Origin of the sequence: Lacrimispora sp. BS-2, assembly GCF_040207125.1 — a bacterium.
In the GTDB taxonomy this organism is placed as follows: domain Bacteria; phylum Bacillota; class Clostridia; order Lachnospirales; family Lachnospiraceae; genus Lacrimispora.
Map to the genome: position 1 here is coordinate 4,321,543 of NZ_CP157940.1, position 57,671 is coordinate 4,379,213.

The following is a 57,671-nucleotide window of genomic DNA, read 5'->3' on the forward strand; positions in this document are numbered from 1 at the left end:
TCATTTTGTGCATGCTTTGTCTATTTTGATAATACCCTTTATTTAAGCGCGTTTGAAGGGGATGATTTTATTGTTTGACTGCATTTTGACTGCATCATAATAAGTTTCCAATTTATCAATTTCCACATCCGCATAACCAAACTTGTATGTGGCGGGTAGATGTTGTGAAAATACATACCAGCAGTATCCAAAAAAAGATTATCAAAGTATGAATCTGGCGGAGAAAATTGGAGAGCTGGAAGCTTGTGAGGGGGATTGATATGGCAGATCAGAATGAAATGGAGAAGATCGTCACTCCTATGATGGAGCATGTGTGTGATCACTTGTGCCGGTTTCCGTTAGAGATTGAGTATGAGGACGATTTGGGAGAATGTTGTGCTAATTGCAGGATGTGCAATTATGTAGGGGATATCCGGAATACATACAACGCTGCCAGCCAACTTCAGAACGCGGCAGGGATAGTCAGGAATGAACTTATGAAGAAAGAGGATTGGTACGATGCGCTGGTGGCTTCGATCCATGGTTATTTTTATGAAATGGATAAGGCAATGGCCCCTTGTGAAGTGGCAAAGGGACTAGCGGACCGGATTGTTGGAATTAAGCCGGTGGGGATCACTATTTCTTTAAATATTTGATGCAGCATAAAATTACCAGAATACAAGCAATGAATTTTAGAACTTCAGATATATAAATAAGCGATGGTAAAAATTGTATAAAGTAAATTGGCAAATTTCTCAATATGGAACACCTCATTTTATTTTATAACTAAATTATATTATAAATAATTTAAAACAATAGTAGGTTAATTATTAAGATTATTTACAAAATTAGTATTTTCATCAGAAGGAAGGAGAATCATGTACGGTAATACAGGTGAGAGGTATGTACAGATAAAAAAATTATACCGGGATGGACTGTCGATAGATAAAGTGGGTGAGGAATTTAAAATCGGAGAATATTATTCTACTCCTCATGGATTCACGGCATTAAACCATGGTGGATGTCTTATCTATGTCCCGGATGGGATCTTTGAAGAACACTTTGTAAAATGGGAAGTATATAAGCAATTTTATTGCCTAGGAGATAAAATTTGTATAAATGCAAATGGGAATCTTGGCGAGTACAGTATTGAGGGAATAGATGGAGACGGATACTATGTCACTTTGAGGTTGGAACGAGATTAACAAAACTGAAATTTTATTGTTTTCTAAAACATTATAATGTTGAATCACGGGGCTACAAAGAAAAATGCCCTCAAGATTAATATGAGGACATTTTTCTAACTAAGGTTTAAGCAGTCAACAATACTTCATTAACAACCTATTGTTATTTCCGCATTGCCATCCATAGCTTGACACCTCCGTCTATAATGATGTGTTTTTTGATGAACACAATATTATTATGAGCATAATCTATAAAAATATTATGGTAATAAACAGTAAATAAAAAATGAAGAAGTAGGCTAAAGGAAGTGGTTAAACCAGTAACTTAGGATTTCCCGGAGTACCGGGAGAAAGGGTAAATATGAAAAAAATTAAGATGCAGACCAAGATTATTCGGAGTGGGCAAGTTATTGAAGAAACATATGAAATCGACAACTCAGTATCGGAAAAGGTATATGCTGAAAATCTAATAAACAACTTCAATTCAACATTGTGGCCCAACGAAAGCCCAAGAGAATTACTCAGCGTTATTGTTATTGAGGAAAACGGAGAGAGTAGAAAGGAACACTCATGGGAGAAACAGAACCTTGTGACCATTCGAAGGGCTGGACAGTTGTATGATACTTATAAATGTACATATTGCGGGATTACCGCAAAGCGGTATGGCGTAGGCCAGATAGTACACGATAAGAGATATTCGGCTGAAAAGTACAAATATTGTAAGTGACAAAACTGAGAGTTGCCCGGCGAACTTGGAATTGCTTTTTTCTGTTCACAATAGACTTTTCAGTGCACAGGAACAGGTCCCTGTACCAAATGCGGAGAAAATATAGACTGGGGACAGAAGATACAGTATGCCGGGCGTGTTTACTGGAATTAGGATTAATACTCTGACACTATGTCATATTGATGGACTATAAAATTTTAGTTAAAGCATATGGAATGATATAATACTCATTATGCCTCAAATGTAATTTTGAATTGTTATAAAATCTTTCTGTGACTAATGCATCAAGAGTTGAATATGAATAACCATATTTTGGAGTACAGGATAAATTACAATCATTGGATTTGTTATATTTTCTATATGCCCAACAAGAGGCTGGTCGTATCTCATAAATGCTACAGCTATTAGCACTGTCGAGAAATGGACATGACTTATTTAACTCAAAATATTTAGTATTTATCTCAATTTGTTCAGTTACTGAAGCATCTGTAAGTTTTAAAGGAATATCCATTTTCTTTATTTGTTTACATATGTCCTTGGCGTAATTTTTCAGCCTAATCTTATCAGAATTGTTTAACTTTTTTAATTTGTATTTTAATACTTCATATTCTGCTGGATTAATGTAGATAGCTTGCTTACAACAGCTTGAACACCCCTTGGTGCAAGAAGTTTTTAATTTACAGTTTGCCTCAATATCATTTATGACATTATCTATATTATTTAATTCTTGCTTGTACCACGCACTTAAGGCGCTGATGCTATGTACATTAATTAATTCATTATAATAGTTTATATAATTATGTACATTTGATATTTCTACTTCTTTATTCAATTTTATAAATTTTAAATTTAAAAATATAGTATCAATAATTGACATAAAATACCAACTTTCCTTTTTAAAAAATTATAACATAAAATAAGATATTGTAAATTACTAGATTAGTTGTTTAGCGTAAAGTAAGAAACAAACAGAATTACCGAAGACATAGATCAGCCTTGGGCTGGTGTTAATCCGATAAACTGAAATTTGAAAGAAATATTGTTCTTTGATAATTGCATATTGATAGTTGGTGTGGTATAGTAAAAGAACATTAGTTCTGTTTTGGGAAAGGAGATTTTATTATGATTAGAAGAATGCCGACCCATTGTGAAGATGAGACTTGTTCATCATGCATTATTGCTGGTGATTACATTTTCCTAGCTCATCATGGAGGAGGGCAAGAAAAAGAAGATATTGTCCACCAAATGCGAAAGACTTTTGAAAGTATGACGAATACACTTTCTTCCGTTGGAGCAACACTTGATGATGTGGTACAGATAAATCTTTATCTTAGAGATATTAAAGATTTTAGATTGGCCGCCGATGTTTTTAAAGAGTATTTCAAAAATGGATCGCCAGTAAGAATGACAACTACCACGGATTTCGTGGGGCGGACTTGTCTGTGCCAAATGGATGGCATTGCATATAAACCATTAGTAAATTAAATTATACATATAACCAACTATCAACATTCGGTAGTTGGTTTTTTATTACCCAAAAGGAGGGAACAGATTGAGAAAATCACCAAAAGAGCGCCGGAATCAGTATATGCAAGCGCAGAGGATCACCACGGCAGAGGCAGCCATAGCAGTTAAGGCGCCGCCTGCCATGACCTTCTCTGCAACGATGCCGGCTTATACATATACGACCGAAGCTAAGCCGATGGATTTATCTAATTGGAGCAGTGTTATTTTAGCAAAGGATTGTCAAGGTCCTGTAGATCCTAATTGGAAACTAGATGACACAAAAACTTCTGTGACACAAACTCTTCATTCTAAAGCTACAGCATTTATAAGCGATGTAGATTGCATAAATACGAAAATAGAGGGATCTTTCAGTGTTGATACATTAGGTGATGACGATTTTATAGGATTTGTTTTTGGATATAAAGATGTAGGCCATTATTATTTGTTTGACTGGAAACAGGCAGGTGGGTATGACAATATTTTTGGAGATAGCGGAAAACAAGGAATGAGTGTTAAAGTGGTAAATACAGATTCCGCTGTTAATGAAGCTGACCTATGGTCAACATCAGGTACTGAAAATAAAATAAAACTTTTATACCACAATAATATTGCTTACGCTCATAAAACTCTTTATCATTTTGCACTTACATATACAGATAAAGGAGAAATTAATATTGTTGTAAAAGAGGGAACTAAAGTAATAGACGATATAACTATTACAGATAAGACATATCAATCTGGTAAATTTGGTTTTTATAATTTTTCACAGGAAATGGTGACTTATACAGGTTTTACCATTAAAGAAATAGCCCCAGTGCAAGTTACAGGAAATCGGGCTCTACTCGTCATTACCATGGTGACCGGCGAGCGGAAGGAGTATGAAATGACCATGGATGAAATCAACGACTTTATCACATGGTATAACAGCAAAGCGGCTTCAGGCCCAGCCTATATGATTGAAAAAGATTATAACAAAGCTTCATTCACGAGTCGAAAAGACTACCTTGCATATGAACAAATTTCTAATTTTGAAGTAAACGAATATAATAAGTAAAACAATGGCTCTGGGAAACCGGGGCTTTTTTGAGAAAAGTACAGGCGGGTATCCAGAAAATTCCGGTCCCGCCCATTCATAGAATTATATCATTTTCTGACTGCATTTTGACTGCATGATGCTTGGTTTTGACTGTTTTTAGATGGTTGTAGTTGGTGATGTTAAAAGTCTCTAGAATCTCGATTTTAAACAGAAAAGTACGCATTTAAAAGAAATTGTAAAAAGAACAGTATCATTTTGTGCATACTTTGTCTAATCTGAGATATGGATTTTCTGCCTTTTTATTTTATAATGAAAGGTAATAACAGAAGGAGGAAGCGACCATGATCGTACCCAAACATTATGAAAATCTCCACTTGCTTCATGAAAATACTATGCCAAACAGAGCCTACTACATTCCGGCTTCCCAGGCGCAGTTTGACCTTGTGGAGCACAGGGAAAATTCCGACCGGTTTAAGCTTTTAAACGGGACATGGAAATTCCGTTATTTTGACAGCATTTATGATGTGAAAGAGGAATTTTTCCAGGAAGGCTATGATACGGGAAATTATGATGATATCCCGGTACCCGGCTGTTTCCAGAACTATGGATATGACAGGCACCAGTATACCAATGTCCGTTACCCTTTTCCCATGGACCCGCCCTATGTTCCGGCTGAAAACCCCTGCGGGACTTATGTCCGCCATTTTGTCTATGAAAGGGACGAGAATGCCCCCAGGGCTTACTTAAACTTTGAAGGCGTGGATTCCTGCTTTTATGTGTGGCTGAACGGAAGCTATGTGGGATACAGCCAGGTATCCCATGCCACCAGCGAATTTGATGTGACAGGACTGATCCGTGAAGGAGAAAATACCTTAGCTGTCCTTGTTTTAAAATGGTGTGACGGAAGCTACTTAGAAGACCAGGATAAGTTCCGCATGACCGGCATTTTCCGGGATGTGTATCTTTTAAAGAGACCGGAGGAGGGAATTTTTGATTATTTTTTCACAACCTCCAGGGAAGAGAATCAGGCTCATATTCAGGCGGTAATCACCTTTTTTGGAAAAGAGATTCCGGTAAAGGCGCTGGTATATGATTCCAATGGGAAGCTTGCCGCCAGCCAGGAAGGATTCCCTCAGGATGGCAGACTTCATTTGACCATAGAAAATCCGGTGCTTTGGAATGCAGAGCAGCCATACCTTTATACCCTTGTTCTGGAGTGTGGGAATGAGGTGATCGTGGACTGCCTGGGAATCCGGGAAATTACCATAAGGGATGGAGTGGTCTATTTAAACGGGGAAAAGATCAAATTCCATGGCGTCAACCGCCATGACAGTGATCCGGTGACAGGGTTTGTCATCAGCCTGGAACAGATGAAAAAGGATTTAAGGCTCATGAAGGAGCATAATGTCAATGCCATCCGTACCAGTCATTATCCCAATAGGCCTCAGTTTTACCAGCTGTGTGATGAGTACGGCTTCTATGTCATTGACGAGGCTGACAATGAGAGCCACGGAACCAATAGCGTCTATATGGACGACAATTCCACGGAGGCTGTGCATGAACGGTGGAACAGGGCTATTGCAGATAATCCGGAGTTCACCCAGGCCACGGTTGACCGTGCAAAGCTTCTGGTAGAACGGGATAAGAACCGGCCAAGCGTGGTGATCTGGTCCATGGGGAATGAATGCGCTTATGGCTGCACCTTTGAAGCGGCTTTGGCCTGGACTAAGGCTTTTGATCCTTCCCGGCTCACCCATTATGAGGCAGCCCGTTACCGTGACAGGAACAAGACCTATGATTTTTCCAATCTGGATTTATACAGCCGTATGTATCCGAAGCTGGAAGAGATCCATGAATACATTGGAAGAAATGCAAGAAAGCCTTTTATCCTGTGTGAGTACAGCCATGCCATGGGCAACGGACCTGGCGATCTGGAAGATTATTTTAAGGTGTTTGACCAGTATGACCAGGTTTGCGGCGGTTTTGTATGGGAGTGGTGCGACCATGCCATCTATCAGGGAAGAACCTTGGATGGAAAACCCATGTACCTTTATGGTGGAGACCATGGAGAATACCCTCATGACGGCAATTTCTGCATGGATGGCCTGGTATACCCGGACCGAAGGCCTCACACCGGGCTGATGGAATTTAAAAATGTGTACCGCCCGGCAAGGCTGGTATCCTTTGATCAGGAAAAGAAGGAGCTAGTGCTTCAAAACCGCATGGATTTTACCGGACTGAAGGATTATGCGGTTATTGGGTATGAGGTGACCTGTGACGGAGAGTTCACTGAAAAGGGGATCCTTGGCGAAGGGGATTTACCGGAAATAAGGCCTCATGGCATAGAAAGCTTGACTCTGGACTTTGAGGTTCCTAAAAAGGGAAAATGCTATCTGAAGATCCAGTATTTATTAAAGCAGAATACCGCCCTTTTAAAAGCCGGAAGCCTTTTAGGCTTTGATGAGATACTCCTTAAAAATGAAGATATGAGAAACCAGACAGGGGTTTTCCTGCTAAAGGAACGGGAAACAAAAGAAGGAGAAAGGGCGTGCCCCACGGTACGGGAAGATGACCGTTACCTTTTCATAGACGGAACAAACTTTGCTTATACCTATAACAAGCTGACCGGCTGTTTTGAGGGCATGGTGCTTGAAAACAAAATCCTTCTGGAACGTCCCATGGAATATAACATCTGGAGAGCGCCAACGGATAATGACAGATATATAAAGAATAAGTGGATGGAGGCCCATTATGACCGGGCAATATCCAGGGCTTATGAAACCTCCTGCGAGGTAAAGGACGGGCAGGTGAAAATAAGTACCGTATTGTCCGTTACTGCGGCTGTGGTCCAGAAAATCTTGATGATCAAGGCTGTGTGGACCATTGGTAAGGATGGGATTTTAGATGGAAGGCTTCATGTAAAAAGGGACATGGAATTCCCGGAGCTTCCAAGGTTCGGCCTTCGCCTTTTCCTTCCAAAGACAATGGATCAGGTGACCTATTATGGCCTGGGACCTGTAGAAAACTACATGGATAAGAGACGGGCAAGCTATCACGGGCTATTTACTTCCGGAGTAAAGGAAATGCATGAGGATTATTTAAGGCCGCAGGAGAATGGAAGCAGGAGCGATTGTGATTTTGTGACAATAAATGGCGGGGGAGTTTCCCTCTCGGCAGTCTCACAGCAGGCTTTTTCCTTTAATGCATCGGTCTATACTCAGGAGGAATTGACAGAAAAGGCCCACAATTTTGAACTGGCACCATCGGGCTTTACGGTCCTCTGCCTGGATTACCGTCAGGACGGGATCGGCTCCGCAAGCTGCGGGCCGGAGCTTCGGAAAGAATACCGGCTTGATGATGAAGAATTTGTTTTTGAAGTGAGACTGGTTCCTGTTGCTCTTTCACATATGTAAAATAAAATCTGTGTTTGTTAAATCAGGCAGGATCGTTGATAAAAAGCAGCGGTTCTGCCTGCTTTATGTTATATGGAATCATGTTTTAAAAGTCTTTGTTTTTTGACTTGTGTTTTTTGATCATTGTCCTGAACTGGCTGACAGTGATGCCCAGTTCATTGCTGGCGGTCTCAAGGGTATAGACCCGCTGCTGCCATTTTTCGTAGACAGGGTAAAATTCCTCTGGAATGGGGGTTGGAAAACGCCCCAGATGCTTTCCCTGTGCTTTTGCAAGGGCGATCCCTTCTGCCTGCCGCTGTTTGATGTTTTCCCGCTCCGCCTGTGCCACATAGGAAAGGAGCTGGAGGACAATGTCGGATATCAGGGTACCGATTAAATCTTTATTTGTTCTTGTGTCCAGAATGGGCATATCCAGGATCACGATATCAGCTTTTTTTGTTTTCACGATTTCCCGCCACTCTTCCTGTATGTCATCGTAATTTCTTCCAAGACGGTCAATGCTTTTTACAACAAGGACATCTCCTTCTTTCAATTTTCTTTTTAACTTTTGATATTGGGGCCTGTTAAAATCTTTTCCTGACAATTTGTCGCAAAAAATGTTCTTGTCAATAATGCCCCAGCGCAGAAGTTCTACCTTTTGCCGTTCCGTGTTTTGCTCTAATGAGGAGACCCTCATGTATCCATAAAAATTTTTCATTAAAAATAACCTCCTGTCATTCTTAATTATGGCATGAGGTCAAGGGAATATTCTACTATATTAGTATTTATGAAAACAAAAGCCTTCAGGTCAAAATATAAAAATGAAAACCAGACGAGTAAGTAATGTTTGTTTTGCCGGGATTTTGCATACAAAATGATAATTAATACCATTAGATTATTTGATAAAAAGGTACACCTTTTTATCAAATGAAAACAGCATAAAAATACTACGTATATTATACGCATTATTGCGACAAAATACAACATATTTTGCACATATTATTCTTATTTTCTTTACATTTTGCCAGTGATACCAAGGTGTACCTTTTTGCTACTGAGGAACATGAGCTGATTATGGGGAGGAGATGTAAAAGTGGAAGAATTCAATAATAAAAGCGATTTTAACGTATATGTCAAACGAAAAGATCCGGTTCAATGGGTAGATTACTTAAAAAAGTCTGTACAAACAGGGGTGCCCTTTCCCCTGGATAAAAAACCATAGAGACTGTCCTGATCTTTCATGACAGGCATATCCATGATGTTTTAAAATCCGTTTCATTTAAAACATCTGAATTTTCACAAAATACTGATATGAGGAAAATACACATGAAAATTGGAAAAAGAAACACGCATCGGAATAGATACAGGAGAATTTCAGAGAAAATTGCAATTGTGATCACAGCCGCATTGCTTATGGTATTTGCCATTTTAAGTATTATAACCGTCAGTCTGTCAAGCCATGAAACCAGCACGGCGGCCCGCTCTGAGCTTACGAATCTGGCCCATGCAAATGGAAACCAGGTACAGGCGATCATGGATGCCGCATCAAAACAGGCGTCAGCAATGCAGGATTATATTAGCAAGACATATGACCAGGGGACTGTGGTCATCTCTTCGTCCGAAAATGCCAGGGTAAAGAGCGCAGTATATCACACGGAAATGTCTGATTTAAACATTGAAGTAGAAAATTATCTGATTAACAGCATGTGCTCTGCCATTGTGGCAGATGAGGATATTGTTGGGTTCGGAATCTTTTTTGAACCAGGCAAGTTTGATAAAAATATAGAGGATTATGCGTTTTATGTGAGCAGTGAGGATGCTGTCAATAAAAATGTGCAGCCTTTTGGTACATACAGTGATTACAGCAATAAGGAATATTATATGCCTGTAAAAGAAACCGGCAAGCCTTATTTCACAAAGCCTTATGAATACCAGGGCGTTACCATGATCACTGCTGCATACCCCGTTATGTATAAAAATGAGTTTCAGGGAGTGATTTTAGCTGATATTGACGTTGGCCATTTTAGTAGAATAACTACTTCGTCCGAAGATTATAAGACACTTTATGTTGGTATTCTTACGGATGATTTTACAACGGTATATGACAGTGTATCTGAGGCTGATATTGGCCATAATCTGGCTGAACTTTTAAAAGATCCAAAGGATATGCAGAAGATCACAGATGGAGCAGCTTCGGGAAAAGCCTTCTCCTGTACCACTGTCCGTAAGGATGGACATAAAGAATCCCGTTTTTTCTACCCCATTGATGTGGAGGGAACCCATTGGTGGGCGCTGACCGCATTGGATACTTCTGACTTAAATAAAGATACAAAAATATTGACGGCTACGATTGTGATTGTTTCTGTTTTGTCTCTTATGGCTGTGGTCGCCATTGTTATCTTTGTTTTAAGAAAAGCACTGAAGCCAATTGACGGCGTGGTTTCTGCCGCTGCTGAAATCGCTTCCGGTAACCTGGCGATACAGATAGACGCACAAAGCAATGATGAGATCGGCGTCCTTTCCAGGACCTTTATGGAAATGGCGGAGAACTTAAGGACCATCATTCAGGATATTAAATATTTATTGGATGAAATGAGCAGCGGCAATTTCAGAATCAAAACGAAATATGAGGAAAAGTACATCGGCGATTATCGGGAGATATTAATCGCCATGAGGACCATTAACCGCAATTTAAGCGATACCCTTGGGGAAATTAATACTGCTTCCGACGAGGTATCAGCAGGAGCAGGGCAGATGTCAGACAGTGCGCAGACACTGAGCCAGGGAGCTACAGAACAGGCAAGCTCCGTGGAAGAGCTTACTTCCACTATAATGGAAATTTCTGAAAGGATCAAAAATAATGCGGACAATGCCAAGCAGGCAAGCCGCTTATCAGAAGAATCAGGAGAGGAGGTAGCGGAAAGCAACCAGCAAATGCAGCAGTTAATGAAGGCAATGGAGGAAATCACAGATACCTCCCGTGAGATCGGAAAAATTATCAGGACCATTGATGACATTGCATTCCAAACCAATATCCTGGCTTTAAACGCCGCTGTGGAAGCTGCCCGTGCCGGCGAGGCAGGAAAGGGATTTTCTGTGGTAGCGGATGAGGTGCGAAACCTTGCCGGAAAATCGGCCGAGGCTGCCCAAAATACCACCGCATTGATTGAAAGCACCGTGGATTCAATTGAAAAGGGCAGATTGCTGGCGGATAAAGCCGCCGGATCTCTTCTTACTGTTGTAGATACCTCTAAAAACGTGGAAGAAAGAATCCGGCAGATTGCGAAAGCTTCTGATGAAGAGTCTTTTGCGGTAAACCAGATTGCAGCAGGACTTGAGCAGATTTCAGCCGTAGTCCAGACCAACTCCGCAACAGCAGAAGAAAGTGCGGCGGCAAGCGAAGAGCTTTCTGGACAGGCACATATGTTAAAGAGTCTGGTGAACAGATTTAAACTTAGAGATGCAGGGGAAAGGATTTCAGCTCATGATGCCTCAGGCTCTTTTATAGAACCGGCGGATGATTATACGTCCGGCAGTAAATATTAACAGAAACAATCGACAGCAGTGCCGGTGCCTGGCAATTCCAGGCGTCCGGCACTGCTTTTTGGGATAAAACCCGTGGAAGGAGGATCCCGGCCCTCGCTCCTGTAATTACCAGAATTAATGTGGTAAAAATGTGAATGGAAAAGTTATGCCTGCCATGTTATGCTGATAATAAGGTTTTGTGGACCAAAAGTTTGAAGGAGACGGCTATGCTTTGGAAACAGTTGCAGGAATTGCTGATGCTCTTGAGTCAGGAAGAATACAGAACGGCTTTGACATTGGCCAAAGGGCTGAAGGTCAGTGTGAAGACGGTACGGCTGAGACTGAAGGATTTAAGCGGGCTGCTGGAAGGCCATGGAGCGGAAATAAGCTCAAAAGCGAGATTTGGTTATATACTTCGGATTCATGACCAGGAGAAATTTGACGCATACATAAAGGCAGAAACAGAAAATACGGAACATTTTCCGGAGAGAGAAAGTGAGAGAAGAGAATATTTGCTTGCATATCTGGTATCCAGGATGGATTATATCAAGATAGAAGAGCTTTGTGATTTTCTCTATGTTTCAAAATCCACCCTGTCCAATTCTCTTAAATCGGTGGAAGGAATATTAAAGCGCTACGGCCTTTCCATTGACCGGAAGCCTAATTACGGAATCAGGATCCAAGGTGCGGAATTTGATATCCGCAGGCTGTTAAGCGACTATTTTATCAAACGCCAAGGCTTGACCGGGGTGGATATCAGCCATCAGGAAAGTGAACTGATCCATCTGGCAGAAGTCATAAAAGACCTTTTAAAGAAGTATGGGATCCGCCTTTCCGAGATTGCCTTTGAGAATTTTGTGGAATATACCTATGTGGCCAGAAAGCGGATGAAGTCCGGCTTTTATCTTCAGATGGAAAAGGAAAGCCTGCCGGAAATAGGAGGAAAGGAATCCGCCCTTATCCGGGAGCTTATTTCTGTTGTGGAGAACCAGGAACCGATCACCTATACGGCTGATGAGGAACATTACCTCTTACTCTATCTGGCCGGAAAAAGGATGATCGGAAGCACCCTGGAAAATGACACCAATTTTGTGATCAGGGAGCAGACCGACCAGCTGGCCCTGGCCATGATGGAGCTGGTGAGCAGGGAATACGGGCTGGAAATGCATAATAATTTTGAGATACGCATGACCTTAAACCAGCATCTGGTTCCCTTTGATATCAGGATCCGGTTTGATATTCCGCTGAAAAACCCTATCCTGGAAGAAATCAAGCAAAGGTATTGCCTGGCATATCAGATATCCTATGAAGCGGTAGGAGTTCTTAGGAAACATTATAAAAAGGATATTTCCGAGGATGAAATCGGATATTTTGCCCTGATTTTCCAATTGGCCTTAGAAAAGGACAAGATGGATCCCTGTTCGGATATTCTTGTGGTGTGTAGCACGGGAAAGGGAAGCTCCCGGTTATTAAAATACAAATATGAAAATGAATTTTCCGGATATTTAAGGAATATCTATGTCTGCGATCTTCTGGAGCTGGAGCATTTTGATTTTCAGAAGATCGATTATATCTTTTCTGCCGTCCCCATCACCATGGAAGTTCCGGTGCCAATTGTGGAGGTAGGGGCGTTTCTGGAGGCGGATGATATCCAGAAGATCACACGGACCCTTAGAAGAGGCAACAGCCGGGGGATCATAAAGCGGTATTATACTCCGGAGCGGCTCCTTACAGGGGTGGAAGGGACGTATAAGGAAGACATATTAAAGTATCTGTGCGGCGTGATTAGGAAGCAGGAAAAGGTGGATGAAAATTTCTATGAGCTGGTGCTTGAGCGGGAGACCTTTGCCCAGATGGATTATGGAAATTATATCACCCTCCCCCATCCGAACCAGATCGCTTCGGAGGAAACCTTTGCTTATGTGGCGGTCCTGAAAGAACCGGTCATCTGGAACAAGCTTCCGGTCCGGATCGTCCTGCTGATATCAATAGGAAGAAAAGAGGACAAAAACCGTCAGACCTTCTATGAAACCACCGCACGGTTTGCCCTTAATAAGGAGGCGGTGAACCGGTTGATACAGGAACCGGAGTATGAGACTTTACTGGATCTGCTGGAAGAATAAGAGTACCACATTCGGACTGGAGAGGAACTGCCAGATTGAATGTGGTATTTTTTGCGTTGGAGTTTTGTCAGGTCTGATGATACCATAATGATAAATGATTGAAGGAGGAAAACAATACTTATGCTGAGAAAGGATTTTCTGTGGGGAGGCGCAGTGGCAGCCCATCAGCTGGAAGGAGCCTGGAAGGAAGGAGGCAAAGGCATCAGCGTTGCCGATGTGATGACAGCCGGAGCCAATGGAAAGGAACGGGAGATCACAGATGGAATCATAGAGGGAAAATATTATCCCAACCATGAGGGCATTGATTTTTACCACCGCTATAAAGAAGATATCCTTCTTTTTGCGGAAATGGGTTTTCAGTGTTTCCGAACCTCCATTGCCTGGACCAGGATTTTTCCTACGGGAGAAGAGTCAGAACCCAATGAAGAAGGCCTCCGTTTTTATGACAGCCTGTTTGATGAGTGCAGAAAGCATGGGATCCAGCCGGTAGTGACCCTGTCCCATTTTGAAATGCCTTATGAACTGGTGGTTAAGTACGGCGGCTTTAAAAGCCGCATCTGTGTGGAACTGTTCGTGAAGTTTGCCAAAGCATGTTTTGAACGGTACAAGGATAAGGTGGCCTATTGGATGACCTTTAACGAGATCAATAACCAGGCAGATTATGAAGGAGACTTTGGGCCATTTACCAACTCAGGACTTCTTTTTAAGGAAGGGGATGACAGGGAACATCTTATGTACCAGGCGGCCCATTATGAGCTGACAGCATCAGCCCTGGCAGTAAAGGCAGGACATGAGATAAATCCTGATTTTAAGATCGGATGTATGATGGCCATGTGTCCCATTTATCCATACTCCTGTAATCCAAAAGATATGATGATGGCCATGTCTTCCATGCAGAAACGCTGCTGGTTTGCAGATGTCCATGTAAGAGGACAATATCCGGAATACATAAAGGCGTATTGGAAACGGAAGGGTCTGGCTCTGGATATTACACCGGAAGACTTAGAGGCGCTTAAGGCGGGCTGTGTGGATTATATCGGGTTCAGCTATTACATGTCCTTTACTGTAAAGCACAGGGATGATAATCCTGATTATGATTACCGGGAGGGTCGAGACAGGGTGGAAAATCTTTATGTAAAGGCGAGCCAGTGGGGATGGCCCATTGATCCGGAAGGGCTTCGCTACACCATGAACTGGCTGTACGACAGGTACGGGCTTCCCCTGTTTATCGTGGAAAATGGCTTCGGTGCCTATGACCGGCCGGCAGATGACGGCATGATCCATGACGGATACCGGATCGAATATTTAAAGGCCCATATCGAATCAATGAAAAAATGTGCGGACCAGGATGGCGTGGATCTTATGGGATATACTCCATGGGGATGCATTGACCTGGTATCCGCAGGGACAGGGGAGATGGAGAAGCGCTACGGATTCATCTATGTGGATAAGGACAATCAGGGAAACGGAACAGGAGAAAGGACGAGAAAAGAAAGCTTTTACTGGTTCCAGAAGGTAATCAAAACAAACGGAGAGGAATTATAGGAGGAAAAGGTATGATAAAGGTTCGTTTATTTTGCAATCAGGGAATGTCTACAAGCCTGTTGGTGAGTAAAATGAGGCAGGCAGCCGCAGAGGAAGGGCTGGAGGCAGATATTATGGCATTTCCGGTTAATGACCTGGATGAAAATCTGGGGGGAGTGGACTGTGCGCTGCTTGGACCCCAGGTGGGATACTTAAAGGACAAGGTTTCAAAGACATGTGAAAGTCATCAGGTTCCAATGGATGTGATCCCCATGATCGATTACGGCATGTGCAATGGAAAAAAGGTCCTGGAGTTTGCACGGAAAATAGCCGGTAAATGAAAAGAGAAAGCGAGGGACAGTGAGAATGAAAGATTTTTTACATAATAAAGTAGTTCCTAAAATAATGGTATTTATTAATACAAAGGCTATTCGGGGATTAAAGGATGGGCTGCTGTACTCCATGCCCATGATGATCATCGGCTCTATTTTTCTGCTTTTGGCAAACTTTCCATATACGCCCTTTTCCGACTGGCTGAAGGCAGCAGGCATTACGCCGGTGTTGAATCAGGCATTTGAAAGCACCTTCAATATTATGGCTTTGATCGCTTCCGTTGGTATTGCTTATACCTATGTAAAAAATGAGGGATATAACGGGATGCCGGCAGGGGTGATTTCCCTGTGTACTTATCTGTTGCTTCAGCCTTCCCAGGTGACCAGCCAGGAGGGGGCTTCTGTGGGTGTTATTTTTAAGACCTGGACCGGCGGACAGGGAATGATCGGCGCGATCATCATCGGACTCATTGTAGGCTGGATTTATACGGTATTTTTAAAGAAAAATATCACCATTAAAATGCCGGAGGGAGTTCCGGAAGGAGTGACCACCTCTTTTACGGCTCTGGTTCCCGGCGCGGTGATCATTATCACGGCCTCTATTATCTTTGCAATTGTAAAAAACATGTTTGGCACAACCCCGATGGAGTGGATCTATAAGAGCATTCAGATTCCGCTGCAGGGATTGACGGATTCCTTTGGCGGAGTCATTGCCATGGGATTTTTGATTCCGTTTTTCTGGTTCTTCGGCATTCATGGCTCCACTCTTGTGGGGGGAATTATGGGCCCCATTCTTACTGCCAACACTGCCGCAAATCAGGCAATTATTGACAGCGGCCGGGAGCTGACTCTGGCAAATGGCGGACATATTGTTACCCAGCAGTTTCTGGATCAGTTTATAACGGTTACAGGGGCAGGGATCACCATTGGCGTGGTCATATACCTTACATTCTTTGCCAAATCTACCCAGTGCAAGCAGGTCGGCAAGCTGGGGATCGGTCCTGCGTTCTTTAACATCAATGAGCCGGTGCTTTTCGGCACACCGATCGTGTTGAACCCTATTATGGCAATTCCCTTCATGCTGATGCCCGTACTGTCGGGAATCATTCAGTATCTGGCGATTTATACGGGACTTTGCCCCATGTACAAAGGGATTCTGGTGCCATGGACGTGCCCGCCCATTATCTCAGGATTTTTAATCGGAGGCTGGAGAACGGCATTGCTGCAGGTGGTGATTTTGGCATTGTCATTCTTCGTATATCTGCCTTTTATCAGGGTGATTGACAAAATGTATGAAAAACAGGAACATCAAACCCAGGGTTGATTGTTTCTGTGCAGAGAGAAAAGGTGGAAAGATGCAGGAAATGGAACTTATTTGCTTTCAGCTGATCACTGCGGCAGGCGGAGCAAAATCAAATTATATTAAAGCAGTGCAAAAAGCAAAACAAGGAAGATATGAAGAGGCGGAAAGTCTGATCGCAGAGGGAGATGAAATGATGAAGCAGGGGCACCTGCCTCATGGGGATTTGATACAGAGAGAAGCGGCAGGAGAGCCGGTGTCTATGGGGCTTATCCTGACTCATGCGGAGGATCAGATGATGAGCGCAGAGGTCTTTAAGGTCATGGCCGAAGAGATCATTGATCTTTATAGGAAACTGGAAAGCAAATGAAACTGTCTGTTATGGCGGGAGCAGGTGATGCTTCCCGCCATAACCGGCATAATAGCTTTCTTTACAGTTTCTCGTTTTTATTTCCTTTTCGTTTCACTCAGCGGAATGGTTTCTGTTTTCCAACCGTGCCACAAAGGCCCCCGCCCCTTTCCCAGCTTTAATCCGGCCTTTAAGGCTCCGTTTAAATAGGACTTTGCCGCGCAGATGCTATCTTCCAGCCCCATGCCTGCAGCCAGTCCGCAGGCAATGGCAGAGGACAGGGTACATCCGGTTCCATGGGTATTTGGATTGTTGATCCGTTTACCTGAAAACCAGGTGACAGATCCGTTACAGCATAGAACATCGTCAGCCCCCTGGTCATTGTGTCCTCCTTTTAACAGGAAAGAAGTCTGAAATACCTGGGAGAGCTCCAAGGCGGCTTTTTCCATGTCTTTTCCAGTGCATATCCGCCGCCCTTTTGTGGATAAAAGGGCTTCTGCTTCCGGTATATTGGGGGTAACCAATGCTGCCAGCGGGAACAGTCTGCTTGTTAAAGCATTAACATCCTCTGGGTTTAAAAGAGAATGTCCGCTGGTTGATACCATGACCGGGTCCACGATCACGGGAGATTGGTTATACTTTCTCAGCTTTTCTGCAATGATTTCTATAGAAACGGAGGTCCCGGCCATGCCGATTTTTACAGCTTGCGGCGGAATATCGGTAAACACGGCCTCAAGCTGGGCGGCAAGCATCTCCTGGCCAACCGGTTCCGTCAGAAAAACACCTGTAGTATTTTGTGCGACCAGGGCGGTAACAACGCTGGAGCCATAGACACCCAGAGCCGCTGCGGTCTTTAAATCCGCCTGTATTCCGGCGCCGCCGCTGGGATCGGTGCCTGCTATGGTGAGGAAGGAAGGGAGAATCAGGCTCATTGGCTCACCACCTTTAAAAGCTGCTCTTTTAAGCGATGGACGGCCTCGGTAATATCCTTTTGTCCGAATATGGCGGAAACCACCGCGGCCCCGGCTGCGCCGGTTCCTTTCAGACTGGAGACATTTTCTGCGGTAATTCCTCCGATTGCCGTTACAGGAATAGGAACGGAGCGGCAGATTCCAGACAGTTGTTCCAGGGATAAGGGAATGGCATCCTTTTTTGTGGAACTTGGGAATATGGCTCCTGCGCCTATATAATCAGCCCCGTCTAGCCATGCCCTTTTCGCCTGGTCTATGTTTTTAGCAGTTACGCCCAGAATGCGGTCCGGCCCCATGAGCCGGCGGACCTCTGCCGGAGGTAAATCCTCCTGTCCTACGTGTACGCCGTCCGCATCGCACTTAAGGGCGGTTTCCACATCATCGTTGATAATCAGCGGGATTTTGTAACGCCTGGTAATCTGGCGGACCATAATGGCTTCTTCCAGAAATGCGTTTTTATCCATGTGCTTTTCACGGAGCTGGAGAAGGGTCACCCCGGCAGAAAGAGCTTCTTCGATCTGGGCTTCTAAGGTTTTTTCTCCTGTAAATGTCTGGTCTGTTACCGCATACAGGAGCAGCATGTCTTTATGAAACTTCAATGTTTATCCCTCCTTTTAAGGTGCTGTCATCCAGAAGGCTTATCTCATCAATAAAGCAGCAGCGGAAGCTGCTTGTACCAGCCTGGAGTGTCTCCGTTTTTTTAGCAGCCCGCTCCCCGCAAAGGCCGGCGGCAGCCGTGGCAAGAGCGGCTGCCTGGAAAACGGCGTGTTGGGAGGAGGCAGGCCCGGCGGATGCCACATAGGCGGCAATGATACCGTCCAGCATACAGCCGCTTCCCGCAATACGGGTCATTTGGGGACAGCCGTTCCTGATAAGACAGGTTTCCTTCCCGGAAGTTACGATATCAATGGCCCCGGTCATGACGGCCACAGCCCCGGTTGCAGCACTCAGTGCCCTGGCTGTTTCCTTAAGAGCCTCCATGGTATCTTCCCTTATTTCATCAGAAAAAGAAGCATCAACTCCCCGGGCTGAGGAATCAGAGCTGTTTCCGCTTTTTCCATTTTTTCCGGTCAGTTCCTTTAACAGGATCCTAAGCTCTGACGCATTTCCCCTGATAACAGTTGCTTTTACTTCTTTTAGAAGGGAAAGAGCCATTTCGGTCCTGTAACGGGATGCGCCGATTCCTACCGGGTCAAAGATGACCGGGTGGTTTCGCCGGTTTGCTTCCAGCCCGGCCTTTATCATTGCAGCTTCTGTAGTCTCTTTGGGGGTTCCTATGTTTAAAAGAAGGCAGTCGGACAGGGCGGATATTTCTGAAGCTTCTTCCGGCTGGTCCGCCATAATGGGAGAACCGCCGCAGGCCAGAATGATATTTGCCACGTCTCCTGCCGTCACATAGTTGGTGATGCAGTGGACGATGGGCTTCTTTTCCCGGACCAGCCCGGCCAGGGAATCATGAAACTTCCTATTCATATTCAACATCCTCCTATTCGTTGATGAGCCGTTCAAAATAGGAGAACAGGCCAAGGCGGCGCAGCATTGCCAGTAAGACCGCAGCCAGTATGGTCCCCGCCAGGGTGCTCATGAAAAACGGAGCTACAAAGAAAAAGACGGCTACTTCTTTTCCCATGAGAAGGGCTGCCACCGGATAGCAGAGCAGCCCACCGATGAGCCCTGTCCCAATTACTTCCCCAAGATAAGCCGGCAAAAGCTTCCTGGTCTTTTGAAACAGACAGGCCCCGAGAAATGCCCCTGCCATGCTTCCCGGAAAGGCAAGCAGACTTCCGGTTCCCATAAGATTCCGTATAAGAGAAGCGGAGAAAGCCATGGAAACGCCATAGATGGGTCCTAAGAACACCCCTGCCAGGACATTAGCCAGGTGCTGTATTGGAAAGCATTTAGAAGCTCCCACCGGAATGGAAAAGCCGGAGAGGGCTACCGTAAGGGCTGTCAGCATTCCGCTGACCACCAGCTTTTTCACCCGCACCCTGGAGGCAGCAGAAGAATTGCTACAAATAGTAGGTGATATTCGATCATTCATGAAAATTCCTCCTGTTTATGTAATTTAAAAATTTTCATAAGCTATCATTCATCGTAAATATTGACGATTTCCCCGTCCAGAATCCGGTTCATATTTTTCATGGCACAGAAATTGCCGCACATGGAGCAGGTATCTTCTTTTTCCGGTTTTGACGCTGCCCGGTAGCGTCTGGCTTTTTCCGGGTCAATAGCCAGTTGGAACATGGCTTCCCAATCCAGCCGTTTCCTGGCATCGCTCATCTTATGATCCCACTCCCTTGCGCCCCTGATGCCTTTGGCAATATCAGCCGCATGGGCCGCAATCCGGGCGGCAACGATTCCTTCTTTCACATCTGCTCCATCCGGCAGCTTCAAATGCTCTGCAGGAGTTACATAGCAGAGAAATGCCGCTCCGGCAGCAGCTGCCACTGCTCCTCCGATGGCAGCGGTGATATGGTCATATCCCGGCGCAATATCTGTGACAAGGGGTCCCAGAACATAAAAGGGTGCACCCTTGCAGATGGTCTGCTGTATTTTCATATTAGCTGCAATCTGATCCAAAGGCATATGGCCGGGGCCTTCAATAATTACCTGTACATGTTTCTCCCATGCCCTTTTTGTCAGTTCCCCAAGAGTCACCAGCTCCTCGATCTGGGAAATATCAGATGCATCTTCAATGCATCCCGGACGGCAGGCGTCTCCCAGGCTTAAGGTCACGTCATGCTTCTGACAGATTTCCAGAATGCGGTCATAATGCTCATAAAAGGGATTCTCTTCACCGGTCATCTCCATCCAGGCAAAGACGATAGACCCGCCTCTTGAAACAATGTTGGTCAGCCGTTTTGTTTCCTTGAACCGCCTGGCAGTCTGCTTGTTGATTCCAACGTGAATGGTCATAAAGTCCACCCCGTCTTCCGCGTGCATTTCCACGATCCGTATCCATTCCTCAGCGGTGATTTCCCGAAGAGGCTTGTGATAGTAAACCACAGCATCGTAGATCGGAACCGTGCCAATGATAGCCGGACATTCGGCCGTCAGCTTCCTGCGGAATTTCCGGGTATCCCCAAAGGAGCTTAGGTCCATAATGGACTCTGCTCCCATGAGAACTGCGTCCTTTACTTTCTCAAGCTCCATGTCCAGGTCATTCAAATCCCTGGAGGTTCCCAGATTCACATTGATCTTTGTACTCAGCATGGAGCCGATCCCGCTGGGCTTTAAACAGCTGTGGTTCTTATTTGCCGGAATGGCGGCTTTTCCTTCTGCTACCAGCTCCCGGAGCTTTTCCGGCTCCCATTGCTCGTGTTCAGCTACTGCCGTCAGTTCCTTTGTCAGAATGCCTTTTCTTGCGGCATCCATTTGTGTGGTGTAATTCATTTTTGTTCCTCCTTTGTCTCGTAAGCGGAGGGATTGTAAGGGCTCATTGCGCGCAAAAAGAGCCTATACCAACAGGTATAGGCTCGGAACTATGCAATCATCCTATATGAATCCCTACGTTGGCATTACCCAAATCAGGTTATAAAGGTCGAAGTTGATTACTTCCTCTCAGCCCGCCTACGAGCTCCCTCTTGTGGCACTAGTGTAGCATTCCCCTTTCTGCTTGTCAAGGAAAACCTCCCGGACCGGCTGTCAGCCGGAAATGGCGGCCTTCATTTCCTTTACATAGTCGCAGACAGGTCCTATACAGTCTTTTCCATATTTTGCGGCGATTTTCACAATGGCGCTGCCCACAATGACTCCGTCCGCATGTTGACTCAATTCCCCTGCCTGCTCCGGTGTGGAGATGCCAAAGCCAATGGCGCAGGGAATATTCTTTGTCTCCTTTACAAGAGAAACCATTTCCCTGATGCCTGTGCCTAGTTCATTTCTCACACCGGTCACGCCCATGGAAGAAACGCAGTAGATAAATCCTTCCGATTCTGATGCAATGGTCCGAATGCGTTCCTTTGAAGTGGGAGCGATGAGAGAGATCAGTTCGACCCCGTATTTTTTGCAGAAGGGCAGCAGTTCCTCCCGTTCCTCAAAGGGCATATCCGGCACGATCAGGGCGTCAATGCCGCTTTCTGCCGAATTTTTTATAAACCGTTCACTTCCATAGACGAAAACAGGATTGATATAAGTCATAAAAGCCAGAGGAACATCGGTTTTTTGGCGTATCCGTTTTACAGAATCAAAAAGCTTATCCGTAGTGGTTCCTGACGCCAAAGCCCTCATATCGGCTTCCTGGATCACGATCCCTTCTGCAATCGGGTCAGAAAAAGGGATTCCAAGCTCAATGAGATCTGCTCCGGCTAAAGCCATGGCAGGAACCAGCTCCTCTGTGGTGGCAAGGTCAGGATCTCCAGCCGTGATAAATGGGATAAATGCCTTTCCCCTTAAAAATACTTCACTTATTCTACTCATAGATTTCAACCCCCTTATAACGGGCAATGGCTGCCACATCCTTGTCGCCCCGCCCGGATAAATTGATGACGATGACCTCATCCTTTTCCATGGAAGGAGCGATCTTTCTGGCATAGGCTACTGCATGTGCGCTTTCAATAGCCGGAATGATCCCTTCCAGACGGGATAAGTATTCAAAGGCTTTCACAGCCTCCTGGTCCGTAACAGAGACGTAGGCGGCTCTTCCCGAATCATGAAGTGCTGCGTGCTCCGGCCCTATGCCCGGATAGTCAAGTCCTGCGGAAATGGAGAAAACAGGGGCGATCTGGCCGTACTCATCCTGGCAGAAATAGGATTTCATGCCGTGGAAGATTCCAAGAGAGCCTGTGGAAATGGTAGCCGCGTGCTTTCCTGTCTCAATGCCGTGCCCTGCGGCCTCGCAGCCCACCAACTTCACGGAAGGTTCATTTATAAATTCATGGAAGATTCCCATGGCATTGCTTCCTCCGCCCACGCAGGCGATCACCATGTCAGGAAGCTTCCCTTCTGCTTCCTTTAGCTGAGTGCGGACCTCTTTGCCGATGATGCTCTGAAAGTCCCTGACAATGGTGGGAAATGGGTGAGGGCCCATGACTGACCCTAAGACATAATGGGTGTCAGCCACCCGGTTGGTCCATTCCCTCATGGTCTCATTGACCGCATCTTTTAGGGTCTGGGTGCCGCTTGTTACTGCGTGGACCTTTGTGCCTAAAAGCTCCATACGGAATACATTTAAGGCCTGACGGTCCGTATCCTCTTTTCCCATAAAGACCTCGCATTCCATTCCCATGAGAGCGGCGGCGGTAGCAGTGGCAACGCCGTGCTGCCCGGCCCCTGTTTCAGCGATGACCCGGGTCTTTCCCATCTTCTTTGCAAGAAGGACCTGGCCCAGGGCGTTGTTGATCTTGTGGGAGCCGGTGTGGTTTAAATCCTCCCGCTTTAAATAAATTTTCGCTCCGCCTAAGTCTTTCGTCATCCGCTCTGCGCAGTAGAGCAGGGAGGGCCTTCCCGTATATTTTTTGTGAAGCTCCTGAAGCTCTTTTAAGAACTCCTCGTCATGGCTGTATTTCTCATAAGCTTCTTCCAGTTCATTTACTGCATTCATCAGCGTTTCGGGGACAAACTGTCCGCCGTGCTGTCCAAACTTTCCTTTTGACATGGCTGTTCACTCCTTACTATTTGTATGATTTCTTTTATTTTCCCTGGGTCTTTTTTGCCCTCTGTTTCCACAGAACTGCTTAGATCCAGGCAAAAGGCCTTTGTTTTCATGGCCTGCTTTATGTTTGAGGCATCGATGCCTCCGGCCAGGAACCAGGGCTTTTTTATGTCCGGTACCATGGACCAGTCAAAGGTCTTCCCGCTGCCGCCATAAAGTCCTTTTGTATAAGCATCAAAAAGCAGGAAGTCTGCGGGAAGGTCCTCTGCCTCCTTCATATCCTCTGCCTGCCGGACCCGTATGGCCTTTATGACAGGAAGGCCGGGGGCCAGGCGGCTTTTTAGTTCCATCATATAATCCCGGTCCTCATTGCCGTGAAGCTGTATAAGGTCAATGGTTCCACTCTCTGCAAGGGACAGGATATCTTCTATGGGGCTGTTTACGAAAACGCCTACTGCAGGTATCTCCGGCAGCATCAGCTCCTTAAGCATCTTTGCCTCTGGTCCTGTAAGGCGGCGCTTTCCAGGAGCAAATACGAAGCCAGCGTAATCCGGCTTTAAGGCGTTTACTGCCAGAATGTCCTCCCTGCGGGTCAGGCCGCATATTTTGATTAGTTTTCCTTTGGAAATCATTGGGCGGCCCTCTTCAATCCACTTAAGATTTCTTTTTTGTCAGGGGAACGCATCAGGCTTTCCCCGATCAATACAGCATTGGCCCCGGCTTCTGACAGGAGCCTGATGTGGGCCCCGCTTTTGATCCCGCTTTCCGCCACGAAAAGCACGTCAGAGGGTACCATGCTCCTTAAGCGGAGGCAATTGTTAAAATCCACCTCAAAGGTTTTTAAATTCCGGTTATTCACTCCGATGATCCTGGCTCCTGCGGTCAGGGCGGAGTGGACCTCCTCTTCGTCATGGGCCTCCACAAGGGCGCTTAAGCCAAGGCTTTTGCACAGCCTTAATCCTTCTTTCAGGGCTTTTGTATCTAAGAGAGCGCAGATGAGAAGAACTGCGGCCGCGCCTATGGCCTTTGCCTCATAGATCTGGTAGGGGTCCACCGTGAAATCCTTTCTGAGAAGGGGAATATTCACCTCATGGCCGATCTCTGTTAAGTAGCTGCTGTTTCCGAGGAAATATTCCGGTTCCGTAAGAACGGAAATGGCATCTGCCCCGGCAGCTTCGTAATCCTTTGCAATCTCCACATAGGGGAATACCGGGGCAATGAGGCCCTTTGACGGAGAGGCACGCTTTACCTCGCAGATAAAGGAAATGTCTGGAGAGGAGAGGCTTTGTTCAAAGGAAAGACCTCTATCCTTTGTTGCTTCAAAGGCTTTCAGTGCCAGTTGTTCCATGGTCTTCATGGAGATTTTTTCTTTTGCCGCCTCCGCCCTTTTTTTAGAGGAGGCAGCCAGGACGTCAAGTATCATAAAGCCACCTCCCTGGTCATTTTTACAAACTCTTCAAGCTTTCCGGCAGCTTTTCCTGAATCAATGAGGTGAGCCGCCTTTTCGATGCATTGGGAAATGGTGCAGTCATCGATTCCCAGGTACAGGCTTAAGGCAGAGTTTAAGATGACGATATCCCGCTTTGGCCCATGGAGCCTACCATTTAAGATATCCCTGGTGATCTGGGCGTTTTCTTCCGGTGTGCCGCCAACCAGCTCAGAAAGACTGCATCGCTTTAAGGAAAACTGCTCCGGTGTGATCTTATAGGGAGTCAGCTTCCCGAAGCGGATTTCGCATACATGGCTGGGACCTGTGACCGTGGCCTCATCAAGTCCGTCATCTCCGCACACCACCAGTCCCCGCTTTACTCCCAGATTGCTTAATACCTGGGCCAGGGGTTCCACCAGCTTCCTGTCATAGACCCCTAAAAGCTGCATGGTGGCTCCAGCCGGATTGGAGAGAGGACCTAAGATATTAAAAATGGTACGTACACCAAGCTCTTTCCGCACCGGTCCGGCATATCTCATGGAAGAATGGTAGGCCTGGGAGAAGAGAAAGCACATGCCTGTTTTCTTTAGTATTTCCCCGGACCGCTCCGCCGTAAGGTTTAAATTCACCCCAAGGTGCTCCAGCACATCGGCAGCCCCGCTTTTGCTGGAAACGCTGCGGTTGCCGTGCTTTGCCACAGGAACTGCCCCTGAGGCCACTACAAATGCGGTGGTGGTGGAAATGTTAAAGGTCCCGGCCTCGTCGCCGCCTGTGCCTACGATATCAATAACAGGAAAGTCCGGCTCCAGCCTTAAGGCCTTTTCCCGCATAACCGTGGCACAGGCAGTGATCTCGTCAATGGTTTCCCCCTTCATCCGCAGTCCCGTTAAAAATGCGGCCATCTGGGCCGGGGTGGTTTCCCCGCTCATGATCTCGTTCATGACCTCTTTTGCAGCCTCAAAGCTTAAATCCTGTCCTGAGATTACTTCATGGATCGCCTGCTGAATCATTTAATCTGCCTCCTTTATATGAATGGATAAGAAATTTTCAAGTATGGTAATCCCATTTGGCGTCAGGATGGATTCCGGATGGAACTGAAGCCCGTAAAGGGGATAGTCCTTATGCTTTACCGCCATGATTTCCCCCATGTCATCGGTTCCAATGACGGTCAGGCAATTCGGAAGGGAATCTTTTGCGGCAATGAGAGAGTGGTACCTGGCGGCCAGGATCTGTCCAGGAAGCCCGTGAAAGATGGGATCAGAAGCATCGATGGTAAGGAGGCTCTGTTTTCCATGCATCAGCTTCCTGGCGTGGGTGATCTCTGCCCCGAATGCTTCGCAGATTCCCTGGTGCCCCAGGCATACCCCAAGGATAGGGATTGCTCCGGAAAGCTGCTTCGCCACGTCCTCGCATACTCCAGCAGCCTTTGGATAGCCGGGACCCGGGGAGAGAATGATGTGGCTGGGAGACATCTCCCTTATTTCTTCCACGGTCATCTCATCGTTTCGTATGATCCTGATATCAGGATTTAAGCTGCCGGCCATCTGGACTAAGTTGTAGGAAAAACTGTCGTAATTGTCAATTAAGAGAATCATCAGTCATTTACCTCCCCTGCAGTTTCAATGGCCCGGATCACGGCCTTTGCCTTGTTTTCCGATTCTTCGTACTCCCGTTCCGGAACGCTGTCTGCCACGATGCCGCCTCCTGCCTGAACGGATACCTTTCCCTGGCTCTTTACCGCCATGCGTATGGCAATGCAGGTATCCATGTTTCCGGTGAAATCAATGTAGCCCAGTGCTCCTCCGTAAATGCCCCTTGGCTCTGTTTCCAGCTCCTCGATGATCTCGCAGGCCCGGATTTTCGGAGCACCGGAAAGGGTGCCTGCCGGAAGGACCGCCTCTATGGCATGAAAGGCATCCCGGCCAGGGGTAATGTCCGCTTCCACCTGGGAGCAGATGTGCATGATCCGGGAATAACGGTGGATCATTTTATATCCTGTCACCTCTACTGTGGAAAACGCTGCGATTTTCCCTAAATCATTTCTTCCTAAGTCCACCAGCATGTTGTGCTCCGCCAGTTCCTTTTCGTCCGCCAGAAGTTCTTTGGAAAGCTTATTGTCCTCCTCCTCATCTCTTCCTCTTGGCCTGGAACCTGCCACAGGAAAGGTGGTGAGCCGCCCGTTCTTTAAACGGACCAGGGTTTCCGGGGAAGTACTTATGATTTCCGTATCATCCATGTGGAGATATACCATGTAGGGGGACGGATTGGTGGTTCTTAAGACCCGGTAGGCATTGAGAAGACTGTCCTTATAATCGCTTGTAAACTGTCTGGAAAGCACTGCCTGGAAGATGTCTCCGTCCACGATATAATCCTTTGCCCGTTCTACCATGGAACAGAATTCCTCTTTGGTCACGTTGCACCGGAACTTGGGACGGCTTGTAACTGCGGATTTTTTCAGGGGGATATGTTCTCCGATCATGGCAGCCATACTTTGAAGCCTTGTGCAGGCTTTCCCGTAATTTTCCATGACCCGGTCGGTTTTCATATTGACCACAAGGCTGATTTTCTGTTTCAAATGGTCATAAGCGATGACCGTATCAAAGAGCATTAAGTCAAAATCATTGCAGGCCCCTTTTTTTATGGACAGGACCGGTTCCGCATAGCCGATCATGCTGTAGGCAAAATATCCTACAAATCCTCCGGTAAAAGGAGGAAGTCCGGGAAGCTTTGGGGAGCGGTAATCCTTTAAAATATCCCGCAGCACATCATAGGGCTTCCCTGTATGGATCACCTGGTCTGCTTCCGGCTGGTTGTAATGATGTATTTTTACCGCATGATCCTTTAAGGTGACTTTTAGGACCGGATCATAACCAAGGAAGGAATAGCGTCCCCATGTTTCGCCTCCCTCAATGCTTTCAAGCAGATAATACCGGCTGCTTTTTGCTGCGATCTTTCGCAGCAGGGTAATGGGTGTGACAATGTCTGCAAATATTTCCCTGCAGACCGGGATGATGGGATAGGAAGCGGCAAGGGCTTCGATTTCCTTACAGTCCGGCGTGATGTTCATGGTTTATTACGCTCCTTTCTTAGTTATTACTCATGTTTTTTGCCTGTTGGCCAGCAGGCACCCCATAGCAGGCGGTGAGGAATTTGCCCCCTGCAGCATTTGCCGGATTCAGGAATTTAAGTATTCCTGTGCCTGGCTCATTGTCTGCAGAAATAAAAAAAGCCTCCGTCCCTCCTCCATACTGCTATGGATAAGAGGGACGAAAGCCTGATAATTACGGTTCCGTGGTACCACCCTGATTGGAGAAGATAGACTTCTCCCGCTTTATAGCACACTAACATGTGCCTCCCCTTGGTAACGGATAGGAAACCCGTCGACATCTACTTCCGGTAATAAAACCGGTTTCAAGCCGCCCTCGCAGGTCCATTCAGACCAGACATCAACGCTTCCTCACACCAACCGGAAGCTCTCTGTGCATGATGAAAAGATCTTACTTACTCCTGCTCGACAGTTTATCATTTTGTTTTGCTACAGTATATGAGATTAAAATTAAAATGTCAATAGAAAAATTATTTTTTTGCGGCAGACAAAAATTATGACCCATTATGATAAATGGAGGGAGCCATTTCCGGCGCCAAAGGGTTCCAATGCAGGAAACCATGGAAAGCATGCTTTGGCAGAACGGATTGAGGCTCTTCCTGGCTGCGGGATTTGTTGAAGTTTTGATATTGAGTATTTTCCTGTAATCATTTATGATAGACATAGGGGAATTTGTACGAAAAACAGATGCGGATCTCATTCGGAAGAAGGGGGCCGGATCATATCCGTCAATCAGAAAGAATTCCATGATTGACATTTGAAAAAATGGTGCTAGAATGATGCTGATTAATTGCTGATTTCAAAACATAAGCAGGAGGAAGAGATTATGGCGAAAATAGGAATCATCGGAATCGGAAATATGGGTTTTGCAATATTAAAGGGATTATCAAAGACTTATGGGAAGGAAGACATCATTTTTACTGATGTGAATAAAGAACGGTGCGCAGAGATCAGTTCGGAAATGGGCGTGGCCCATGCAGAAACCAATGCCCTGTGTGCTGCCCAGGCAAAATACGTGGTATTGGCTGTGAAGCCCCAGTATTTTGCCCCGGTGCTGTCTGATATCCGCAATGAGGTAACAGAGAACCATGTGATCATTTCCATTGCGCCCGGGATCACAACGGCCCAGCTAAAGGAAAAGCTGGGACAAGAAAAACGGGTGGTCCGCGCCATGCCAAACACCCCGGCCCTCCTTGGGGAAGGAATGACAGGAGTCTGCTACGATGAGAAAGCTTTTTCCCAGGATGAGAAGGAGACAATCGGTGATATTTTCCATTCTCTGGGAAGGATGCGGCTGGTAGAAGAGCGGCTCATGAACGCGGTGGTCTGTGCCAGCGGAAGCTCCCCTGCCTATGTTTACATGTTTATCGAAGCTTTGGCAGACGGGGCGGTAAAGTATGGCCTTCCAAGGGAGGCTGCCTATGAGATGGCGGCTCAGACAGTTCTTGGCAGCGCCAGGATGGTCCTGGAGACAGGGGAGCATCCAGGAGCCTTAAAGGATAAGGTATGCTCGCCGGGAGGCACTACCATTGCGGGAGTATCGGCCCTGGAGGAATTTGGATTCCGCAATGCGGTCATAAAGGCAGCGGATGCCTGCTTTAAAAAATGTGAGGAACTATAATGGAGGTAAGACAATGGAACAGAAGCCTGTAAAACGACTTGACAGAGAATTAAAGTATGAGGGAAATATTATAAAAGTATACGAGGACACGGTAGATGCTAACGGCCATCTGGCCCGCTGGGATTTCATCCACCATAACGGAGCAGCGGCAGTGATCCCTGTAACAAAAAGCGGGAAGCTTCTCATGGTGCGCCAGTACCGCAATGCTTTGGACCGATATACATTGGAGATCCCGGCCGGAGCCCTTGACAGCCCCGATGAGCCAAAGCTTGACTGCGCCCACAGGGAGCTGGAAGAGGAGACAGGCTATAAGACGGATAAGGAGAAGATGGAGTATCTGATCAGCGTCAACACAACGGTTGCATTCTGCGATGAAGCCATCGATATCTTTGTTGCAAGGGAATTAGAGCCTTCCAAACAGAACTTGGATGAAGACGAATACATCGAGGTGGAGGAATGGGAGTTAAGTGACTTGGAACAAAAGATATACCGGGGAGAGATTACCGACGGTAAGACCATTGCGGCAATCATGGCCTATGGAAGAAAGTACGGTGTAAAATAGGGAAGAGCCTGTAAAACAGCAGTCCAGGCCCGTTGTCTTTCCAAGAATAAATGTCCCTTTTCAGGCATAAGGTTGAAAAAAGACGTAAGGGGATTTTTTATGGCCGGATTGTTTCGTACGTTTCGTTACCGTTTGAGAAGAAGGCCGGGACCAGGGGGAATGTACACTTCCCTGGAGCGGAATCTAAGGGCAGAAGACCGCTATCTCATCTGCTTTTTTGCCGGGCTTATTGCTGGTACCTTCATGGCAAATTTCTGGTATCCGTCATTTATGGAGGAAGCCGTATATTATCTGGGCCTTTTGGACAGAAATGTGAATCTGGACAAAGGGGAGCGGGTGCAGCTTTTTTATCAGGTGTTAAGACAGCGGGGGATCGAGGTATGGATCGCATGGCTCATCGGCCTGACCGCTTATGCACTTCCTCTGTATTGCCTGCTGACGGCAGGAATCGGTTTTTCCATGGGATTTGTCCTTTCCGTCATAACGGTCCAAAAGGGGCTTATGGGACTCCCCGTATTTCTTATGACAGTCACGCCTCAGGGTCTGTGTTATATTCCTCTTTGGTGTATTCTTCTTTTGTGGGCCATGCAAAATGGACGGCGTTTCCGGATCCCGGCCTTTTTGCTGCTTTTGTTCCTGGCTGCTCTTGGGAGCGCCTGCGAGGCCTGGATCAATCCGATTTTCTTAAAAATGGTTCTTTAAAGAGAAAGTATTAAAAAAAATAAAATGGTTCATTTCCCCATATCTTGCGAAAAAGGGTCACTCATTACCAATATCTTGTACATATTATGTAAAGTACCCTTGAAATGTCTTAACGGCAGGAAAAATGTGTTTGATTTTATCGAAAATAGTCTATATAATGTTAGGAAGAAGCCTTATTTTAAGGCATTTTTGAAGCCGAAAGGTCAGGAGATATGGAGATGGTAGCAGAGATTAATCATTTTATCATTTATTTAAGAGAGATAAAAAAAACATCAAAGAACACAGAGGTATCTTATCAGAGGGATTTGATGCAGCTGGCTTCTTTTTTAGGGAAGCAGGGAATCACAGAGGTGGACAAGGTGACAAAGACCAGTCTTAATTCCTATATCCTGCATCTTGAGAAAGAAGGGAAGGCTACTACTACCATTTCACGCTGTCTGGCTTCCATGAAGGCATTCTTTCATTACCAGTGCATGGAAGGGAGAATCCAGAATGACCCGGCAGAGCTTTTAAAGGCGCCAAAGGTGGAAAAAAAGGCGCCGACCATATTAACGGTGGATGAAGTGAACAGCTTATTAAGCCAGCCTGGCGGCGAGACTCCAAAGGAGCTTCGGGACCGTGCCATGCTGGAACTGCTTTATGCCACCGGGATCCGGGTGTCGGAGCTGATTCATCTAAAAAAAACCGATGTAAACCTGTCCATTGGATATATTACCTGCAAGGATGAACACAAGGAACGTATGGTTCCTTTTGGAAAGGTGGCCAAGCTGGCCCTTTCGGCTTATATGGAACGGGGCCGGGAATATTTGCTGAGGGGTCAGGAATCAGAGTGGCTTTTTACCAACTGCAACGGGAAATCTATGAGCCGCCAGGGATTTTGGAAGATTATAAAATTCTATGGGGATAAGGCAGGGATCAAGGCTGACATTACACCTCATACCCTTCGCCACTCCTTTGCGGCACATCTGCTCCGCAACGGAGCGGATATTCATGCGGTACAAGCCATGCTTGGCCATTCCGATATGGCTACGACACAGATGTATATGAATTATACTCAGGGAGAAAACTTACGCCGCGCCTACACGGGCGCCCATCCAAGAGGATAAGGGAGTCTCCATGGATACAGACTATGACAATACGAGGTATGACAATGAAAAGATTAGAAGACTATGTCACAAGCATTCCTGATTTTCCGGAGGAAGGAATCATTTTCAGGGATGTGACCACCATTCTGGAGGATCCGGACGGGCTTTGCCTGGCAGTGGATGGCATAAGGGATATGTTAAAAGGAGTGGAGTATGATTCGGTAGTGGGACCGGAATCAAGAGGCTTTATCTTTGGTGTTCCGGTGGCCTATGCAGAGCATAAGAGCTTTATTCCGGTGAGAAAGAAAGGCAAGCTTCCAAGGGAAGTCCTGTCTGCCGATTACGAGCTGGAATATGGCACTGCAACTATTGAGATCCACAAAGATTCCATCAGACCAGGGCAGAAGGTGGTCATCATAGATGATCTGATCGCTACAGGCGGTACCATTGAAGCCATCATAAAGCTGGTCGAGGAGCTTGGCGGCGAAGTGGTGAAAATCTGCTTTATCATGGAACTTGCAGGATTAAATGGCAGGAAAAAGCTTGCAGAATATGATGTGGAAGCCATGATTACTTACGAGGGAAAATAATTTTATAAACAAAGAATCCGGGATAGCGGTGTTTGGAGATATTCTTCCGCCCTTATCCCACGGATTCTTTTTTTATTTCTGAAAACGGCAAAACACCCATAATTCGATATATTTTTGACAAAATTTATTTTTTTCTGTACATAAAAGCTGCCTATTGATTTTATTATTTTGAGTGTGATATGATGTGAAAAATAAAAATAAAACTGTATACAGTATGCAAATACAGAATCATTGAGATAAAATACTTCAGTAAATCATGCCACAGAACAAGAGAGGAAGATAAATTATGGCTGTTCATGTAATTGATGAAGCAAACAGATGCTTAAACTGTAAGAAGCCCTTATGCCGGCAGGGCTGTCCCATCCATACCCCTATCCCCCAGATGATTTCGGCCTTTAAAGAAGGCGGTTTAAATAAAGCAGGAGAAATGTTATTTGAAAACAATCCCATGTCCCTGGTTTGTTCCCTTGTGTGCAATCATGAAAGTCAGTGCGAGGGCCACTGCATTCTGGGCAGAAAGGGACAGCCGGTGCATATCAGCAGCATAGAAAATTATATCTCTGATACCATCTTTGACAAGATGAAGGTAGAGTGCAAGCCGAAAAACGGGAAGAAGGTTGCGGTAATCGGCGCAGGTCCGGCTGGGATCACCATTGCCTTTCTTTTGACCAAGGAAGGCTACAGCGTGACCATTTTTGATGCCAAGGATAAGGTGGGAGGCGTTCTCCAGTATGGGATACCGGAATTCCGCCTTCCAAAGACCATTTTAGGACGCTATAAAAAGAAGCTTCTGGAAATCGGGGTGAAGATCCGACCCAATACGGCTATTGGGACAGCCCTGGAAATCAAGGATCTGATCCGTGACGGCTATCAGAGCATCTTTATCGGAACCGGAGTCTGGAGGCCGAAGACCCTGGGCGTAAAAGGGGAATCCCTGGGAAATGTCCATTATGCCATCGATTATCTGGCCAATCCCGATGCCTATGATCTGGGAGAGACGGTTGCTATCATTGGCGTTGGGAATTCCGCCATGGATGTGGCAAGGACCGTGATCCGCCACGGAGCCAGGAAGGTGACCCTTTATGCCAGAGGCTTATCCAGTAATGCCAGCCATCACGAAACAGCCTATGCAAAGCTTGATGGAGCTGACTTCCAGTTTGGGAAACAGATCGTGGAGATTACGGATGATGGTCCGGTGTTTGAAAATATCCGGTATGATGGGGAAGGAAACCAGATCGGCATTGATGAAGAGCGGGAACAGATTTTTGCAGATTCCACCATCATTTCCATCAGCCAGGGGCCCAAAAGCAAGCTGGTGAATACCACCAGGGGCTTACTGGCCAGCCAGAACGGGCTTTTGATGACAGATGAAAAAGGCCAGACAACCATTCCGGGCATATTCGCTTCCGGAGATGTGGTTCTGGGAGCAAGAACCGTAGTAGAAGCAGTTGCCTACTCAAAGACAGTGGCTTTGGCCATGGATGAATATATGAAATCCAAAGAAAAGAGTTAGGCAGGACTTTAACCTCCCTGTAACATCATTATTCATTTTTCACCGGGTTTCATCTGGATATTTTAAATGTTGTTAAAAACATGGCTGTAACAGCCTTAGAATTTGTGCCTTTGCAGGTCAGAAATGTCTTATATTTACAGACTTTCTGACCTGTTTTTTGTATGGAAATCTTTTAATGGGCTGCCTGCTGTGCAGGTGTGGCCACGGCAGCTTCAGCTTCAAGAAAACCACATAGTATTTATGCCAATCATTTTTATTCATAAGTAGTACTTAAGTGGTTGAAACCGAAATATAATTATACAGTATGATATATATCCTGGATTTTAACTGGTTTAACGCTTCCAAAGTAGTATTTTCCAAAGATTTTGGACATGCCGTCGCCTTCACGGGCTTTGCAGTGTGTCGTCATTGCAGCTTAAGTATAATAAAAATAAACAGGACGAAAGGCGTACCGTAAAAATGAAAAGTAAAAAAACATTCTTTATAAAACTTATAGCCTCATTCCTTTTCTGTGCGGTATTTATAGCAATTCTCATATGGATCAATAAGCCGCTGCCAGGAGAAGTGCCAACAGCGGCAAGCAAGATAAAATTTGCCAGGGCACATGTGACGAAAATCATCAGTGACGAGGCGAAAGCAGAAGAGTGGACAGAGGGGCTGCGTATAGGCGTACAGGAAGCCTATATACAGATAGACAGCGGTGAGGACAAAGGTAAGATATTGCCGGCAGTCAATTATATGAGTGTATACAACAATGTGGACTTAAAAGCAGGTACAAAAGTAATCGTCAGGATGGATATAGATGTCAATGGACTTTCATACATAGCATCCATATCCAATTACAACAGGGGTCCGGCATTGCTTGGACTGACGGTGGTATTCGTGCTGTCTTTAGCTGCATTCGGGGGAAGAAAAGGGATAGCCGCTATACTGGGGCTTGCATTTACTATTGTGGGTATCTGGTTTTTGCTCATCCCCATGATAAGGCACGGCCTCAATCCCATCTTGTCATCCATTGTCATAGCAGCCGTAACCACAGCAGTTTCATTGGTATTGTTAAATGGCTTATCGATGAAAACTTTCTGTGCAACCATTGGGTGTGTGGGCGGTGTGGCGCTGGCAGGAGTGGCAGCAGCTCTCACGGCAGCTGTTACGCCGATAAACGGTTTTAATATGTCGGAGGCGGAAGAATTAATTCTCCGTACAGGTGGGACAGGCCTGAATGTCAGCGGATTGCTGATCAGTGCCATACTCATAGCGGCACTTGGCGCAGTTATGGATGTGGCTATGACAATTACGTCTGCAGTATTTGAGGTGCATCAGTTGAATCCGGAACTAAACAGACAAAAGCTGATTCAGTCAGGTATTAATATAGGCAGGGATGCCATGGGTACTATGGCTAACACACTGATATTGGCATTTGCTGGTTCGGCACTCAATATGCTGATACTGTTCAGAATCTTTGATTATCCATATCTGCAGATATTTAACAGCGACATGATGGCGCTGGAGATTATACAGGGTATATCGGGCACTATAGGTATTGTAATGACTGTGCCATTAGTAGCATTCTTAAGCGCGTTTATGTGCAGCAGGACAAATGCGGAGGAAAGAGTAGTCAGGCAGGTTGATGATAAACATAAAAAGTATAGAAAAAAATAGTGACGATATTCACATATTTTGCTTTAAAAGTATATCTTGGTTTGGTGCTTTTTTCCAGTTGGTAATAATAAGATTTAATTAAGTGATACCATCAAAAATGGAAGGAGAAAAAAGAAATTATGAACTCAAGGAAGCTGTTAAGTCTGTTTCTGTCAGTCGCCATGTGTCTGAATATGTCAGTCGTACCTGGTTTTGCGATTGAGGCAGACTTTAACCCGCCAAAGGCCTATGAGGCAGAAGGTTCCAGCAGGGGAGGGGATAGAGCCAGCCCCAGTGAGGCGGACAAGGACACGGATGCAGACGTTCCCGATAAAATTGAAAAAGGAACGGGCGATAAGGGGGATACCGGAGATAAAGGAGATACGACCGATAAGAAGGATACGGGAGAAGAAAAGCCCGAACTCCGGGACAGCAGCCTGGCAGACCATGTAGTGATCAGCCAGGTATATGGTGGCGGAGGTAACAGCGGCGCTGTATATAAGAGTGATTTTATTGAGCTGTACAATCCCACTGATGAAGATGTGAGCCTGGATGGGTGGTCAGTGCAGTGGCTGGCTAAGAAATCGTTCAGCACTTATGACGGTAAGGACTTAACGAAACTTTCAGGTACGATCAAAGCTGGCGGTTACTATCTGATTAAGGAAGCAGATGGGGAGAATAAAGATGGTGCGCCGGAACTTCCGGAACCCGACGCTGTAGGTACTATCGCAATGGCTAAAAGTGAAGGGGCAGCAGCATTGTCCAGTGACAGCGAGAAGCTATCAGATAAAAACGATAAGAACCTTATTGATTTAGTAGGCATTGGCGGAGCGCTGGAGTATGAGACAAAAGCTGCCGCTGCAATGTCAAATTCTACCGCCGCTATCCGCAAGGACCCGGCAGTGGATACGGACAATAACTACGCCGATTTCAAGATCGGAACACCTGAGGCGCACAACAGTTCCTACGAGGAAGGCGGCGGGAATCAGCCGGAAGAAACAAAATGCAAGACGCCTGTTGCGTCACCGGCTGCCGGACAGGTACTGAAAGGTACGCAGCTCATATTTTCCACGGCAACATCAGATGCTGTGATAGAGTATAATACGGAGTCAAAGTCCGGAGAATGGATAACATATTCAAGCGATGACAAGCTGGTGATTGATGAGCCGGTCACATACTATGTGCGTGCAGTTAAGGAAGGGCTGGAGGAAAGTGAAATAGCTGAGTTTTCCTATACAGTCCGTGAAGCCGGCCAAGTGATGACGATTAAAGACGTGCTGGCGCTGGGACAGAACACGAAAGATGTGACTGTTACAGGGGAATTGTCATATCTGGCCACTACATACGGAAATCCGGTGCTCCAGTCCGAGATAGATGGCAGCCAGTACAGTATCTATATTTATGGAGCGGCGCCGGATGACGCCAGGATCGGTGATATACTGGAAATCACGGGAGATTACCAGATCCGCTATGGTATGCCCCAGATAACATCCTTGAAAGATAAAGCAAAAGTCGCTGTTAAGCAGGATGAGGCATCGATACAGCCTGTGAAGTATACCATCAATCAGATAAAAGCCATGGCAAATACCGCTGATATAGAGAAAAGCGGACTTATTAACAGAGTTGTACTGATAGAGGATGTCAAACTTGGCAAGCTCAATACATCAGGCAGTACGCCTGTAACGGATGCAACCGGCACGATTAATATTTATCAGGCAGCTCCGTATCCGGAAGGCGTCGAAGAAGGAGAAACAGTGGATCTGACTGCCATGATAGGCAGATTTAATCAGACGATTCAGCTATACACCGGCACAGAAGAGAAAAACGGTTTTCCAGTCTATTTTGTGAAAAATGACACCAAACCACCAGTCATTACCTTAGGCACCTATATTGATGCAAGGCCGGATCAGGAATATCCCATATCCGTCCAGGTCAGGGATAATGTGGGCGTGGCAAGTGTGGAGGTTCTTTTCGGTCCTTCCGAGAATACGCTGGGCAAGTCACTGTCCATGACATTTAATCGGGATACCAACAACTATGAGGCTGTCCTCCCGGCAGAAAACTTTGCTAAAGGGCAGCAGGCCTTATACATAAAATTCAAGGCAAAAGATAAAACTGGCCTCGAAGCAGAGAGCAGGATTGTTTCTATCGTTATCAATGACAAGCCGCAGGTACTGGCGGTTACTCCTGATAGAAATAAAGCAACAGGAGATGTGAAAGCGCCTGAGATTTCTATCAGACTGACTAATTGTGGAAATAACCCATCGGTGAGCCTCACTCTTAATAAGGCAGATGGCACTGCCATTTATACAGAACAGGCTATGAATCTCAAAGAGACAACAGCTGACGGCGCAACCTATGCTTTTTCACCCAAGGTGCTGGAAGACGGCAGTTATAACGCACAGGTGACGGTTATTCGGGAAGACAAAGTGTCCCATACCGAGAATTGGAAGTTTACCATAGGAAAGTCCGCTTTTACCGCGTATTTCGGACAGCTTCATGGACACACCAATTATTCGGATGGTTCCGGGTCTGTCAAAGATGGTCTTAATTATCTTGCCAGTATACCGGAAGAAGACAATGTACAATTTGTATCCTTTACAGATCATTCCAACTATTTTGATACAAAAGATGCTCCCAATCCGAAAGAGGCGCTTAATGACCCGGCTCTTATGACACCTAATAGCAGGGCGGTATGGGAGGAATACAGGGAGCAGACCGCAGCGTTTAATGAAACCAATTCCAGAAAGGCGTTATCCGGTTTCGAGATGACCTGGTCCGGCGGTCCCGGCCACATCAATACATTTGGCTCATCAGGACTGGTCAGCCGCAACAATACCACGCTCAATGACAAGAAAAATGATGCTGGTATGAAGGCGTACTATGACATTCTGACTGCGAATCCAGACCCGTTGGCGAATCTTTCACAGTTCAACCACCCGGGCAAGACCTTTGGTACATTTTCAGATTTTGCATACTATACACCGGCCAGAGACGCTAAAATGGTCTTAGTAGAAGTAGGTAATGGCGAAGGATCTATCGGTTCAGGCGGATATTTCCCAAGTTACAATGAATATACGAAAGCACTGGATAAGGGCTGGCATTTAGCGCCCGCCAATAATCAGGATAACCATAAAGGACGTTGGGGCAATGCCAATACGGCCAGGACAGTGGTCATCACAGACGATTTGTCAGAGACAGGGATTTTAAATGCGCTTAAAGACAGACATGTATACGCCACAGAAGATAAAAACTTAAATATCATGTATACGTTAAATGATGAGCTTATGGGAAGTATCCTGGATGTGTCGGATGATGTGAAAACGCTGAATATTTCTGTAAGCGTAGATGACCCGGATCCGTCCGATGTTATTAAAAGTGTAGAAGTAGTGACAAATGGCGGCGCAATAGCAGGAAGAAAAGAAGGCACCGGAAATAGCGGAGAGTTCACATTTGAGCTTCCTGCGAAGAAAGGATATTATTACATACGTGTGACTCAGGCGGATAAAAATATTGCCGTAACAGCTCCTGTGTGGTATGGCTCCGCTGCAAAGGCAGGCATATCTTCCTTCACCTGCGATACAGAAGTACCAGTGACAGGAGAACCGGTGAAGTTTACAGTCACAGCTTTCAATAATGAAGAATCAGATGCCACACTTACCAGGCTGACGTTTAAAGCTGGTGATAAGGTCCTTGAAAGCGAAGATCTGAACGTGAGTTTGAAGTCATTAGGAATTTATACTGTAAACAAACAGTTTATACTTGATAAGGTAGGAGTAAATGAAATAGAAGTCACAGTTCAAATGGAACTGGAAGGAGAAAAAAAGACATTCAGCTTTGCTCTGGAAATAGAAGTACGAGACAGTTCGAAGATGAAATATTTTGGTATAGATGCCAGTCACTATAATGAATATGTGAATGGAAACTATAAGGACAGTATGGGGAATTTCACCGCCCTGGCGGGGGATTACAATATCAGAACGGTCACGCTTAATACCAGCCAGGAACTGATAGCCGCTTTAAAGGACGACAAATATGTCGGGCTTTTGTTAAATGCGCCTTCCAGACGGGATGGTACGAAGCTGCGGGAGGATTATAAGAACTATTCAGAGGAAGAACTGGATGCGGTCAGAGATTTTGCTGAAAAGGGCGGTAAGACAATTATGGTCTGTGCCTGGAGCGATACCTATGAGGCGTATGATGGTTTCAAAGGTGATGAGTCTAAGGCAGAGGATCATATGTCGGCTCAGCAGAATAAGATTCTGGAAACTCTTGGAAGTGCATTCCGCTTTGCCGATGATGAGTTACAGAGCGATTCCAGCAATGACGGCAGAGTGATTGGTATCCTGGGTACCGATTATAATAAGCAAAACCCATATATGGCCGGAGTGGATGCAGGGCTTAAATTCAACACCTATGGCAATGCAGACATTTATGCAATGGATGAAGCTGGAAATCCAATCAGTGAAAGTGCCATGCTTCCGTCAGGAGCATCAGTTCTTGTATACGCACCGAAAGATACGAAAAGTCTGGATAAAGACGGCGTAGGATTATCAGGAGACGCATTGACGAAATTAGATGGGCGTTTTGTATTGGCAGCTACTCAGGAACTTTACTTTAGCGACGGCGAATCATCTACGCTGTATTTATCAGGATGTTCCACCATGAGCAATTTCCAGCTGACATTTGACAGCGCGTCCACCAATGATTACAGCAACTACCAGATTATGCAGAATTTGTTAGATAAAACAAATCAACTGCAGATCACTCCTATTAAGGAAGTGCAGGCGGCCGGTGAGGGCGAGCGGTTTGTGATTGAAGGCATAGCTACATCAAACGCTTCTGGTTATGATAAAGATACTGCTTTCTTCGATAGCATATATGTGCAGGATAAGACTGGCGGAATTAATCTGTTTCCTGTATCCGGAGATATAAGAGCGGGCCAGACCATCAGGGTATTTGGAAAAACTTCTTCTTATCAGGGAGAGAGGCAGCTGGCAGTAGAAAAGATTATGGTAACGGATACGAATATAAGGGAACTTCCAGAGCCTGTTAAGGAAACTACGAAAGAAGCATATGAGGGCAAAAACCTGGGCAGTTTAGTCACGGTAAGCGGCAAGGTTATTTCCATTGATGCGCCAAATGACCTGGTAGAAACGATTATGCTGCAGGATCAGTCAGGTAAGCCTGCAAGAATATTTATCGACGGATATATTACGAAGGATAAGGTGATAAAGGATCTGGAAATCGGTGCATATATGTCTGCGGTAGGACTTTCATCCAGAACTGTCATAGGTGACTCTGTGGATTCTGTAGCCCGTATACGAATTCGTGACAGAGACGATGTGAAGCTTACAGAAGAACCAGACAATCCTGAAAAACCAGAAATTCCCGAAAAACCAGAAATCCCCGAAAAACCAGACCGTCCAAGCGGCTCAGACAGAGATAGAGATTCCGGCAGCATAGTTACAAATTCCTATGTAAAATGGAAACAGAATACCAGAGGCTGGCAGGCGGTTAAGAAAGATGGAACATATGCGAAAAATGAATGGTATCAGTGTTTATATGATGACCAGGTGTCCTGGTATCGTTTCGACACAGAAGGGTATATGATTTCTGGCTGGTATCTGGACGGAGATGGCAGTTGGTACTACATGAGCGAAAATCATGATGGCTCATTCGGCGCTATGGTCAGCGGCTGGAAATGGATCAACGGAAAATGTTACTACTTAAATTCGGATATTCGGGTCACACAGTACAAATATGGCGCAATGTTCAAGAGTACCGTCACCCCGGACGGATACACTGTCAACGAAAATGGAGAGTGGATCGTGGATGGAGTAGTACAAATCAGATAATACAAATGGTCCCTAATAAAAGCACAGCTGTAACTGCCTGAGAATTTGTTGTTCTTGCAGGTCAGAAATGTCTTATATTTGCAGACGTTCTGACCTGCCTTTTTGTAATGTGAACGTGTTGAAGCAGAGGCAGTGATTGCTTATAGTGATCAAAATCCGGATAAAACAGATATGTTGTTGATGAGAAAAGGATTTTGGACAAATTGCAATAATAAAAAAGTGCAGATAAAATAAATAATGGAAAAAACGCATAAAAATCATCAATAATAATGGTATTATTTAATGATTTATTTCAAAGGCTGAAACAAAATTTCATAATAACGGAGATTCATTGACAAGAAAGTGCACAAAATGTATCATGAAATTAACTGGGGAGGAAAACATCGTGATGGAGGCCGCTGGCTGCAGCCGGAATGAGGTGCAGGAAGCGCTGGACTGTGCAGACGGCCATGCAAAGACAGCGATTGTATCCATTTTATCGGGATGCAGAGCGCAGGAGGCGAGGGAGAAGCTGGCAAAGGCACATGGACATGTGCGTTATGCGATAGAGCAGATATAAAAATAATGGAGGGGATAACATGAAAAAAAGAAAACTATCCGTACTATTGACAGCAGCCATCATGGCCAGTACACTGGCCGGCTGCCAAACTGCCACAAAGGGCACTGCGGTACAGCAGAGCAATGAAAAAGACATTGTTAAGGCATTGCTGCCGCCTGTTTCCGCATCCTATCAGGATAAACTGGTGGAATATGCAAAGGAATTTAACGAGGCCAATCCAGAAATGGAGCTGCAGATCACAACGGCAAGCTGGGAAGACATTACACAAAAGCTGGATGTTCAGGTAAACGCTGGATCTCCGCCAGATATTGCATTCATCGGTTCTAACGGGGTCACGAAATATCTGGACACGGAAATGCTGGTAGACATTTCCCAATATGCGGATAAGGATATGATAGAAGATTACAACCCGGACATTATTAACTATTTCAAAAACGGCGACGGGCTTTATGGATTCCCTGCCTATGTGGAGGTGCAGGCAATCGGCGGAAATAAAGCCATGCTGGAGGAAGCAGGAATCGACTGGAAGGGAATTCAGGAAAATGGCTGGACCTATGAAGAATTTCGGGAAGCCATCAAAAAGGGCGTTGTAAAGGACGGAGGCAGCTATTCCCGGTACGGCTTTGTTTTTGCCTGCTCAGGCGTAGCGGCAAAGGATTATTTTTCGATCTTTGTAAAAAATGCAGGTATGCCATCCGCCTTTAATAAGGATTTGAAGTATACATACACCAGCAGTCAGCTGGTTCCGTTCTTAAAGGACATCAGAGCCTTAATCGATGATGGCTCCATGCCGAAAGAACTAAGCTCCGTTGATGCGGGGAAACGATGGAATATGTTCTTGACCGGGCAGACCATGATCACCGGCAAGGGACTGTCGGTTTTTGAAAAATCTGCTACCGATAATAATAAAAAGCTGGCAGCAAATGACGGAAGTGCAGTAGAAGGAAGCCAGGAGGTGGAATACATTGTATTGCCGGTTCCTACGTTCCAGGGAAATACCCAGCAGGCTCAGGGAGCGGTAGATGGATATGTGTGCTTCCGCAGAAAAGATGAACCAAGTCCGGAGCATTTAAAGAACGTGGCAAAGGCTGCCTATTTTCTGGCAAGCGGAAAAAGAGCGGCAGAAACCTGTCAGGAACTTTATATCAGCCCCATATGCAAATCCGGAGAGGAAGCATTTGCAGCCCTTCCCCCCATGGAAAGCAAAAACGAGAATAATACAAAAGCAGTTAAAAATCTTGCCACCCAGGTTGCAGAAGCCAGACCTGACATTCCGGCTGATTTAGGGGCAAAGGCCATAAAAATTGAGGAAGAGGTTATTCTTCCAAAGTTCCAGGGATTGTTAGCTGGAGAAATTACTCCGGAGGAGATGCACGAAGCCATTAAAAAGGCTGCAGTGGAAGCTTTTGGCGAGGAAGGCTGTGTCATGGATTAATGGGAAATGAGGGCATTGGTAATCGTAACAGGTGCCAATGCCCATTTCTTATCTGTAGGATCATTATGTTTTTAGAAAGAAGGGAGAGGGTAATGAGTATGCAAGCAGCAAAGAAAAGAAAACGATTAAACAATGACGCCAAATGGGGGTATGCCTTCGTGCTCGTGCCCATTTTGTCATTTATTATTTTTACGTTATATCCGGTTATACAGGCAGCGATTGTAAGCTTTCAAACTTATAAGCCTTTAAAAACAGAGTTTGTGGGATTTGCCAATTACAGTAACACATTAAAGAACGGACTTTTCTTTAAATCCATCTGGAACACTGTGGTGTATACGGCCGTAACGGTACCCGTCTCCATCCTCGTGGCGTTCATCATCTCTATTCTGTTAGTCCCCTTTAAGAAAAGGAGCCAGTCATTTTTTAAAGCAGTATTTTATCTGCCCGGGATTGCATCGGGAGTAGCCCTCTCCTTTGTGTGGAAATGGATATTTGATCCTCTGCCAAGCGGCCTGCTGAATTCCGTGATCCGGTCATTTGGGATCCAGAATCAGAACTGGCTGGGCAGTTCTCAAACGGCCATGCTGTCGCTGATCATCATGACAATATTCTCAGGTATCGGTTCTACGGTTATTATTTATGTGGCCGCATTGCTTGGGATTGATCCCACCTATTATGAGGTTGCCAATATTGACGGAGCGACTTTTATACAGAGAATCAAATACGTTGTATGGCCTATGGTCAAGCCGACCACTGTTTTTCTTACCATAACAGGAGTGATCAATGCGTTTCAGGCATTTCAGACGTCGTATCTAATGACAGGGGGCGGGCCGGATAATGCCACTACTATGGTGGGATTATTGATATTCAACAATGCCTTCAAATATTTTAATTATGGGGAGGCATGTGCCCAGGCATTATTATTGGCAGGATTCATCGCGGTCTTTGCAGTCTTACAGTTTAAGGTAATGGCTGGGGACGTAGAATATTAGGAGGGCTGGTATGGGTTTATTCAGACAATATGGAAACGATCAGAAATATAAATTAGTATTCAGAACTGTGATAATGACAGCAATCCTGCTCATCTTAGGTCTCCTGACCCTGTTTCCGATTTATTACATGATTATCTCTTCTTTTGGGGCGCCAAATGAGATTGGGGCAGCCAGTTATACTCTGATCCCCAAATATTATACATTGGATTCCTATAAATTCTTTTTTGGATTCAGCAAAAGCTCGTTGCGGTGGATCGTAAATTCCATGATCGTTGCAAGCACCGTAACATTAAGCAATGTGGTTTTTGCCGGAATGGCAGGGTATGCCTTTGCAAAAATAAGATTTCCCGGAAGCAAAATATTATTTTTCCTGCTGCTGTTTGCGATGATGGTGCCCTATCAGGTCACACAGGTTCCGCTTTACATCCTGGTAGCCAATGTACTGAAGTTGACAGATACTTATACCGCATTGATCGTGCCGTCTCTGGTCACTTGCTATAACGTATTTATGGCAAAGCAGTTCTTTTCTTCTCTTCCCACCTCCATTCTGGAAGCGGCAAGAACAGAAGGCTGCAATCAGTTTCAGATCCTGATAAAAATAGTCATGCCTATTTCAAAAACAATTTTATCGGTTATGGCGATCATGACCTTTATGGGCAACTGGAACACCTTCTTCTGGCCGTTTCTGGTATGCAACAACGAGCAGATGCAGACCATTCAGGTGGGGCTTAAAAATTTCAGTTTTGCAAATACCACTTACTTTTCACCCATGATGGCAGGTGCAACCATCTCAGCATTGCCTATGTTTATTCTGTTCTTTGCCTTGCAGAAATATTTTCTGGAAGGAGTAACGGTTGGTGCGGTGAAGGGATAAGAGAAGGAAGAATGGAGGAAATAAGTTGAAAGAATCATTTGTGATAGGAATGGATGGGGGCGGGACTGCCACCACCGTAATGGCTGCCGGACTTGATGGCGGACTTATGGCAACATTCCGGTTAGGGCCTTTAAACATCAATGGACAGTCCCGGGAAGCAGCGGAAAATACCTTGGCAGAGTTAAAGGCAGAGCTGGAAAAGTCAGGCTTGAATATGAGAGACTGCAGAGGGATCTGCATTGGTGCCGCCGGAATCAGCAACCGGGATACGGCAGAACTGCTGACCCGCAATTTAAAAGAACAGGGGATGCAGGGAGTGATCAGGCTGGTGGGAGACCATGAAACTGCCCTGGCAGGCGCTCTGGAGGAACCGGCAGGCGTTATTTTAATTGCCGGGACCGGTTCCATCTGCTGCGGGATCCATGAGTCCGGGGCTAAGTTCCGGGCCGGCGGCTGCGGCCACATCATCGATGACGCCGGAAGTGCCTATGCCATTGGAAGAGATATATTAAAAGCAGTGGTGAGGGCAGAAGATGGCAGAGCAGGCCGTACCATATTAAAGGAAAAAGCATTCCGCTTCCTTAATGCGGATTCCGTGGAAGATCTGATCACCTGGCTGTATAAGCCTGGAAGAAGCAAAAAAGAGATCGCTGCCCTGGCTCCTCTGTTGGAAGAGGGGATCAGGGAAAAGGATCAGGCTTCCATTGAGATTTTGGATCATTGTGCCAAGGACCTGGCGGAGCTGGCCGGAGCCGTACTGATTCATTTTGATTTTCCGGTTTCCCTGGTGGTCAGCGGAAGCGTATTGATGAAAAATAACGAGATATACCACCTGTTCTGTGAAAATGCGAAAAAAAAATTTCCCCGGCTGGAAATTATGAAGATGAGGGGAGAAGCGGCCCAGGGAGCTATCAGGATCATATTGCGGGAGATGGGAGAAAGGAACGGATATGAAACAATACCTGGCAATTGATATAGGAGGTACTTACATAAAGTACAGCCTTATGGATCCGGAATACCGGGTTCTTCATGAAGGAAGGGTGCCAACGGAAAAACAGCCGGCCAGGTTTCTCTGGCAGTTCATGGAGATCGTGGAAACCTATGTGGATCACATAAGCGGCGTTGCAATCTGCATGGGCGGCTTTATCCATCCGGTGACAGGAGAAAATACGGATTTCAGTGTTGGAGCCAATTTCAGGGCGTATCGTTTAAACGAGGAGATAAACAGAAAATATCCGATTCCCGTAGCACTTGAAAATGACAGCAATTGTGCCGCATTGGGAGAAATGGTCCGGGGAGCAGGAAAGGGCTATGAGGATATTTGCATGGTCACCTTTGGAACCGGGATCGGCGGTGCCATCATCATAAACCGGAAATTACACCGGGGCAGCCACTTTAAATCCGGTGAGGTGGGTTTTACCGGAGTGGGTCTTCGGGCTGTGGACGGAAAGCCGGTGGCAGAAGGGGCAGGAGCGACCTCTCTTCTGGTGAGAAAGGTATCGGAAGTCCTTGGCAGGGAAGTGGACGGATCGTATATTTTCAACCATCTGGACCAACCGGATATCCGCCGGATATACCGGGAATGGCTTTACAAGGGGGCAATGGTGATCGGCAACTTTGCTGTCACGGTAGATCCCCAGATACTTCTGATCGGCGGGGGAATCAGTGAAAATGAGATATTTATAAAGGATATGAAAGAAGCGGTATATACCCTGTATCCCCATCTGGAACCCTATACGGCCATAGAGGCCTGTGAGCAGGGAAACATGGCAGGGAGAATCGGCGCCCTGTATTTATTGCTGCAAAGCAAAGAAGGAGGCATTCAGTCATGAAAAAAGGTGTGAAAATCGTGGCAATCGGAGGAGGGTCCAGTTACACACCGGAGCTGGTGGACGGATTTTTAAAACGATACGAATCACTGCCTGTGGAGGAACTATGGCTGGTTGATATTCCTGAGGGTGAAGAAAAATTACGGATTGTAGCCGAACTTGCAAAGCGCATGGTAAAAAAAGCAGGAGTTCCAATGGAAATCCATACGACCCTGAACCGGAGAAAGGCCCTTCCTAAAGCTGATTTTGTAGTTACCCAGCTGCGGGTCGGACAGCTTCAGGCCAGAGTGAAGGACGAAAGAATCCCCTTAAAGCACGGGCTCCTTGGCCAGGAAACCAATGGTGCAGGCGGTCTGTTCAAAGGGATGAGAACCATACCGGTCCTGTTGGATATCTGTAAAGACATGGAGGAGCTGTGCCCGGAAGCATGGCTGATCAACTTTACAAACCCGGTGGGCATGGTCATGGAGGGATTGAACCGATACAGCAGCTTCCGGAGGTTCATCGGACTGTGCAACATACCTTATGGCATGCATAAAGCAGTGGCGGATCAGCTTGGTAAGCCCATGGAAGAGGTGAAAGTCACCATGGGCGGCTTAAATCATATGGTTTATGTGACCAGAGTGGAAGCGGATGGAAAGGACATGACGGAAGACGTGATCAGCCATTGGGGGGAAGGCGGCGCTGTGAAGAATATAAAGGCAGTCACCTGGGACAATGATTTTGTAAAAGAGCTTGGAGTGCTGCCATGCTCCTATCACAGATATTACTATATGGCAAAAGATTATCTGGAAGAAGCCCTGGAAAAATATGAAAAGCATGAGACCAGAGCAGAGCTTGTGGAACAGGTGGAAGAAAAGCTGTTTGAACTGTATCAGGATCCGGAACTAAATGAAAAACCGGAATTGCTGTCACAGCGGGGCGGTGCCCATTACAGTGATTCGGCATGCAATCTGATCCATTCCATTTATAATGACAAGGGAGATATTCAGGTGGTAAACACTGTAAACAGAGGTGCCATAAAAAATTTCAAGGACAATGAGATCGTGGAAGTAAGCTGCAGGATCACAAAGGAAGGACCGGTTCCGGTAAATGGCGTGGAACTGCCATGGACGGTCAACGGTCTTTTGCAGCAGATCAAATCCTTTGAAATCGCAGGATGCCAGGCGGCGGTGACCGGAAGCCCTCAGAAGGCCCTGCTTGCCCTTATGATCAATCCCCTGGTTGGCTCCCAGAAAGAAGCAAAGGCTGTGCTTCATGAGCTGTTGGAAGCCCATAAAGAATACCTGCCTCAGTTCTTCGACCATAAGGAGTAAGTTGTATGAAATTTTTGGATCTGAACAAAGAAAATGCAGGGATTGCCTATGAATTGTTTGAAGATGCGGTCAAGACAAAAGAAGTATTGTTCCGGCTATTTGAAAACCAGAACGCCTTTTGCACATTTTTTATGGAGGACCAGGCAGATGAGGTACATAAGATCACCATTCTGGAGGAACATGGATGGGGATTTGCATCCGGCTGCTTTTTAAAGGGCGAGGACAGGGCTTATCTATCCATGATTGTTGTGAAAAAAGAAATGCAGGGCCAGGGAATCGGAAAAGCAATGCTTACCTGTCTGGAACACAGACTTCGGAAGGAAAGCGGAGCTTCAAGGATCGAAATTGTTTTCTTTAATCCCATGGCGTTTTCCTGGCATATTCCAGGGAAAAAGACGGCGGATCATCCCAATGCCCCGGGAGTGGATGTGGGGAGCAATGCCTATCTTTTCTTTAAAAATTGCAGGTACCGCGATTATGCGATGCAGAACAGCTATTATCTGGACCTTGATGATTATCTGGTGCCGGATTTTGCAGCAGACCTCATAGAAGGACTGGAAAAAGAGGGCATTACAATAGAAGCTTATGATTCTGACAGGCATTACGGCATGGAGGAGATGATACATAAGTTCCATAATCCTTTGTGGGAAAGAGATATTCTGGGAGAAACGGCAGAGGGAGAAAACAGCCGTCCCATTCTGATTGCAGCACACAATGGCAAAGTGATCGGCTTTACAGGGCCTTTGGATGTGGAAAAGAGCGGCAGGGGATTTTTTTGCGGAATCGGCGTGGATCCTGATTACCGGGGGAAAAAGATATCAACGGTCCTGTTTTGCAGGCTATGTATAAGCCTGAAGGAAATGGGTGCAGATTTTATGAGTCTTTTTACCGGGGAAAATAATCCTGCAAGAAATATTTATGAAGCCGCCGGATTTCGTATTGTAAGGACCTGGGCAGATATGAGGAAGGAATGGAAGGACCGATGAACGGGGAAAGAAAGTGCATCATGGCAATAGGTGGCCATGTGGGGGATGCAGAGCTGACAAGCGGCGGATTTCTGGCTACTATGGCATTAAAAGGCTGTCAGGTCGTTACCGTAGCATTGACCGGCGGGGAAAGAGGCAATCCCCCTGGCATGCCGGTGGAAGAATACAGAATACAAAAGGAAAAGGAAGCTTTTTCCTTTGCCCAAATGCTGGGAGGGGAGGCAGTGGTATTTCCTTACACAGATGGAGAGTTGCCGGACAATGACGAGGTGAGGTTTCAGCTCTGCGATATAATCCGCCAATACCGGCCCGCTGCATTGCTGACCCATTGGAAGAACAGCATGCACAAGGATCATGAAACAACCCACAGAATCGTAAAGGATGCCCAGTTTTTTGCAGGACTTTCCGGGCTTGAGAGGAAAAACAGCGCTCATTTTGCCAAAGGACCATATTATGCGGAAAACTGGGAAGATTCGGCTGGCTTTGAAAAATATATTTACCTGGAAGTATCAAAAGAAGGATTTGAACTATGGAAAAAGGCCATTGACACCCATTGGTTTGCCGTACACAGCCCATCTTTTCCCTATAAAGAGTATTATGAGCATCTTATGAGGGTAAATGGCTGTCTGGCAAGAACCGGGTATGCGGAGGCATTTGATTTGGATCAGGAACAAAAAAAGGTTGTATTATCGGAAGTGTAAAACCACGTCCGATAATCGATTCATGCCAGTGATTAACTGGATATACAGGTATATCCGCTTAATCCGGCAGGAGGCAGATTATGGTGAAAAATGGGATCGATTGTGTGGACCGCTGGCATAAGGTCTTTGACGGGAAACGTCTGGGTCTGATCACTTCTATTTCAGGCGTTGACAGGAATTTAAATTCTACCATCGACATACTTCATAAAAAGTACCGGCTGACGGCCCTGTTTGGGCCTGAGCACGGAGTCAGGGGAAATATAGGAGCAGGCGGAGATGTTGAGGATTACATGGACCCGGATACCGGATTGCCGGTATATAGCCTGTACCGGAGAAATTCCAAGAGGCTGACCAGGGAAATGCTGGATCTGGTAGATGCCGTTGTATATGATATTCAGGATCTGGGAGTCAGATATTACACCTTTATATCAACCATGATCTATGCAATGGAAGAGTGCGCAAGGTATGAAAAGGAGCTTATTATCCTGGACCGCTATAATCCTCTGGGGGATCTGGTGGAGGGCAACTGCTTAAAGCCCGGATTTGAAAGCTTTGTAGGGGCATATCCTCTGTGTATGCGCTATGGGCTTACAGTGGGAGAACTAGCCCTTATGGTAAATGCGGAGAAAAACCTTGGCTGTCATCTGACGGTAATTCCCTGTGAAGGCTTAAGCAGGCATACCATGCATCCGGAAACCGGTCATGTGTGGGTGATGCCAAGTCCGGGAATGCCAAAATATGAGACTGCACTGGTGTATGCAGGAGCCTGTCTTTTTGAAGGAACAAATATTTCGGAAGGAAGAGGAACTGCGGCACCTTTTGAGATAATCGGTGCGCCATTTATAAATGCAGGTAAGCTTGTGAAATATATGACAGGGAAAAAGCTTCCCGGCGTGTTGTTTTCTCCGACTTATTTTACTCCGTATTTTTCAAAATTTAAGGGAGAAGCCTGCGAAGGAATCCATATCCACGTTACGGACAGCCGGGCCTTCCGGTCTACGGTCTGCGGTCTGGAGCTTCTTGATGCAATAAAGACCATTTATGAAGAACGCTTTGCTTTTCTTGATCCTTATGAGGGAAGCACCAGAAGAATGGAAGATCTTTTGTTCGGCTCAGACCAGCTTACAGAGAAAACAGCTTCAAAAGAAGAATTGCTGGCTGGTTTTGAAAGGGATTCAAAAGCGTTTGCTGAACGCAAAAAGGCATATCATCTTTATGGATGAAAGGGGTGACAGGAGTATGGGCGAAATGACATTAAAACAGAAGATCGGACAGATGATGGTGGCAGGTTTTCCAGCCGGGGAATTAAGTGAAGAAATGATAGGGCTGGTAAGAGAGCATAAAGTTGGGAACGTTATATTGTTTTCCCATAACATTAAAAGCAGGGATCAGCTAAGGGCGCTTTGTGATTCCATTCAAAAGCTGGTAAAAGAAGAAACTGGAGAATATGCCTTTATCACCATCGACCAGGAGGGAGGAGTTGTAAGAAGACTTCCGGAAGGATCGGTCAACATACCGGGAGCAATGGCTCTTGCACAGACCGGAGATAAGAAAAATGCATATGAGGTGGCACTGCTTACGGGGCAGGAATTAAGAGAGCTGGGGATCAATTTCAATCTGGCTCCGGTCCTGGATATTAATAACAATCCGGATAATCCGGTGATCGGCGTGCGAAGCTTTGGTCCAAACAGCACCGTAGTAACCGAATACGGCTGTGAAATGGTAAAAGGATATCTGGATTCCGGAATCATGTGTTCGGTAAAGCATTTTCCGGGACATGGGGATACGGCGGTGGATTCCCATCTTTCCCTGCCCTGCATCGGAAAATCCTATGAAGAGCTGGAAAAGGAGGAACTGATTCCGTTTAAAGAAGCTTTCTGTAAGGGAGCTCCGGCGGTAACCCTTGCTCACATACTGTTTCCAAGAATTGAAAAGGAAAATTTGCCGGTAACCATGTCAGAGACCATGATCCAGAGAATATTGAGAAAAAAGCTGGGCTTTCAGGGACTGGTGATTTCGGATTGCCTGGAGATGAATGCCATCAAAGAATATTTTGGTACTGCTTTCGGAGCGAAAAAGGCCATAATGGCAGGCGCTGATTTAATATTCATTTCCCATACGGCAGGCCTTGCGGCGGAAGCGGCAAGGGAAATAGAAAAAGCAGTGGAATCCGGCGAGATTCCTATATCCCGGATAGACGACGCCGTGGAGCGGATTCTTGCATACAAGAAAAGGTATGCTTCACCCAATGCAGATACAGGAAAAAAATCCGGAAAAGAACCGGGGCAGTTTGTAAAGTTGCTGTTTCGCGACAGCATACGGTTTACAAACCGGGAAAGGGGGTACGGTCATCTGCTGGGAGAAAATCCTGTATTTTTAAGCTGTTATGCCTATCGTTCCACTTTGGCCTCCAGCCGTTTAATGGATGATCTGCTGTTTGCAGCATTTATGCAGAAAAGGTTTGGAGGAGATGCATATTCTTTTTCCATAGATCCGGATTCCGGAGAAATAAACGAAATACTGGAAAAGGTAAGAAGTAAGGGATATACAAATCTTGTGCTTGGCACCTACAATGGACATTTGAACCGTGGACAGAGTTCTCTTGCAAAAGAACTGGAACAATTAAAGATACCCATGGTTATGGCAGCGTTCCGTAATCCCTACGATCTGGACGAAGTCGGGGATGGGGTTGATAAAATAGCGGCATATGAATACAGCATACAATCCTTTGAGGCGGTTGTGCCATTATTTAAGCAGTGAAACTGTAAAAGAGGAAATTTCATGGAACCGCATATGGCATTCTGCTGGCTGACATGGTACTATCCTTTTTAAGGTATGGTTTGCGTGCCCTTTTTTAATGGGGCACGTTTTTTTCATGAAAGTTCTTTGTTTTGAGCAGGATAGTAAAATAGTCTGCTCAAAGAATAATTGTTACTTTTCCCGTAATATGGTAAGATGTTTTTATTGACTAAAGGAGGAATCGTTATGAAATTACTGGAAACAGACCTCCATCTGCATTTGGACGGCTCCTTGACCATTGAAACGGTAAGGCTGCTTGCCCAGCAGATCGGATATGATTTTGAAGGACAGGGCGGAAGAAAAAGCCTGGTGGCAGGGGATAACTGTGAGAGCCTTGTGGATTATTTAAAGTGCTTTGACCTACCGGGAAAGCTGCTTCAGACGGAAGAAGCTCTGGAACTGGCTGCCTTTCATTTAACGGAGCGGCTGGCCTCCCAGGGCCTTATCCTCAGTGAGATCCGTTTTGCACCCCAGCTTCATAGAAATAAGGGCCTGACAATGGAACGGGCAGTAGAAGCGGTAATAAGAGGGGTGAATAAGGGAACAGGCAAATCCCCTTTGAAGGCAGGGGTCCTTCTTTGTGCCATGGTAAACGGGCCTGACCGGGAAAATGAGGAAACCTTTGAGATTGCCAGGGCTTATCTTGGGAAGGGCGTTGTTGGGGTGGACCTTGCAGGGCCGGAAGGGATGATCCCCATGGAGCATTTTGAGCCTTTATTTAAGAAGGCCGGCAGAAACGGCGTTCCCTTTACCATACACGCAGGAGAGTGCGGAGATTATGAAAATATTATAAAAGCGGTTCATTACGGAGCAAAAAGAATTGGACACGGATGTGCCGCAATCAAGTCAGAAGCATGTATGGACCTTTTAAAAAAGGAAAAGATTACCTTAGAGATGTGTGTGATCAGCAACCTTCAGACAAGGGCTGTTCCCTCCATTAAGGAGCATCCTTTAAAGGCCTTTTATGACAGGGGAATCCGGGTTACCTACAATACGGATAACATGACTGTTTCAGATACCACACTGGAAAAAGAAGCTGAGCTTATTAAGAAACACATGGGATTTACAGAGGCGGATCTAAGACAAATGAACCGGTATGCACTGGAAGGAGCTTTCCTTGAAGAAGGAGAGAAAGAAAAAATATTTGCATTTTTCGACAATAATAATTATAATGAATGATAACTACGTTTAAAAATAGGTGAAAACCAGGAATGCTACAAAAGGGTGACGGCATATGGCAGATAGTCCAATAATGGAAAAGAATAATTTGGCGGCTTTGGAAAACGAACGTCCGGAGAAGCGGAAGGTGGATGTGGATCTGGAGGCTCCGGCTGATTTTACCAGCCCGGATGTGCTTTATGAAGAGCTGGTCCACAGCATAAGGAGATATCACCCTTCCGATGATATCACCATGATAGAAAAGGCATATCATATTGCGGATGAAGCGCATAAGGACCAAAGTCGCAAATCGGGTGAACCGTATATCATTCACCCTCTTTGTGTTGCCATTATTCTGGCAGATTTAGAGATGGATAAAGAAACCATTGCCGCAGGGATCCTTCATGATGTGGTAGAGGACACCATCATGTCCTTAGATGAGCTGAAGGCGGAATTCGGGGAAGAGGTGGCTCTTTTAGTGGATGGCGTCACCAAGCTGACCCAGATATCCTGGTCCATGGATAAGATGGAGATCCAGGCTGAAAACTTAAGGAAAATGTTTTTGGCCATGGCAAAGGATATCCGCGTCATCATCATCAAGCTGGCGGACCGCCTTCATAACATGCGGACCCTTCAGTACATGAAACCGGAAAAACAGAAGGAAAAGGCAAAGGAGACCATGGAAATCTATGCTCCCATTGCCCACCGCCTTGGTATTTCCAAAATCAAGATCGAGCTTGATGATCTGTCCTTACGATATCTGCAGCCGGAGATATATTACGAGCTGGCTGAGAAAATATCTTTAAAAAAGGATGCCAGGGAAACCTTTGTAAAGAGCATTGTAGATGAGGTGCAGGAACATTTAAGGACCGGAGGCATTGAAGCCAGAGTAGATGGCCGGGTGAAGCATTTTTTCAGCATCTATAAAAAGATGGTGAACCAGAACAAGACTCTTGACCAGATTTATGATCTGTTTGCAGTGCGTATTATCGTTGAAAGCGTAAAGGACTGCTATGCTGCCCTTGGAGTGATCCATGAGATGTATAAGCCCATTCCCGGCCGTTTCAAGGATTATATCGCAATGCCGAAGCCCAACATGTACCAGTCCCTTCATACCACTTTGATCGGAAACAATGGGCAGCCCTTTGAGATCCAGATCCGTACTTATGATATGCACCGCACTGCAGAATATGGAATTGCCGCTCACTGGAAGTATAAGGAGAGCGGAAGCGGACAGGTGGCAGCAGGCAAAGAGGAAGAGAAGCTAAGCTGGCTGCGCCAGATCCTGGAATGGCAGAAGGACATGTCCGATAACAAGGAATTCCTAAACATGGTAAAGGGAGATCTGGATTTATTCTCCGACAGTGTTTACTGCTTTACCCCATCCGGGGATGTAAAGAATCTTCCTGCCGGCTCCACGCCCATTGATTTTGCATACTCCATACACAGTGCGGTAGGCAACAAGATGGTGGGAGCCAGGGTCAATGGTAAACTGGTAAACATTGAATATGTGATTGAAAACGGCGACCAGGTGGAGATCATCACTTCCCAGAACAGCCGGGGCCCCAGCCGGGACTGGCTGAACATCGTAAAAAGCACCCAGGCCAAGAACAAGATCAACCAATGGTTTAAAACAGAACTGAAAGAAGATAACATCCTTCGCGGCAAGGAAATGGTGGACCGCTACTGTAAGACAAAGGGAATCAATTATCCTGAGATCAGCAAGCCGGAATACCAGGAAAAGGTCATGAAGCGCTATGCGTTCCGTGACTGGGAATCTGTTCTTGCATCCATCGGACACGGGGGCCTGAAAGAGGGCCAGGTCATCAATAAGATGGTGGATGAGCGGAATAAGAAGCTTAAGAAGGACGTTACAGATAACAGTATCTTAAATGACATAGAGGATATGGGCAACAGGCTGCCGGTCAAGAGGCGTTCCGGCAGCGGAATCGTGGTAAAGGGAATTCACGACCTTGCGGTCCGCTTTTCCAAGTGCTGCAGCCCGGTGCCGGGAGATGAGATCGTAGGCTTTGTGACCCGGGGACGTGGGATTTCCATCCACAGGACAGATTGTGTCAACGTCTTAAACCTGCCGGAGGACGAACGGAACCGTCTCATTGACGCAGAATGGCAGGAAGCAGAGGGCGAGGACACCAAGGAACGATATTCCGCGGAAATCAAGATATTTGCCAATAACCGGATCGGCATGTTTGTGGACATATCCAAGGTGTTTACAGAGAGGCAGATCGATATCACCTCCATGAACTCCAGAACCAACAAGCAGGGCAAGGCCACCATTACCATGACCTTTGATACTCATGGCGTGGAAGAGCTGAGGAAGCTGGTTGACAAGCTGAGACAAATCGAAGGAGTCATAGACATTGAGAGGACTGCGGGATAACGCAGTTTTCTCTTTTTGCGCCGGCGGTGAGCCCGGTGGATAGGCTTGTACCAGGGTTACATAAAGATAATTTCAGTTAGGAGATAAGAACATGAGTGATTTCAGAATAAAGACCTTTCCTGTGGGCCAGATTGGAACCAACTGCTATATTATATACCGGGAATCCCTTAAAAAGGCAGTAATCGTGGATCCGGGCGCAGACGGACCACATATCCTGGAGGTGTGCCGGGAGCTTTCCCTGGTTCCGGAGGCGATTTTACTGACCCATGGGCATTTTGACCATATTTTGGCTGTGAAGGATTTAAAAGAGGCATTTCCTGAGATGAAAATTTATGCCGGAGAAAAGGAAAAAGAAATGCTGACAGATCCGTCCGTTAATTTGTCTTCTTCTTTTGGTAAGGCTTATACGGCTCAGGCAGACAGATATGAGGAGGATGGAGCAATCCTCTCTCTTGCAGGAATAACCTTTCAGGTTTTGTTTACCCCAGGTCATACCTCTGGCTCGGTCTGCTACCTGATCGAGTCGGAAAACATCCTCATAAGCGGCGATACCCTCTTTTTGGAGTCTTTGGGAAGAACCGACTTTCCTACGGGGAACCAGTCCATGATCTTAAGTTCCATAAAGGAACGGCTTTTTGTCCTGCCTGACCATACGATTGTTTATCCGGGCCATGGCGAGGCGACTACCATTGGTCATGAGAAAGTGTATAACCCGGTGGCATCATACAGAGGATAGGAAGTATTAAGAGGAAACCATATGATAGGATTAATATTAGACGACCAGTCCTTTGAGCAGGATATCAGGGAGCTGTTGATGGCATTTTATCCGGGAGAGGGCTTTGTCCACAAGGAAAGCCCAGAAGAGACATACCGTCTTCTTGTCCGTGGCAGGACGGGAGAAGCTGTCTTTGAGCTGATGATCCAGGATTTAGAGAAGGGGACTCAAAGTTCTTCATCCACAGAAGTGGATTTT

Annotated in this window: 51 protein-coding genes, 1 riboswitch and 1 other annotated feature (1 of these 53 running past the window's edge); of the genes, 37 read left to right on the top strand and 14 right to left on the bottom strand. The window is 45.9% G+C overall.

Going from position 1 to position 57,671, the window contains the following annotated elements; genetic code table 11:
- Positions 1–260: 260 nt before the first annotated feature.
- The 3 genes from ABFV83_RS20225 (at position 261) to ABFV83_RS20235 (ending at position 1,890) form a co-directional block, all read left to right on the top strand.
- Positions 261–635 carry a hypothetical protein gene (locus ABFV83_RS20225; RefSeq protein ID WP_349946470.1) on the top strand — a complete coding sequence of 125 codons (375 nt, stop codon included), beginning with the start codon at positions 261–263 and terminating at the stop codon, positions 633–635.
- 222 nt (positions 636–857) lie between these two features.
- Positions 858–1,184, top strand: coding sequence for a hypothetical protein (locus ABFV83_RS20230; RefSeq protein ID WP_349946472.1), 327 nt, complete (start codon positions 858–860; stop codon positions 1,182–1,184).
- 340 nt (positions 1,185–1,524) lie between these two features.
- Positions 1,525–1,890, top strand: a complete 366-nt coding sequence (locus ABFV83_RS20235; protein WP_349946474.1) for a hypothetical protein — start codon at positions 1,525–1,527, stop codon at positions 1,888–1,890.
- Between the two features lie 187 nt (positions 1,891–2,077).
- On the opposite strand, the gene ABFV83_RS20240 is transcribed toward ABFV83_RS20235, so the two are convergent.
- Positions 2,078–2,767, bottom strand: a complete 690-nt coding sequence (locus tag ABFV83_RS20240; RefSeq protein ID WP_349946475.1) for a YkgJ family cysteine cluster protein — start codon at positions 2,765–2,767, stop codon at positions 2,078–2,080.
- Positions 2,768–3,012: 245 nt separating this feature from the next.
- On the opposite strand from ABFV83_RS20240, the gene ABFV83_RS20245 reads away from it, so the two are divergent.
- The 3 genes from ABFV83_RS20245 (at position 3,013) to ABFV83_RS20255 (ending at position 7,845) form a co-directional block, all read left to right on the top strand.
- Positions 3,013–3,375, top strand: coding sequence for a RidA family protein (locus ABFV83_RS20245; RefSeq protein ID WP_349946477.1), 363 nt, complete (start codon positions 3,013–3,015; stop codon positions 3,373–3,375).
- A gap of 67 nt (positions 3,376–3,442) precedes the next feature.
- Positions 3,443–4,450: a hypothetical protein gene (locus ABFV83_RS20250; protein WP_349946479.1), complete on the top strand. Its 1,008-nt coding sequence runs from the start codon at positions 3,443–3,445 to the stop codon at positions 4,448–4,450.
- 323 nt (positions 4,451–4,773) lie between these two features.
- Positions 4,774–7,845, top strand: a complete 3,072-nt coding sequence (locus ABFV83_RS20255) for a glycoside hydrolase family 2 TIM barrel-domain containing protein (RefSeq protein WP_349946480.1) — start codon at positions 4,774–4,776, stop codon at positions 7,843–7,845.
- An 85-nt stretch (positions 7,846–7,930) separates the two neighbouring features.
- On the opposite strand, the gene ABFV83_RS20260 is transcribed toward ABFV83_RS20255, so the two are convergent.
- Complete coding sequence (locus tag ABFV83_RS20260) at positions 7,931–8,542, bottom strand: recombinase family protein (protein ID WP_349946481.1); 612 nt, start codon at positions 8,540–8,542, stop codon at positions 7,931–7,933.
- 375 nt (positions 8,543–8,917) lie between these two features.
- Between ABFV83_RS20260 and ABFV83_RS20265 the strand changes: the two genes are divergently transcribed.
- From ABFV83_RS20265 to ABFV83_RS20295, 7 genes are all read left to right on the top strand, one after another.
- Positions 8,918–9,046: a hypothetical protein gene (locus ABFV83_RS20265; protein ID WP_349946483.1), complete on the top strand. Its 129-nt coding sequence runs from the start codon at positions 8,918–8,920 to the stop codon at positions 9,044–9,046.
- 104 nt (positions 9,047–9,150) lie between these two features.
- Positions 9,151–11,370, top strand: coding sequence for a methyl-accepting chemotaxis protein (locus ABFV83_RS20270; RefSeq protein ID WP_349946484.1), 2,220 nt, complete (start codon positions 9,151–9,153; stop codon positions 11,368–11,370).
- Between the two features lie 206 nt (positions 11,371–11,576).
- Complete coding sequence (locus tag ABFV83_RS20275) at positions 11,577–13,472, top strand: BglG family transcription antiterminator (RefSeq protein ID WP_349946486.1); 1,896 nt, start codon at positions 11,577–11,579, stop codon at positions 13,470–13,472.
- A gap of 120 nt (positions 13,473–13,592) precedes the next feature.
- A complete protein-coding gene (locus ABFV83_RS20280; protein WP_349946488.1) occupies positions 13,593–15,017 on the top strand; it encodes a 6-phospho-beta-glucosidase in 1,425 nt (474 codons plus the stop codon).
- Between the two features lie 11 nt (positions 15,018–15,028).
- The gene (locus ABFV83_RS20285; protein WP_349946489.1) at positions 15,029–15,337 is read left to right on the top strand and encodes a PTS sugar transporter subunit IIB; all 309 of its coding nucleotides are present in this window, start codon (positions 15,029–15,031) and stop codon (positions 15,335–15,337) included.
- A 25-nt stretch (positions 15,338–15,362) separates the two neighbouring features.
- On the top strand, positions 15,363–16,652 hold the full coding sequence (locus ABFV83_RS20290; protein WP_349946490.1) for a PTS sugar transporter subunit IIC: 1,290 nt from the start codon (positions 15,363–15,365) through the stop codon (positions 16,650–16,652).
- 31 nt (positions 16,653–16,683) lie between these two features.
- A complete protein-coding gene (locus ABFV83_RS20295) occupies positions 16,684–16,998 on the top strand; it encodes a PTS lactose/cellobiose transporter subunit IIA (RefSeq protein ID WP_349946492.1) in 315 nt (104 codons plus the stop codon).
- A gap of 77 nt (positions 16,999–17,075) precedes the next feature.
- On the opposite strand, the gene thiD is transcribed toward ABFV83_RS20295, so the two are convergent.
- From thiD to ABFV83_RS20355, 12 genes are all read right to left on the bottom strand, one after another.
- Complete coding sequence (thiD, locus tag ABFV83_RS20300; RefSeq protein WP_349946494.1) at positions 17,076–17,909, bottom strand: bifunctional hydroxymethylpyrimidine kinase/phosphomethylpyrimidine kinase; 834 nt, start codon at positions 17,907–17,909, stop codon at positions 17,076–17,078.
- Positions 17,906–18,547: a thiamine phosphate synthase gene (gene thiE, locus ABFV83_RS20305; RefSeq protein WP_349946496.1), complete on the bottom strand. Its 642-nt coding sequence runs from the start codon at positions 18,545–18,547 to the stop codon at positions 17,906–17,908. The genes thiD and thiE overlap by 4 nt, the downstream gene beginning before the upstream one ends.
- On the bottom strand, positions 18,534–19,421 hold the full coding sequence (thiM, locus tag ABFV83_RS20310) for a hydroxyethylthiazole kinase (RefSeq protein ID WP_349946497.1): 888 nt from the start codon (positions 19,419–19,421) through the stop codon (positions 18,534–18,536). The genes thiE and thiM overlap by 14 nt, the downstream gene beginning before the upstream one ends.
- Positions 19,422–19,434: 13 nt before the next feature.
- Entirely contained in the window at positions 19,435–19,989 is a 555-nt protein-coding gene (gene thiW / locus ABFV83_RS20315; protein ID WP_349946499.1) for an energy coupling factor transporter S component ThiW, read from the bottom strand.
- A gap of 44 nt (positions 19,990–20,033) precedes the next feature.
- On the bottom strand, positions 20,034–21,341 hold the full coding sequence (gene thiC, locus ABFV83_RS20320; protein WP_349946501.1) for a phosphomethylpyrimidine synthase ThiC: 1,308 nt from the start codon (positions 21,339–21,341) through the stop codon (positions 20,034–20,036).
- Between the two features lie 94 nt (positions 21,342–21,435).
- A riboswitch (TPP riboswitch) is annotated at positions 21,436–21,542 on the bottom strand.
- A 51-nt stretch (positions 21,543–21,593) separates the two neighbouring features.
- Positions 21,594–22,367 carry a tryptophan synthase subunit alpha gene (gene trpA / locus ABFV83_RS20325; protein ID WP_349946503.1) on the bottom strand — a complete coding sequence of 258 codons (774 nt, stop codon included), beginning with the start codon at positions 22,365–22,367 and terminating at the stop codon, positions 21,594–21,596.
- Positions 22,360–23,544 (bottom strand): tryptophan synthase subunit beta, encoded by a 1,185-nt coding sequence (trpB, locus tag ABFV83_RS20330; protein ID WP_349946505.1) that lies wholly within the window; start codon positions 23,542–23,544, stop codon positions 22,360–22,362. The genes trpA and trpB overlap by 8 nt, the downstream gene beginning before the upstream one ends.
- Positions 23,490–24,173 (bottom strand): phosphoribosylanthranilate isomerase, encoded by a 684-nt coding sequence (locus ABFV83_RS20335; RefSeq protein ID WP_349946506.1) that lies wholly within the window; start codon positions 24,171–24,173, stop codon positions 23,490–23,492. Before ABFV83_RS20335 ends, trpB begins: the two co-directional genes overlap by 55 nt.
- Positions 24,170–24,964 carry an indole-3-glycerol phosphate synthase TrpC gene (gene trpC / locus ABFV83_RS20340; RefSeq protein ID WP_349946508.1) on the bottom strand — a complete coding sequence of 265 codons (795 nt, stop codon included), beginning with the start codon at positions 24,962–24,964 and terminating at the stop codon, positions 24,170–24,172. Before trpC ends, ABFV83_RS20335 begins: the two co-directional genes overlap by 4 nt.
- Complete coding sequence (gene trpD, locus ABFV83_RS20345; RefSeq protein ID WP_349946509.1) at positions 24,961–25,980, bottom strand: anthranilate phosphoribosyltransferase; 1,020 nt, start codon at positions 25,978–25,980, stop codon at positions 24,961–24,963. The genes trpC and trpD overlap by 4 nt, the downstream gene beginning before the upstream one ends.
- On the bottom strand, positions 25,981–26,565 hold the full coding sequence (locus ABFV83_RS20350; RefSeq protein WP_349946511.1) for an aminodeoxychorismate/anthranilate synthase component II: 585 nt from the start codon (positions 26,563–26,565) through the stop codon (positions 25,981–25,983). It lies immediately after the preceding gene.
- Entirely contained in the window at positions 26,565–28,037 is a 1,473-nt protein-coding gene (locus tag ABFV83_RS20355; protein ID WP_349946513.1) for an anthranilate synthase component I family protein, read from the bottom strand. The genes ABFV83_RS20350 and ABFV83_RS20355 overlap by 1 nt, the downstream gene beginning before the upstream one ends.
- 192 nt (positions 28,038–28,229) lie before the next feature.
- Positions 28,230–28,494: a binding site (T-box leader), on the bottom strand.
- 78 nt (positions 28,495–28,572) lie between these two features.
- Between ABFV83_RS20355 and ABFV83_RS20360 the strand changes: the two genes are divergently transcribed.
- The 24 genes from ABFV83_RS20360 to hemZ all read left to right on the top strand — a co-directional run.
- Positions 28,573–28,695 (top strand): hypothetical protein, encoded by a 123-nt coding sequence (locus ABFV83_RS20360; RefSeq protein WP_349946515.1) that lies wholly within the window; start codon positions 28,573–28,575, stop codon positions 28,693–28,695.
- 207 nt (positions 28,696–28,902) lie between these two features.
- Entirely contained in the window at positions 28,903–29,697 is a 795-nt protein-coding gene (gene proC / locus ABFV83_RS20365; protein ID WP_349946517.1) for a pyrroline-5-carboxylate reductase, read from the top strand.
- A gap of 13 nt (positions 29,698–29,710) precedes the next feature.
- Entirely contained in the window at positions 29,711–30,259 is a 549-nt protein-coding gene (locus ABFV83_RS20370; RefSeq protein ID WP_349946518.1) for an NUDIX hydrolase, read from the top strand.
- Between the two features lie 99 nt (positions 30,260–30,358).
- A complete protein-coding gene (locus tag ABFV83_RS20375) occupies positions 30,359–30,961 on the top strand; it encodes a stage II sporulation protein M (protein WP_349946520.1) in 603 nt (200 codons plus the stop codon).
- Positions 30,962–31,179: 218 nt separating this feature from the next.
- Positions 31,180–32,067, top strand: coding sequence for a site-specific tyrosine recombinase (locus ABFV83_RS20380; protein WP_349946521.1), 888 nt, complete (start codon positions 31,180–31,182; stop codon positions 32,065–32,067).
- Between the two features lie 44 nt (positions 32,068–32,111).
- Positions 32,112–32,636 carry an adenine phosphoribosyltransferase gene (locus ABFV83_RS20385; RefSeq protein ID WP_349946523.1) on the top strand — a complete coding sequence of 175 codons (525 nt, stop codon included), beginning with the start codon at positions 32,112–32,114 and terminating at the stop codon, positions 32,634–32,636.
- Between the two features lie 286 nt (positions 32,637–32,922).
- A complete protein-coding gene (locus tag ABFV83_RS20390; protein WP_349946525.1) occupies positions 32,923–34,149 on the top strand; it encodes an NAD(P)-dependent oxidoreductase in 1,227 nt (408 codons plus the stop codon).
- Positions 34,150–34,608: 459 nt separating this feature from the next.
- Positions 34,609–35,811 (top strand): YibE/F family protein, encoded by a 1,203-nt coding sequence (locus tag ABFV83_RS20395; RefSeq protein ID WP_349946526.1) that lies wholly within the window; start codon positions 34,609–34,611, stop codon positions 35,809–35,811.
- Positions 35,812–35,930: 119 nt separating this feature from the next.
- Entirely contained in the window at positions 35,931–41,648 is a 5,718-nt protein-coding gene (locus tag ABFV83_RS20400) for a CehA/McbA family metallohydrolase (protein ID WP_349946528.1), read from the top strand.
- A gap of 385 nt (positions 41,649–42,033) precedes the next feature.
- On the top strand, positions 42,034–42,207 hold the full coding sequence (locus tag ABFV83_RS20405; RefSeq protein WP_349946530.1) for a hypothetical protein: 174 nt from the start codon (positions 42,034–42,036) through the stop codon (positions 42,205–42,207).
- A gap of 19 nt (positions 42,208–42,226) precedes the next feature.
- Positions 42,227–43,642, top strand: coding sequence for an extracellular solute-binding protein (locus ABFV83_RS20410; protein WP_349946532.1), 1,416 nt, complete (start codon positions 42,227–42,229; stop codon positions 43,640–43,642).
- A 92-nt stretch (positions 43,643–43,734) separates the two neighbouring features.
- Positions 43,735–44,634 carry a sugar ABC transporter permease gene (locus ABFV83_RS20415; RefSeq protein ID WP_349946534.1) on the top strand — a complete coding sequence of 300 codons (900 nt, stop codon included), beginning with the start codon at positions 43,735–43,737 and terminating at the stop codon, positions 44,632–44,634.
- 10 nt (positions 44,635–44,644) lie between these two features.
- Positions 44,645–45,508, top strand: coding sequence for a carbohydrate ABC transporter permease (locus ABFV83_RS20420; RefSeq protein ID WP_349946535.1), 864 nt, complete (start codon positions 44,645–44,647; stop codon positions 45,506–45,508).
- Positions 45,509–45,533: 25 nt separating this feature from the next.
- Positions 45,534–46,481: a BadF/BadG/BcrA/BcrD ATPase family protein gene (locus ABFV83_RS20425; RefSeq protein ID WP_349946537.1), complete on the top strand. Its 948-nt coding sequence runs from the start codon at positions 45,534–45,536 to the stop codon at positions 46,479–46,481.
- Positions 46,459–47,340, top strand: a complete 882-nt coding sequence (locus tag ABFV83_RS20430; RefSeq protein ID WP_349946539.1) for an ROK family protein — start codon at positions 46,459–46,461, stop codon at positions 47,338–47,340. The genes ABFV83_RS20425 and ABFV83_RS20430 overlap by 23 nt, the downstream gene beginning before the upstream one ends.
- Complete coding sequence (locus ABFV83_RS20435) at positions 47,337–48,653, top strand: 6-phospho-beta-glucosidase (protein ID WP_349946541.1); 1,317 nt, start codon at positions 47,337–47,339, stop codon at positions 48,651–48,653. The genes ABFV83_RS20430 and ABFV83_RS20435 overlap by 4 nt, the downstream gene beginning before the upstream one ends.
- A gap of 5 nt (positions 48,654–48,658) precedes the next feature.
- The gene (locus ABFV83_RS20440) at positions 48,659–49,639 is read left to right on the top strand and encodes a GNAT family N-acetyltransferase (RefSeq protein WP_349946543.1); all 981 of its coding nucleotides are present in this window, start codon (positions 48,659–48,661) and stop codon (positions 49,637–49,639) included.
- Positions 49,624–50,340 carry a PIG-L family deacetylase gene (locus tag ABFV83_RS20445; protein ID WP_349946545.1) on the top strand — a complete coding sequence of 239 codons (717 nt, stop codon included), beginning with the start codon at positions 49,624–49,626 and terminating at the stop codon, positions 50,338–50,340. Before ABFV83_RS20440 ends, ABFV83_RS20445 begins: the two co-directional genes overlap by 16 nt.
- Positions 50,341–50,420: 80 nt before the next feature.
- Complete coding sequence (locus tag ABFV83_RS20450; RefSeq protein ID WP_349946546.1) at positions 50,421–51,563, top strand: DUF1343 domain-containing protein; 1,143 nt, start codon at positions 50,421–50,423, stop codon at positions 51,561–51,563.
- Between the two features lie 25 nt (positions 51,564–51,588).
- Positions 51,589–53,100, top strand: a complete 1,512-nt coding sequence (gene nagZ / locus ABFV83_RS20455) for a beta-N-acetylhexosaminidase (RefSeq protein WP_349946548.1) — start codon at positions 51,589–51,591, stop codon at positions 53,098–53,100.
- A gap of 225 nt (positions 53,101–53,325) precedes the next feature.
- Positions 53,326–54,318 carry an adenosine deaminase gene (gene add / locus ABFV83_RS20460; RefSeq protein WP_349946549.1) on the top strand — a complete coding sequence of 331 codons (993 nt, stop codon included), beginning with the start codon at positions 53,326–53,328 and terminating at the stop codon, positions 54,316–54,318.
- A gap of 73 nt (positions 54,319–54,391) precedes the next feature.
- Positions 54,392–56,698, top strand: coding sequence for a bifunctional (p)ppGpp synthetase/guanosine-3',5'-bis(diphosphate) 3'-pyrophosphohydrolase (locus ABFV83_RS20465; protein ID WP_349948958.1), 2,307 nt, complete (start codon positions 54,392–54,394; stop codon positions 56,696–56,698).
- A 91-nt stretch (positions 56,699–56,789) separates the two neighbouring features.
- Positions 56,790–57,434, top strand: coding sequence for an MBL fold metallo-hydrolase (locus ABFV83_RS20470; RefSeq protein WP_349946551.1), 645 nt, complete (start codon positions 56,790–56,792; stop codon positions 57,432–57,434).
- Positions 57,435–57,455: 21 nt separating this feature from the next.
- Positions 57,456–57,671, top strand: the beginning of a protein-coding gene (gene hemZ, locus ABFV83_RS20475) for a coproporphyrinogen dehydrogenase HemZ (protein ID WP_349946552.1). Its footprint extends 1,239 nt past the window's final position; 216 of the gene's 1,455 nt are visible here — the first part of the coding sequence; the start codon lies at positions 57,456–57,458; its stop codon lies off the right edge, out of view.

Bases quoted from the DNA above. Each gene is read 5' to 3' on its own strand.
- thiW (WP_349946499.1), bottom strand. From the start codon at position 19,989: ATGAATGATCGAATATCACCTACTATTTGTAGCAATTCTTCTGCTGCC.
- ABFV83_RS20235 (WP_349946474.1), top strand. From the start codon at position 1,525: ATGAAAAAAATTAAGATGCAGACCAAGATTATTCGGAGTGGGCAAGTT.
- nagZ (WP_349946548.1), top strand. From the start codon at position 51,589: ATGACATTAAAACAGAAGATCGGACAGATGATGGTGGCAGGTTTTCCA.
- ABFV83_RS20375 (WP_349946520.1), top strand. From the start codon at position 30,359: ATGGCCGGATTGTTTCGTACGTTTCGTTACCGTTTGAGAAGAAGGCCG.
- thiD (WP_349946494.1), bottom strand. From the start codon at position 17,909: ATGAGCCTGATTCTCCCTTCCTTCCTCACCATAGCAGGCACCGATCCC.
- ABFV83_RS20415 (WP_349946534.1), top strand. From the start codon at position 43,735: ATGAGTATGCAAGCAGCAAAGAAAAGAAAACGATTAAACAATGACGCC.
- ABFV83_RS20395 (WP_349946526.1), top strand. From the start codon at position 34,609: ATGAAAAGTAAAAAAACATTCTTTATAAAACTTATAGCCTCATTCCTT.
- ABFV83_RS20335 (WP_349946506.1), bottom strand. From the start codon at position 24,173: ATGATTTCCAAAGGAAAACTAATCAAAATATGCGGCCTGACCCGCAGG.
- add (WP_349946549.1), top strand. From the start codon at position 53,326: ATGAAATTACTGGAAACAGACCTCCATCTGCATTTGGACGGCTCCTTG.
- ABFV83_RS20245 (WP_349946477.1), top strand. From the start codon at position 3,013: ATGATTAGAAGAATGCCGACCCATTGTGAAGATGAGACTTGTTCATCA.
- ABFV83_RS20290 (WP_349946490.1), top strand. From the start codon at position 15,363: ATGAAAGATTTTTTACATAATAAAGTAGTTCCTAAAATAATGGTATTT.
- ABFV83_RS20295 (WP_349946492.1), top strand. From the start codon at position 16,684: ATGCAGGAAATGGAACTTATTTGCTTTCAGCTGATCACTGCGGCAGGC.
- ABFV83_RS20240 (WP_349946475.1), bottom strand. From the start codon at position 2,767: ATGTCAATTATTGATACTATATTTTTAAATTTAAAATTTATAAAATTG.
- ABFV83_RS20440 (WP_349946543.1), top strand. From the start codon at position 48,659: ATGAAATTTTTGGATCTGAACAAAGAAAATGCAGGGATTGCCTATGAA.
- ABFV83_RS20470 (WP_349946551.1), top strand. From the start codon at position 56,790: ATGAGTGATTTCAGAATAAAGACCTTTCCTGTGGGCCAGATTGGAACC.
- thiC (WP_349946501.1), bottom strand. From the start codon at position 21,341: ATGAATTACACCACACAAATGGATGCCGCAAGAAAAGGCATTCTGACA.
- ABFV83_RS20350 (WP_349946511.1), bottom strand. From the start codon at position 26,565: ATGATTCTCTTAATTGACAATTACGACAGTTTTTCCTACAACTTAGTC.
- ABFV83_RS20385 (WP_349946523.1), top strand. From the start codon at position 32,112: ATGAAAAGATTAGAAGACTATGTCACAAGCATTCCTGATTTTCCGGAG.
- ABFV83_RS20225 (WP_349946470.1), top strand. From the start codon at position 261: ATGGCAGATCAGAATGAAATGGAGAAGATCGTCACTCCTATGATGGAG.
- ABFV83_RS20430 (WP_349946539.1), top strand. From the start codon at position 46,459: ATGAAACAATACCTGGCAATTGATATAGGAGGTACTTACATAAAGTAC.
- ABFV83_RS20450 (WP_349946546.1), top strand. From the start codon at position 50,421: ATGGTGAAAAATGGGATCGATTGTGTGGACCGCTGGCATAAGGTCTTT.
- proC (WP_349946517.1), top strand. From the start codon at position 28,903: ATGGCGAAAATAGGAATCATCGGAATCGGAAATATGGGTTTTGCAATA.
- thiM (WP_349946497.1), bottom strand. From the start codon at position 19,421: ATGAATAGGAAGTTTCATGATTCCCTGGCCGGGCTGGTCCGGGAAAAG.
- ABFV83_RS20410 (WP_349946532.1), top strand. From the start codon at position 42,227: ATGAAAAAAAGAAAACTATCCGTACTATTGACAGCAGCCATCATGGCC.
- ABFV83_RS20355 (WP_349946513.1), bottom strand. From the start codon at position 28,037: ATGAACATCACGCCGGACTGTAAGGAAATCGAAGCCCTTGCCGCTTCC.
- ABFV83_RS20260 (WP_349946481.1), bottom strand. From the start codon at position 8,542: ATGAAAAATTTTTATGGATACATGAGGGTCTCCTCATTAGAGCAAAAC.
- trpC (WP_349946508.1), bottom strand. From the start codon at position 24,964: ATGATACTTGACGTCCTGGCTGCCTCCTCTAAAAAAAGGGCGGAGGCG.
- trpA (WP_349946503.1), bottom strand. From the start codon at position 22,367: ATGAGTAGAATAAGTGAAGTATTTTTAAGGGGAAAGGCATTTATCCCA.
- ABFV83_RS20400 (WP_349946528.1), top strand. From the start codon at position 35,931: ATGAACTCAAGGAAGCTGTTAAGTCTGTTTCTGTCAGTCGCCATGTGT.
- ABFV83_RS20445 (WP_349946545.1), top strand. From the start codon at position 49,624: ATGGAAGGACCGATGAACGGGGAAAGAAAGTGCATCATGGCAATAGGT.
- ABFV83_RS20435 (WP_349946541.1), top strand. From the start codon at position 47,337: ATGAAAAAAGGTGTGAAAATCGTGGCAATCGGAGGAGGGTCCAGTTAC.
- ABFV83_RS20380 (WP_349946521.1), top strand. From the start codon at position 31,180: ATGGTAGCAGAGATTAATCATTTTATCATTTATTTAAGAGAGATAAAA.
- ABFV83_RS20390 (WP_349946525.1), top strand. From the start codon at position 32,923: ATGGCTGTTCATGTAATTGATGAAGCAAACAGATGCTTAAACTGTAAG.
- ABFV83_RS20255 (WP_349946480.1), top strand. From the start codon at position 4,774: ATGATCGTACCCAAACATTATGAAAATCTCCACTTGCTTCATGAAAAT.
- ABFV83_RS20420 (WP_349946535.1), top strand. From the start codon at position 44,645: ATGGGTTTATTCAGACAATATGGAAACGATCAGAAATATAAATTAGTA.
- ABFV83_RS20360 (WP_349946515.1), top strand. From the start codon at position 28,573: ATGACCCATTATGATAAATGGAGGGAGCCATTTCCGGCGCCAAAGGGT.
- ABFV83_RS20370 (WP_349946518.1), top strand. From the start codon at position 29,711: ATGGAACAGAAGCCTGTAAAACGACTTGACAGAGAATTAAAGTATGAG.
- ABFV83_RS20275 (WP_349946486.1), top strand. From the start codon at position 11,577: ATGCTTTGGAAACAGTTGCAGGAATTGCTGATGCTCTTGAGTCAGGAA.
- ABFV83_RS20280 (WP_349946488.1), top strand. From the start codon at position 13,593: ATGCTGAGAAAGGATTTTCTGTGGGGAGGCGCAGTGGCAGCCCATCAG.
- ABFV83_RS20270 (WP_349946484.1), top strand. From the start codon at position 9,151: ATGAAAATTGGAAAAAGAAACACGCATCGGAATAGATACAGGAGAATT.
- trpD (WP_349946509.1), bottom strand. From the start codon at position 25,980: ATGATTCAGCAGGCGATCCATGAAGTAATCTCAGGACAGGATTTAAGC.
- trpB (WP_349946505.1), bottom strand. From the start codon at position 23,544: ATGTCAAAAGGAAAGTTTGGACAGCACGGCGGACAGTTTGTCCCCGAA.
- ABFV83_RS20285 (WP_349946489.1), top strand. From the start codon at position 15,029: ATGATAAAGGTTCGTTTATTTTGCAATCAGGGAATGTCTACAAGCCTG.
- ABFV83_RS20465 (WP_349948958.1), top strand. From the start codon at position 54,392: ATGGAAAAGAATAATTTGGCGGCTTTGGAAAACGAACGTCCGGAGAAG.
- ABFV83_RS20230 (WP_349946472.1), top strand. From the start codon at position 858: ATGTACGGTAATACAGGTGAGAGGTATGTACAGATAAAAAAATTATAC.